General features: G+C 67.9%; 53 protein-coding genes, 1 tRNA gene and 1 pseudogene (1 of these 55 running past the window's edge). 26 read left to right on the top strand and 29 right to left on the bottom strand.

Features of this window, described 5'->3' with window-relative positions; translation table 11 throughout:
- Nucleotides 1-1,119, top strand: partial view of an arginine/lysine/ornithine decarboxylase gene (locus JMF86_RS12060; RefSeq protein ID WP_011545955.1) — the end only. The gene continues 1,161 nt to the left of window position 1, outside the view; 1,119 of the gene's 2,280 nt are visible here — the last part of the coding sequence; the start codon falls outside the window, past its left edge; its stop codon occupies nt 1,117-1,119.
- Complete coding sequence (locus JMF86_RS12055) at nt 1,119-1,934, top strand: lysozyme inhibitor LprI family protein (protein WP_011545954.1); 816 nt, start codon at nt 1,119-1,121, stop codon at nt 1,932-1,934. The genes JMF86_RS12060 and JMF86_RS12055 overlap by 1 nt, the downstream gene beginning before the upstream one ends.
- Before the next feature lie 89 nt (nt 1,935-2,023).
- On the opposite strand, the gene JMF86_RS12050 is transcribed toward JMF86_RS12055, so the two are convergent.
- The 3 genes from JMF86_RS12050 to JMF86_RS12040 all read right to left on the bottom strand — a co-directional run bounded on the left by JMF86_RS12050 (nt 2,024) and on the right by JMF86_RS12040 (nt 5,129).
- Entirely contained in the window at nt 2,024-2,707 is a 684-nt protein-coding gene (locus JMF86_RS12050) for an HAD family phosphatase (RefSeq protein ID WP_041489236.1), read from the bottom strand.
- A 96-nt stretch (nt 2,708-2,803) separates the two neighbouring features.
- Nucleotides 2,804-4,213, bottom strand: a complete 1,410-nt coding sequence (gene argH / locus JMF86_RS12045; RefSeq protein ID WP_011545952.1) for an argininosuccinate lyase — start codon at nt 4,211-4,213, stop codon at nt 2,804-2,806.
- Between the two features lie 106 nt (nt 4,214-4,319).
- A complete protein-coding gene (locus JMF86_RS12040) occupies nt 4,320-5,129 on the bottom strand; it encodes a helix-turn-helix transcriptional regulator (RefSeq protein ID WP_011545950.1) in 810 nt (269 codons plus the stop codon).
- A 226-nt stretch (nt 5,130-5,355) separates the two neighbouring features.
- Here JMF86_RS12040 and JMF86_RS12035 point away from each other — a divergent pair, with 226 nt between their 5' ends.
- On the top strand, nt 5,356-6,108 hold the full coding sequence (locus JMF86_RS12035; protein ID WP_011545949.1) for a class I SAM-dependent methyltransferase: 753 nt from the start codon (nt 5,356-5,358) through the stop codon (nt 6,106-6,108).
- Nucleotides 6,109-6,242: 134 nt separating this feature from the next.
- Here JMF86_RS12035 and ppc read toward each other — a convergent pair whose 3' ends face one another.
- Nucleotides 6,243-9,272, bottom strand: a complete 3,030-nt coding sequence (gene ppc / locus JMF86_RS12030) for a phosphoenolpyruvate carboxylase (protein WP_027805226.1) — start codon at nt 9,270-9,272, stop codon at nt 6,243-6,245.
- A gap of 208 nt (nt 9,273-9,480) precedes the next feature.
- Here ppc and hemC point away from each other — a divergent pair, with 208 nt between their 5' ends.
- Genes hemC through JMF86_RS12015 form a run of 3 tightly spaced genes read left to right on the top strand, consistent with a single transcriptional unit; the run spans nt 9,481 to nt 13,645 of the window.
- Entirely contained in the window at nt 9,481-10,485 is a 1,005-nt protein-coding gene (gene hemC, locus JMF86_RS12025) for a hydroxymethylbilane synthase (protein WP_011545947.1), read from the top strand.
- Complete coding sequence (hemDX, locus tag JMF86_RS12020; protein WP_054928040.1) at nt 10,485-12,455, top strand: fused uroporphyrinogen-III synthase HemD/membrane protein HemX; 1,971 nt, start codon at nt 10,485-10,487, stop codon at nt 12,453-12,455. Before hemC ends, hemDX begins: the two co-directional genes overlap by 1 nt.
- Before the next feature lie 2 nt (nt 12,456-12,457).
- The gene (locus JMF86_RS12015; protein ID WP_011545945.1) at nt 12,458-13,645 is read left to right on the top strand and encodes a heme biosynthesis protein HemY; all 1,188 of its coding nucleotides are present in this window, start codon (nt 12,458-12,460) and stop codon (nt 13,643-13,645) included.
- Between the two features lie 98 nt (nt 13,646-13,743).
- On the opposite strand, the gene JMF86_RS12010 is transcribed toward JMF86_RS12015, so the two are convergent.
- The 5 genes from JMF86_RS12010 to JMF86_RS11990 form a co-directional block, all read right to left on the bottom strand.
- On the bottom strand, nt 13,744-14,970 hold the full coding sequence (locus JMF86_RS12010) for an alpha/beta fold hydrolase (protein ID WP_011545944.1): 1,227 nt from the start codon (nt 14,968-14,970) through the stop codon (nt 13,744-13,746).
- Nucleotides 14,967-15,380 carry a helix-turn-helix domain-containing protein gene (locus JMF86_RS12005; protein WP_011545943.1) on the bottom strand — a complete coding sequence of 138 codons (414 nt, stop codon included), beginning with the start codon at nt 15,378-15,380 and terminating at the stop codon, nt 14,967-14,969. Before JMF86_RS12005 ends, JMF86_RS12010 begins: the two co-directional genes overlap by 4 nt.
- 250 nt (nt 15,381-15,630) lie before the next feature.
- A complete protein-coding gene (locus JMF86_RS12000; RefSeq protein ID WP_006478124.1) occupies nt 15,631-16,935 on the bottom strand; it encodes an MFS transporter in 1,305 nt (434 codons plus the stop codon).
- A gap of 195 nt (nt 16,936-17,130) precedes the next feature.
- Nucleotides 17,131-17,889: an SDR family oxidoreductase gene (locus JMF86_RS11995; protein ID WP_011545942.1), complete on the bottom strand. Its 759-nt coding sequence runs from the start codon at nt 17,887-17,889 to the stop codon at nt 17,131-17,133.
- 85 nt (nt 17,890-17,974) lie between these two features.
- A complete protein-coding gene (locus JMF86_RS11990) occupies nt 17,975-19,414 on the bottom strand; it encodes an aldehyde dehydrogenase family protein (RefSeq protein ID WP_011545941.1) in 1,440 nt (479 codons plus the stop codon).
- Nucleotides 19,415-19,803: 389 nt separating this feature from the next.
- On the opposite strand from JMF86_RS11990, the gene ppa reads away from it, so the two are divergent.
- The gene (ppa, locus tag JMF86_RS11985) at nt 19,804-20,331 is read left to right on the top strand and encodes an inorganic diphosphatase (protein ID WP_006489643.1); all 528 of its coding nucleotides are present in this window, start codon (nt 19,804-19,806) and stop codon (nt 20,329-20,331) included.
- Nucleotides 20,332-20,385: 54 nt separating this feature from the next.
- Here ppa and JMF86_RS11980 read toward each other — a convergent pair whose 3' ends face one another.
- Together JMF86_RS11980 and JMF86_RS11975 are read right to left on the bottom strand one after the other, a co-directional pair.
- Nucleotides 20,386-21,267 carry a GIY-YIG nuclease family protein gene (locus tag JMF86_RS11980; RefSeq protein WP_201317001.1) on the bottom strand — a complete coding sequence of 294 codons (882 nt, stop codon included), beginning with the start codon at nt 21,265-21,267 and terminating at the stop codon, nt 20,386-20,388.
- Nucleotides 21,268-21,316: 49 nt separating this feature from the next.
- A complete protein-coding gene (locus JMF86_RS11975) occupies nt 21,317-22,351 on the bottom strand; it encodes an AraC family transcriptional regulator (RefSeq protein ID WP_011694356.1) in 1,035 nt (344 codons plus the stop codon).
- 151 nt (nt 22,352-22,502) lie between these two features.
- Between JMF86_RS11975 and JMF86_RS11970 the strand changes: the two genes are divergently transcribed.
- Nucleotides 22,503-24,758 carry a glycoside hydrolase family 3 C-terminal domain-containing protein gene (locus JMF86_RS11970; protein WP_011545938.1) on the top strand — a complete coding sequence of 752 codons (2,256 nt, stop codon included), beginning with the start codon at nt 22,503-22,505 and terminating at the stop codon, nt 24,756-24,758.
- 71 nt (nt 24,759-24,829) lie between these two features.
- On the opposite strand, the gene JMF86_RS11965 is transcribed toward JMF86_RS11970, so the two are convergent.
- Nucleotides 24,830-26,008: a GNAT family N-acetyltransferase gene (locus JMF86_RS11965; RefSeq protein ID WP_011545937.1), complete on the bottom strand. Its 1,179-nt coding sequence runs from the start codon at nt 26,006-26,008 to the stop codon at nt 24,830-24,832.
- A gap of 109 nt (nt 26,009-26,117) precedes the next feature.
- Between JMF86_RS11965 and JMF86_RS11960 the strand changes: the two genes are divergently transcribed.
- Together JMF86_RS11960 and JMF86_RS11955 are read left to right on the top strand one after the other, a co-directional pair.
- Entirely contained in the window at nt 26,118-27,836 is a 1,719-nt protein-coding gene (locus JMF86_RS11960; protein WP_011545936.1) for an NAD+ synthase, read from the top strand.
- 83 nt (nt 27,837-27,919) lie between these two features.
- Complete coding sequence (locus JMF86_RS11955) at nt 27,920-28,258, top strand: P-II family nitrogen regulator (RefSeq protein WP_006398637.1); 339 nt, start codon at nt 27,920-27,922, stop codon at nt 28,256-28,258.
- A 178-nt stretch (nt 28,259-28,436) separates the two neighbouring features.
- Here the strand turns inward: JMF86_RS11955 and JMF86_RS11950 are convergent, their stop codons facing one another.
- The gene (locus JMF86_RS11950) at nt 28,437-29,516 is read right to left on the bottom strand and encodes a porin (RefSeq protein WP_011545935.1); all 1,080 of its coding nucleotides are present in this window, start codon (nt 29,514-29,516) and stop codon (nt 28,437-28,439) included.
- Nucleotides 29,517-30,059: 543 nt separating this feature from the next.
- Entirely contained in the window at nt 30,060-30,986 is a 927-nt protein-coding gene (locus JMF86_RS11945) for a LysR family transcriptional regulator (RefSeq protein WP_011545934.1), read from the bottom strand.
- A gap of 144 nt (nt 30,987-31,130) precedes the next feature.
- Here JMF86_RS11945 and JMF86_RS11940 point away from each other — a divergent pair, with 144 nt between their 5' ends.
- On the top strand, nt 31,131-31,628 hold the full coding sequence (locus JMF86_RS11940) for a GNAT family N-acetyltransferase (RefSeq protein WP_012328987.1): 498 nt from the start codon (nt 31,131-31,133) through the stop codon (nt 31,626-31,628).
- Between the two features lie 64 nt (nt 31,629-31,692).
- On the opposite strand, the gene JMF86_RS11935 is transcribed toward JMF86_RS11940, so the two are convergent.
- From JMF86_RS11935 to JMF86_RS11920, 4 genes are all read right to left on the bottom strand, one after another.
- Nucleotides 31,693-32,472: an ABC transporter ATP-binding protein gene (locus tag JMF86_RS11935; protein ID WP_011545932.1), complete on the bottom strand. Its 780-nt coding sequence runs from the start codon at nt 32,470-32,472 to the stop codon at nt 31,693-31,695.
- Between the two features lie 18 nt (nt 32,473-32,490).
- A complete protein-coding gene (locus JMF86_RS11930; protein ID WP_011545931.1) occupies nt 32,491-33,204 on the bottom strand; it encodes an ABC transporter permease in 714 nt (237 codons plus the stop codon).
- A complete protein-coding gene (locus JMF86_RS11925; protein ID WP_006489645.1) occupies nt 33,201-33,890 on the bottom strand; it encodes an ABC transporter permease in 690 nt (229 codons plus the stop codon). The genes JMF86_RS11930 and JMF86_RS11925 overlap by 4 nt, the downstream gene beginning before the upstream one ends.
- 226 nt (nt 33,891-34,116) lie before the next feature.
- On the bottom strand, nt 34,117-34,899 hold the full coding sequence (locus JMF86_RS11920; protein ID WP_011545930.1) for an ABC transporter substrate-binding protein: 783 nt from the start codon (nt 34,897-34,899) through the stop codon (nt 34,117-34,119).
- Between the two features lie 365 nt (nt 34,900-35,264).
- On the opposite strand from JMF86_RS11920, the gene JMF86_RS11915 reads away from it, so the two are divergent.
- Nucleotides 35,265-35,969 (top strand): pirin family protein, encoded by a 705-nt coding sequence (locus JMF86_RS11915; RefSeq protein WP_011694354.1) that lies wholly within the window; start codon nt 35,265-35,267, stop codon nt 35,967-35,969.
- 67 nt (nt 35,970-36,036) lie between these two features.
- Here the strand turns inward: JMF86_RS11915 and JMF86_RS11910 are convergent, their stop codons facing one another.
- Nucleotides 36,037-36,591: a periplasmic heavy metal sensor gene (locus JMF86_RS11910; RefSeq protein ID WP_011545928.1), complete on the bottom strand. Its 555-nt coding sequence runs from the start codon at nt 36,589-36,591 to the stop codon at nt 36,037-36,039.
- A gap of 224 nt (nt 36,592-36,815) precedes the next feature.
- Here JMF86_RS11910 and JMF86_RS11905 point away from each other — a divergent pair, with 224 nt between their 5' ends.
- Together JMF86_RS11905 and JMF86_RS11900 are read left to right on the top strand one after the other, a co-directional pair.
- Complete coding sequence (locus JMF86_RS11905; RefSeq protein ID WP_006493394.1) at nt 36,816-37,541, top strand: response regulator; 726 nt, start codon at nt 36,816-36,818, stop codon at nt 37,539-37,541.
- Nucleotides 37,525-38,841 (top strand): ATP-binding protein, encoded by a 1,317-nt coding sequence (locus JMF86_RS11900; RefSeq protein WP_011694353.1) that lies wholly within the window; start codon nt 37,525-37,527, stop codon nt 38,839-38,841. Before JMF86_RS11905 ends, JMF86_RS11900 begins: the two co-directional genes overlap by 17 nt.
- A 42-nt stretch (nt 38,842-38,883) precedes the next feature.
- Here JMF86_RS11900 and JMF86_RS11895 read toward each other — a convergent pair whose 3' ends face one another.
- The gene (locus JMF86_RS11895; RefSeq protein ID WP_011545926.1) at nt 38,884-39,150 is read right to left on the bottom strand and encodes a hypothetical protein; all 267 of its coding nucleotides are present in this window, start codon (nt 39,148-39,150) and stop codon (nt 38,884-38,886) included.
- A gap of 503 nt (nt 39,151-39,653) precedes the next feature.
- Here JMF86_RS11895 and JMF86_RS11890 point away from each other — a divergent pair.
- Together JMF86_RS11890 and JMF86_RS11885 are read left to right on the top strand one after the other, a co-directional pair.
- Nucleotides 39,654-41,411: an ABC transporter permease subunit gene (locus JMF86_RS11890; protein ID WP_011545925.1), complete on the top strand. Its 1,758-nt coding sequence runs from the start codon at nt 39,654-39,656 to the stop codon at nt 41,409-41,411.
- A 22-nt stretch (nt 41,412-41,433) separates the two neighbouring features.
- Nucleotides 41,434-42,771, top strand: coding sequence for an AAA-associated domain-containing protein (locus JMF86_RS11885; RefSeq protein WP_006755837.1), 1,338 nt, complete (start codon nt 41,434-41,436; stop codon nt 42,769-42,771).
- 78 nt (nt 42,772-42,849) lie between these two features.
- Here the strand turns inward: JMF86_RS11885 and JMF86_RS11880 are convergent, their stop codons facing one another.
- Together JMF86_RS11880 and JMF86_RS11875 are read right to left on the bottom strand one after the other, a co-directional pair.
- A complete protein-coding gene (locus JMF86_RS11880) occupies nt 42,850-43,344 on the bottom strand; it encodes a hypothetical protein (protein ID WP_011545923.1) in 495 nt (164 codons plus the stop codon).
- A complete protein-coding gene (locus JMF86_RS11875; protein ID WP_023476777.1) occupies nt 43,341-43,892 on the bottom strand; it encodes a hypothetical protein in 552 nt (183 codons plus the stop codon). Before JMF86_RS11875 ends, JMF86_RS11880 begins: the two co-directional genes overlap by 4 nt.
- Nucleotides 43,893-44,180: 288 nt before the next feature.
- On the opposite strand from JMF86_RS11875, the gene JMF86_RS11870 reads away from it, so the two are divergent.
- The 3 genes from JMF86_RS11870 to JMF86_RS11860 all read left to right on the top strand — a co-directional run bounded on the left by JMF86_RS11870 (nt 44,181) and on the right by JMF86_RS11860 (nt 46,536).
- Nucleotides 44,181-44,390 carry a hypothetical protein gene (locus tag JMF86_RS11870; protein ID WP_041489234.1) on the top strand — a complete coding sequence of 70 codons (210 nt, stop codon included), beginning with the start codon at nt 44,181-44,183 and terminating at the stop codon, nt 44,388-44,390.
- Nucleotides 44,391-44,528: 138 nt separating this feature from the next.
- Nucleotides 44,529-45,950 (top strand): alpha,alpha-trehalose-phosphate synthase (UDP-forming), encoded by a 1,422-nt coding sequence (gene otsA, locus JMF86_RS11865; protein WP_011545921.1) that lies wholly within the window; start codon nt 44,529-44,531, stop codon nt 45,948-45,950.
- A complete protein-coding gene (locus JMF86_RS11860) occupies nt 45,943-46,536 on the top strand; it encodes an AAA family ATPase (protein ID WP_011545920.1) in 594 nt (197 codons plus the stop codon). The genes otsA and JMF86_RS11860 overlap by 8 nt, the downstream gene beginning before the upstream one ends.
- Nucleotides 46,537-46,570: 34 nt before the next feature.
- On the opposite strand, the gene JMF86_RS11855 is transcribed toward JMF86_RS11860, so the two are convergent.
- Together JMF86_RS11855 and JMF86_RS11850 are read right to left on the bottom strand one after the other, a co-directional pair.
- On the bottom strand, nt 46,571-47,938 hold the full coding sequence (locus JMF86_RS11855) for an MFS transporter (protein WP_011545919.1): 1,368 nt from the start codon (nt 47,936-47,938) through the stop codon (nt 46,571-46,573).
- Nucleotides 47,939-48,120: 182 nt separating this feature from the next.
- Nucleotides 48,121-48,501 carry a DUF5594 family protein gene (locus tag JMF86_RS11850; protein WP_011545918.1) on the bottom strand — a complete coding sequence of 127 codons (381 nt, stop codon included), beginning with the start codon at nt 48,499-48,501 and terminating at the stop codon, nt 48,121-48,123.
- A 156-nt stretch (nt 48,502-48,657) separates the two neighbouring features.
- Here JMF86_RS11850 and JMF86_RS11845 point away from each other — a divergent pair, with 156 nt between their 5' ends.
- The gene (locus JMF86_RS11845) at nt 48,658-49,020 is read left to right on the top strand and encodes a hypothetical protein (protein WP_011694351.1); all 363 of its coding nucleotides are present in this window, start codon (nt 48,658-48,660) and stop codon (nt 49,018-49,020) included.
- Between the two features lie 197 nt (nt 49,021-49,217).
- Here the strand turns inward: JMF86_RS11845 and JMF86_RS11840 are convergent, their stop codons facing one another.
- The gene (locus JMF86_RS11840) at nt 49,218-49,544 is read right to left on the bottom strand and encodes a hypothetical protein (protein ID WP_006478153.1); all 327 of its coding nucleotides are present in this window, start codon (nt 49,542-49,544) and stop codon (nt 49,218-49,220) included.
- A gap of 143 nt (nt 49,545-49,687) precedes the next feature.
- Between JMF86_RS11840 and eco the strand changes: the two are divergent.
- Nucleotides 49,688-50,189, top strand: a pseudogene (eco, locus tag JMF86_RS11835) (serine protease inhibitor ecotin).
- A gap of 26 nt (nt 50,190-50,215) precedes the next feature.
- Here eco and JMF86_RS11830 read toward each other — a convergent pair.
- Entirely contained in the window at nt 50,216-50,839 is a 624-nt protein-coding gene (locus JMF86_RS11830; protein WP_006478155.1) for a TetR/AcrR family transcriptional regulator, read from the bottom strand.
- Nucleotides 50,840-50,954: 115 nt separating this feature from the next.
- Here JMF86_RS11830 and JMF86_RS11825 point away from each other — a divergent pair, with 115 nt between their 5' ends.
- Complete coding sequence (locus JMF86_RS11825; protein ID WP_011545915.1) at nt 50,955-51,695, top strand: SDR family NAD(P)-dependent oxidoreductase; 741 nt, start codon at nt 50,955-50,957, stop codon at nt 51,693-51,695.
- A 60-nt stretch (nt 51,696-51,755) separates the two neighbouring features.
- Here JMF86_RS11825 and JMF86_RS11820 read toward each other — a convergent pair whose 3' ends face one another.
- The 3 genes from JMF86_RS11820 to JMF86_RS11810 form a co-directional block, all read right to left on the bottom strand.
- Nucleotides 51,756-52,088 (bottom strand): hypothetical protein, encoded by a 333-nt coding sequence (locus tag JMF86_RS11820; RefSeq protein WP_197285591.1) that lies wholly within the window; start codon nt 52,086-52,088, stop codon nt 51,756-51,758.
- A 210-nt stretch (nt 52,089-52,298) separates the two neighbouring features.
- Nucleotides 52,299-52,375, bottom strand: a tRNA-Met gene (locus JMF86_RS11815).
- Nucleotides 52,376-52,407: 32 nt separating this feature from the next.
- A complete protein-coding gene (locus JMF86_RS11810; protein WP_155123325.1) occupies nt 52,408-52,551 on the bottom strand; it encodes a hypothetical protein in 144 nt (47 codons plus the stop codon).
- Here JMF86_RS11810 and JMF86_RS11805 point away from each other — a divergent pair.
- The 4 genes from JMF86_RS11805 to JMF86_RS11790 all read left to right on the top strand — a co-directional run bounded on the left by JMF86_RS11805 (nt 52,550) and on the right by JMF86_RS11790 (nt 54,574).
- Nucleotides 52,550-53,131, top strand: a complete 582-nt coding sequence (locus JMF86_RS11805) for an RNA polymerase sigma factor (protein WP_011694350.1) — start codon at nt 52,550-52,552, stop codon at nt 53,129-53,131. The two genes, JMF86_RS11810 and JMF86_RS11805, sit on opposite strands and share 2 nt — an antisense overlap.
- Before the next feature lie 12 nt (nt 53,132-53,143).
- Entirely contained in the window at nt 53,144-53,452 is a 309-nt protein-coding gene (locus tag JMF86_RS11800) for a hypothetical protein (RefSeq protein WP_011545912.1), read from the top strand.
- 2 nt (nt 53,453-53,454) lie between these two features.
- Nucleotides 53,455-53,751 carry a 4Fe-4S binding protein gene (locus JMF86_RS11795; RefSeq protein WP_011545911.1) on the top strand — a complete coding sequence of 99 codons (297 nt, stop codon included), beginning with the start codon at nt 53,455-53,457 and terminating at the stop codon, nt 53,749-53,751.
- Between the two features lie 100 nt (nt 53,752-53,851).
- Entirely contained in the window at nt 53,852-54,574 is a 723-nt protein-coding gene (locus JMF86_RS11790) for an O-methyltransferase (RefSeq protein WP_374039655.1), read from the top strand.
- Nucleotides 54,575-54,866 lie beyond the last annotated feature (292 nt).

Genomic DNA, 54,866 nt, shown 5'->3' with positions numbered 1-54,866 from the left:
GGCGACGGCCGTCCGCGCACGGGCGCGCTCGTGTTCGCGACCCACTCGACGCACAAGCTGCTCGCGGGCATCTCGCAGGCGTCGCAGATCGTCGTGCAGGATTCGGAGAACCGCACGTTCGACAAGCACCGCTTCAACGAGGCGTACCTGATGCACACGTCGACGAGCCCGCAGTACGCGATCATCGCGTCGTGCGACGTCGCGGCCGCGATGATGGAGCCGCCGGGCGGCACCGCGCTCGTCGAGGAATCGATCGCCGAGGCGATCGACTTCCGCCGCGCGATGCGCAAGGTCGACGCCGAGTACGGCGACGACTGGTTCTTCAGCGTGTGGGGCCCGGACAACCTGTCCGAGGAAGGCATCGGTTCGCGCGAGGACTGGATGCTGAAGCCGAACGACCACTGGCACGGCTTCGGCCCGCTCGCGGAAGGCTTCAACATGCTCGACCCGATCAAGGCGACGATCATCACGCCGGGGCTCGACGTCGACGGCGAGTTCGGCGAGACCGGCATTCCGGCCGCGATCGTCACGAAGTACCTGGCCGAGCACGGGATCATCGTCGAGAAGACCGGCCTGTACTCGTTCTTCATCATGTTCACGATCGGCATCACGAAGGGCCGCTGGAACTCGATGGTGACCGAGCTGCAGCAGTTCAAGGACGACTACGACAACAACCAGCCGCTGTGGCGCGTGCTGCCGGAATTCGTCGCGCAGCATCCGCGCTACGAGCGCGTCGGCCTGCGCGACCTGTGCACGCAGATCCACGACGTGTACCGCGCGAACGACATCGCCCGCCTGACGACCGAGATGTACCTGTCGGACATGGAGCCGGCGATGAAGCCGTCGGACGCGTTCGCGAAGCTCGCGCACCGCAAGATCGACCGCGTGCCGCTCGACGAGCTCGAAGGCCGCGTGACGAGCATCCTGCTCACGCCGTATCCGCCGGGCATCCCGCTGCTGATTCCGGGCGAGCGCTTCAACAAGACGATCGTGAACTACCTGCGGTTCGCGCGCGACTTCAACGAGCGTTTCCCGGGCTTCCACACCGACATCCACGGCCTCGTCGCGGAAGAGGTGAACGGCCGCGTCGAGTACTTCGTCGACTGCGTGCGCGACTGATGGCGCCGCGCGGACGATTCCGGACGATGCGCGCGGCGCTGGCCGCGCTCGTCGTCTGGACGGCAGGATTGGCGGGGCTCGCGGGCGCGGGCGTCGCCCACGCGGAAGTCGCGGCGGCCGACCCGATCGATGTCGCGATGCGGCAATGCCTCGCGCGGCGCGACCGGTCGTCGCCGGCCGGGCAGATCCAGTGCATGGGCGAAGCGCAGCAGCAGTGGCAGGCAGTGATGGACGGCGCGTACCAGCGCCTGTCGAAGGATGCGCCGGCCGACGCGAAGCGCGGCTGGCAGGACAGCCAGCGCCGCTGGCTCACGTGGCGCAAGGACGAAGTGCTGCTGCTGAAGGCCGTGTACGACACGACGCGCGGCACCGCATATGCGATGTCGAGCGCCGACCTGCAGCTGCAGCCGGTGCGCGATCGCGCGCTGGCGCTGCGCGGGGCGGCCGATCGCTATGCCCCGCCGCCGGCAGCCGTGCCGGTCGCGGCGACGAGCGGTGCGCAGGGCGGTGGTGCGGGTGCGCCGGCTGGCGCCAAGCCGGCGAATGCGTCGCGCGATCCGGCGATCCGCCGCGTGCGGCCGTGCGTGCAGGACGCCGCGTGCGAACACGCGCTGTTCGACCTGAACCGCTATTACCAGAAGCTGCGCCGCAAGATGCCCGCGCATTCGGCCGCGACGCTCGTGCGCGCGCAGCGCGCGTGGGTGGCGTTCCGCGATGCGACGGCGCCGCTCGTCGGCGAGGACGGACGCGTCGACCTGATCGGTGCGCGCATCGCGACGATGAAGCGGCTGTCGGAGACGGCCGGCAACCGGTAAAGGACGCGCCGCTTTCGAGTGGGCGACACGACGAAACGGGCACCCTCGGGTGCCCGTTTTGCATGGCGCGGCGTATTGCCTACGCGGGCCTACGCGGGCTGCGACGTGCCCTGCAGCCCGAACCACGACGGCACGAGCGCGACCGCATCGTCGAGCGACGCGAGCACGTGCAGGCTCAGCGCGACGATCTCGGGCGTCGGCGCCTTCAGGTCGGGCACGGTGACGACGGCAGCACCCGCGCTGGCGGCCGACTGCGCGCCGAAGTCGCTGTCCTCGAACGCGACGCACGCGTGGGCCGGCACGCCGAGACGCTCGGCCGCGAGCCGGTAGACGGCCGGGTCGGGCTTGCCGCGCGCGACTTCGTCGCCGCCCGCGATCGCACGGAAGAACGGCAGCACGCCGACCGCGCCGAGCCGCGCGCGGATCACGTCGCCCGCGGACGACGACGCGACCGCGCACGGAATGCCCGCCCGCGCGAGCGTTTCGAGCAGCTCGAGCGCGCCCGGCTTCAGCGGAAACTTCGGATGGGGTTCGGGGGCGGCGAGTTGCTCGCGCACGCGGATGCGCACCGCGTCGAACGTATCGGGGTCGCCGATCAACCGCGCCAGGATCACCTGGCCCTCGGCGAACGACCGGCCGACGATCTGCAGGTAATCGATCTCGGTCAGCACGACGCCGTGCGCATTCGACACGTCGATCCACGTGTTCATGATGGTCCGCTCGGAATCGACGAGCAGGCCGTCCATGTCGAAGAGCGCGGCGGAAAAGGTCATCGGGGGCATCCGTGAAGCGGGGAAAGCAGCGGGCGGCGCGAGGGCCGCCCGAATGAAAAACGGACGCCGAAGGCGTCCGTCCGGAACCGCAGGCCGTTACTTGGCCAGCGCGGCGCGGGCCGCCTTGACGGCCGCACGCACCTGATCGGGCGAGGTGCCGCCCGGATGGTTGCGGCTCGCGACCGACCCTTCGAGCGTCAGGTAGCCGAACACGTCGTCGCCGATCAGGTGCGCGACGTTCGGCAGTTCCTGCTTCATCTCGTCGAGCGTCAGGTCGGCGAGGTCGATGCCGCGGTCGTCGCAGATCTTCACCGCGTGCGCGACGGCTTCGTGCGCGTCGCGGAACGGCAGGCCGCGCTTGACCAGGTAGTCGGCGAGGTCGGTGGCGGTCGAGAAGCCCTGCAGCGCGGCCGCGCGCATCGCGTCCGGCTTCACGGTGATGCCGGCGACCATCTCGGCGAAGATCCGCAGCGTGTCGGCGACGGTGTCGACCGTGTCGAACAGCGGTTCCTTGTCTTCCTGGTTGTCCTTGTTGTACGCGAGCGGCTGGCCCTTCATCAGCGTGAGGAGCGCCATCAGGTGGCCGTTCACGCGGCCGGTCTTGCCGCGCGCGAGCTCGGGCACGTCCGGGTTCTTCTTCTGCGGCATGATCGAGCTGCCGGTGCAGAAGCGGTCGGCGATGTCGATGAAGCCGACGCGCGGGCTCATCCACAGCACGAGTTCTTCGGAGAAGCGCGACACGTGCGTCATCACGAGCGCGGACGCCGCCGTGAATTCGATCGCGAAGTCGCGATCGGACACCGCGTCGAGCGAGTTCGCGCAGATGCCGTCGAAGCCGAGCGTCTTCGCGACCGCGTGACGGTCGATCGGGTAGCTCGTGCCCGCGAGCGCGGCCGCGCCGAGCGGCAGGCGGTTCACGCGGGTGCGGCAGTCGCGCATGCGTTCGGCGTCGCGCGTGAACATCTCGACGTACGCGAGCAGGTGGTGGCCGAACGTGACCGGCTGCGCGACCTGCAGGTGCGTGAAGCCGGGCATGATCGTATCGGCGTTCTGTTCCGCGAGGTCGATCAGCGCGCCGCGCAGGTCGTTCAGCAGGCCGCCGATGCGGTCGATCTCGCCGCGCAGCCACAGGCGGATGTCGGTCGCGACCTGGTCGTTGCGCGAGCGGCCCGTGTGCAGGCGCTTGCCGGCATCGCCGATCAGCGCGGTCAGGCGCGCCTCGATGTTCAGGTGGACGTCTTCCAGGTCGAGCTGCCATTCGAATTCGCCGCGCTCGATCTCGCCCTTGATCTGCGCCATCCCGCGTTCGATCGCGGCGAGGTCGTCGGCGTTGATGATCTTCTGCGCGGCGAGCATGTTCGCGTGCGCGAGCGAGCCGGCGATGTCGACGAGCGCGAGGCGCTTGTCGAAAAACACCGACGACGTGTAGCGCTTGACCAGCTCCGACATCGGTTCCGAGAAGCGGGCCGACCAGGCCTCGCCCTTTTTGTGCAGTTGGGACGTCATGGCGATTCTTCGAAGGGGAGTTGGGCGGCCGTGAGCCGCCGAGGGAATCCCGCGATTCTAACATTCGCGGGCCGGCCGACCGCCGCCGGCGCGGGGGCCGGCGCGCTCAGTCGCGCACCAGCACGACGAGCTTCAGGTCCTCGCGGTGCGTGGGCTTCAGCGTGATCTGCTGGTACACCAGACGGCCATCGGCCGGATGGTCGAATTCGCGCAGGCCGCCTTCGCGCTCGAACACGTCCTGCGACGCCCAGTACTGTGCGAACGCGTCGCTGCCGGTGGTCAGCGCGTCGATCAGCGCGCGCGTCGGCGCGTCGGTCAGGTGGCGGATCGCATCGGCGCGGAATTCGGCCGCGAGCCGCCGCGCGCGGGTGTCCCAGTCGACGATCAGCGTGCGTGCGGCCGGCGACATGAACGTGAAGCGCAGCAGGTTGCGGTCGTGCTCGTCGTCGAGCCAGCCGGAAAAGAGCGCGGCGGCCGGCGCGTTCCACGCGAGCGCGTTCCATTGGCGATCGAGCACGTAGGCTGGCGTCGCGATGGCCGCGACGGTGGCGGCGAGCGTCGGCGGCAGGTCGCCGCCCGCGACGTCGGGCTCGGCCGGGTCGCGCTGCGCGGCCAGCTCGAACAGGTACGCGCGCTCGGCCTTCGACAGCTGTAGCGCGACGGCGATCCGGGCGAGCGCGTCGGCGGAGGCCGACACGGGCCGGCCCTGTTCGATCCACGTGTACCAGGTCGGGCTCACGCCGCACAGTTGCGCGACTTCCTCGCGCCGCAGCCCCGGCGTGCGGCGGCGCGGGCCGGGCGGCAGGCCGACCGCCTGCGGCGACAGCCGCTCGCGGTGGGCGCGGATGAATTCGCCGAGCGCGCGGGCGGGCGTGGCGTCGAGCGGCGGGACGGGGGCGGAGGACGGCTGGTTCATGCGGAAACGGCGAAGTGGAAGCGAAAACGCGGCAACGATCGAACGATCAGACAGGTGGATCGAATACCAGAATAACTACTTAACTTGTACTGGTACAAGCGCAGGCCTATTGTAGCGGCTCGCGCGCTGGCAGGGCAGCGGGCGTCCCACACAATGCGATGCACGGGGCCGGATCGCGCGCTGAAGCGCCGGGATCGGCCGACTGCATCAAGGAAAGGAGCGAACGATGAAACACCACGACCAGGTCGCCGACGCATTCGGCACGACGGCCGCCGCCTATCTGACGAGCACGGTTCATGCGACGGGCGCCGACCTGCAGACGCTCGCCGACGCGGTGAGCGCGACGCCCGACGCCGCGGTGCTCGACCTCGGTTGCGGCGCCGGCCACGCGAGCTTCGCGGTCGCTCCGCACGTGCGCGACGTGGTCGCGTACGATCTCGCCGCGCCGATGCTCGCGACCGTCGAAGCGGCCGCGCGCGAACGCGGGCTCGCGAACGTCCGCACGCAGCAGGGGCCGGCCGAGCGGCTGCCGTTCGACACCGCGACGTTCGACTGGGTCGTGAGCCGGATGAGCGCGCACCACTGGCACGACATGCGCGCGGCGCTCGCCGAGGTGCGCCGCGTGCTGAAGCCGGGCGGCCGTGTGCTGATGATCGACATCGCCGGCAACGACCATCCGCTGCTCGATACGTACCTGCAGGCCGCGGAAGTGCTGCGCGACGCGTCGCACGTGCGCGACTACCGCGCGGACGAATGGCTCGCGATGTTCCGCGCAGCCGGTTTCGACGCGCAGGTGCACAGCCGCTGGCGGCTGCCGATCGATTTCGATACGTGGGTCGAGCGGATTCGCACGCCGGCCGACAGCGTCGCCGGCATCCGCGCGCTGTGGGCGCATGCGCCCGACGAGGTGCGCACCTATTACGCGGTGCAGCCCGACGGTTCGTTCGAGCACGATGCGTTGCTGATCGACGCGCACTGAGCGTGCGGCGCGCGCCGCGCCGCTTTGCCGTTGCGCCATTTCGTCGCCGCATGAAAAAAGCCGCGATACGCATGAACGCGTATCGCGACTTTCGTGATTCCGGCTGGCGCCGAACACACCCGGCGCCCGCGGAATCAGCCGGTGTTGCGCAGGCCGGCAGCGATCCCGTTGATCGTCAGGTGAATCCCGCGGCGCAGCCGCGCGTTCGTGTCGCCCGCGCGGTGACGCTTGATCAGCTCGACCTGCAGGTGATTGAGCGGATCGAGATACGGGAAGCGGTTCTTGATCGAGCGCGCGAGCAGCGGGTTGGTCGCGAGGCGGCCTTCCTGCCCGGTGATTTCCGCGAGCGCCCGCGACGTGCGCTCCCATTCCGCGACGATCCGCTCGAACACGTGCTTGCGCAGCTTGCGGTCGGACACGAGCTGCGCATAGCGCGACGCGACCGCGAGATCGGTCTTCGCGAGCACCATGTCCATGTTCGACAGCAGGTTCGCGAAGAACGGCCAGGTCTTGTTCATCTTCTTCAGCAACGTGACGCGCTTCGCGCGCTCGGCGTCGTCCTGCGCGCCGTCGAGATACGCGCTGACCGCGCTGCCGAAGCCGTACCAGCCGGTCAGCAGCAGCCGGCACTGGCCCCACGAGAAGCCCCACGGAATCGCGCGCAGATCCTCGATCTTGCGCTGCTTCGGGTCCTGCAGCTTGCGCGACGCCGGGCGGCTGCCGATGTTCAGCTCGGCGATCTCGGTGATCGGCGTCGACGAGAAGAAGTAGTCGGTGAAGCCCGGGGTTTCATAGACGAGCGCGCGGTACGCGGCCATCGCGGAATCGGACAGCGTCTGCATCGCGGCCTCGAACGCGGGCAACTGCGCCGGTGCGTTCGATTGCGGCAGCAGCGACGCCTCGAGCGTCGCGGCGACGACCGTCTCGAGGTTGCGCCGGCCGATCGACGGGTTCGAGAACTTGCTCGCGATCACCTCGCCCTGTTCGGTCAGGCGGATCTGGCCGTTCACGGTGCCCGGCGGCTGCGACAGGATCGCCTGGTAGGTCGGGCCGCCCCCGCGGCCGACCGTGCCGCCGCGGCCGTGGAACAGCCGCAGCGTGATCTTGCGCTCGCGGAACAGGTCGACGAGCGCGAGTTCCGCGCGATACAGCTCCCAGTTCGACGTGAGGAAGCCGCCGTCCTTGTTGCTGTCCGAGTAGCCGAGCATCACTTCCTGCTCGGCGCCCTGGTGCGCGATCAATGCGTCGATGCCCGGCAGCGCGAAGTAGTCGCGCATGATGCGCGACGCGTCGCGCAGGTCGGGGATCGTCTCGAACAGCGGGATCACCATCAGGCTGTTCTTCGCATGGCTGCCCGGCACGCCGAGCGTGCCTTCGAGCAGGCCCGTCTCCTTCTGCAGCAGCAATACCTCGACGAGGTCGCTGACGGTTTCCGTGTGCGAAATGATGTAGTTGCGCACCGCACGCGCGCCGAATTGCGCGCGGACCTCGCGCGCCTTCTCGAACACGCCGAGCTCGCTCTGCGCGAGCGCCGAGTATTCGAGGTACGGCGAGCGCAGCGGGCGCGGATCGGCGAGCGCGGCGAGCAGCACGCGCAGCTTGTCTTCCTCGGCGAGCGCCGCATAGTCGGCCTCGACGCCCGCGCGCGCGAACAGCTCGGCGACCACCGCTTCATGGATGTCGGAACTCTGGCGCAGGTCGATGCTCGCCAGATGGAAGCCGAACACTTCCGCCGCGCGCACGAGCGGCGCGAGACGCGGCGCGGCGAGCGACGCGCCGTGGTGTTCGTCGAGCGACGCGGTCAGCACCTTCAGATCGGCGACGAACGCTTCGGAATCCTCGTACGGAATCGCCCGCACGGGCGGCGCGCCGCGGCCCGCGCTGCGCACCGGCACCGTGCCTTCGCCGAGACGCACGCGCGCGCTTGCGGCGAGCCGCGTGTAGATGCCGATCAGCGCGCGGCGATACGGTTCGTCGACGCGGTGCGGCGACTGGTCGGGCGACGCGGCCGCGAGCGCCTTCACCGCGTCGTTCGCGCCGACCAGCAGGTTCGACACCGACAACTCGGCGCCTAGCTTGTGCACCTGTTCCAGATAGTGTTCGAGGATCACCGCGGCCTGGCGGTTGATCGCCTCGTCGAGCGTCGCCGCGGTCACGTTCGGGTTGCCGTCGCGGTCGCCGCCGATCCAGCTGCCCATCTGGAAGAACGCGGGCACGCGCGCGGACAGGCCGTGCTCCGCGAGCGCGGCCTCGATGTCCCCGTACAGCGCGGGCAACTCGTCGAGGAACGTCGCGCGGTAGTACGACAGCGCGTTCTCGATCTCGTCGCCCACCGTCAGGCGTGCGTCGCGCAGCATGCGCGTCTGCCACAGCGCGGTCACGCGCGCGCGCAGCATCGTTTCGTTGTACTGGCGCTCGCGCGCGGTCAGTTCCTGGTCGCGCTCGGCGAGCAGGCGCGCGATGTCGTGCTGCGCGTCGAGGATGCTCTTGCGCTGCACTTCGGTCGGGTGCGCGGTCAGCACCGGCACGATCAGCGCATCGTCGAAGAAGCGTTGCAGCAGGCGCTTCGACGCGTTGCCGGTGGTTTTCAGCTGGTCGAGCGCGTACGCGACCGTGCCGGGCTGCGGCGCGGAGCCGGCCAGCGCGTGGATGCGGCGGCGGCGGTTGTGGTGACGGTCTTCCGCGATGTTCGCGAGGTGCGAGAAATAGCTGAACGCGCGCACGACGCTCACCGTCTGCTCCGGCGTCAGCTTGCGCAGCTTCTTCTCGAGCGTCTGCGCGGCTTCGCTGTCGTCCTCGCGACGGAACTTCACCGCGGTCTGGCGGATCGTCTCGACCACGTCGAACACGGTATCGCCTTCCTGTTCGCGCACGACGTCGCCGAGCAGGCGGCCGAGGAAGCGGATGTCCTCGAACAGCGGGCCGTCCTTGTCGTCGCGCGTGCGGGTGCCGGCCTTCGGCGCGACGGCATTGCGGGCGGCGGGGCTCGTGGCTTTCGTCGTGCGTTTTGTCTGACGTATCGGGTCTTTCGGTTTCGTTGCCGTGGGTTTCGTTGCCGTTTTCGCACGGCCGTTCGCGGCGGTGGCGACGGTGTCCGTCGAGGCATCGGGGGAGGGCAAGGCAGCATTGCGGCGCGCCGTACGCGCCGATCCGGAAGACTTCACGATGGGTTTCCTTGGGAAAGCTCGAGTCAAAAGGAACTGCGGAAACTGCGGGAACTGCGGTCAAGCAACCAGCTACGTGCGGCACATCCGCACAACGGCGCCGCGACCCGCGCGGAAGCAGGCCGGGCGCAGGCTCCGGGCCCGGGCGGGCCGGGGCGTGCGTGCTACCATTGTTCGATCTTCAATCCCGTCCTTCGATGTTCCAGCAATGAATTCCGAGACCCCCGCGGCCGGGCCGCAGCAGGCACAGCCGCCCGCGACGTTGACGATTGCTTCGCGCGAGAGCCGCCTGGCGATGTGGCAAGCCGAACATGTGCGTGATGCGCTGCGCAAATTATATCCAGCTTGTGACGTGAAAATCCTCGGGATGACGACGCGCGGCGATCAGATTCTCGATCGCACGCTGTCGAAGGTCGGCGGCAAGGGCCTGTTCGTGAAGGAACTGGAAGCCGCGCTGGCCGACGGCCGCGCCGATCTCGCCGTGCATTCGCTGAAGGACGTGCCGATGGCGCTGCCCGACGGCTTCTCGCTCGCCGCGATCATGGAACGCGAAGACCCGCGCGATGCCTTCGTGTCGAACGACTACGCGTCGCTCGACGCGCTGCCGGCCGGCGCGGTCGTCGGCACATCGAGCCTGCGTCGCGAGGCGATGCTGCGGTCGCGTTATCCGCATCTCGAGGTCCTGCCGCTGCGCGGCAACCTCGACACGCGGCTCGCGAAGCTCGACCGCGGCGACTACGCGGCGATCATCCTCGCGGCCGCCGGCCTGAAACGCCTCGGCCTCGAAGCGCGGATTCGTGCGCTGCTCGACGTCGAGGCCAGCCCGCCCGCGGCGGGCCAGGGCGCGCTCGGCATCGAGATCGCCGCGCACCGCGACGACGTCGCCGCGTGGCTCGCGCCGCTGCACGACCCGCAGACCGCGCTCGCGGTCGAGGCCGAGCGGATGGTGTCGCGCGCGCTCGGCGGCAGTTGCGAGGTGCCGCTCGCCGCGCACGCGGTGTGGCGCGCGGGCGAGCTGTACCTGACGGGACGCGTGTCGACCACCGACGGCAAGCGCGTGCTGACGGCCGAGGAATGCGGCGCGGTCGTGACCGTCGCCGATGCGCTCGCGCTCGGCCGCGCGGTGTCCGACGAACTCGAGGCGCAAGGCGCGCTCGACATCGTCCAGGCGCTGCTCGCGAGCTCGCAGGCCGCGGGCAAGGGCGACGCCTGATGGCGGGCGGCGCGCGCGCGTTCACCGCTGTCCTGACGCGTCCGGACGGGCAGTCCGACGCGCTTGCGGCGCAACTGGCCGATGCCGGCTGCGACGTGCTCGAATTCCCGCTGATCGATATCGCGCCGGTCGACGATCCGGCGCCGCTCGACGCCGCGTTCGCGGCGCTGGCCGACTACGCGCTGGTGATCTTCGTGTCGCCGAACGCGATCGACCGCGCGCTCGCGCGGTACGACGCGATCTGGCCGAATGCGCTGCCGGTCGGCGTGGTCGGGCCCGGCAGCGTCGCGGCGCTCGAGCGCCACGGCATCGCGGCGCCCGCGCATCGCGTGATCGCGCCGCAGGCGCCGGCCGACGGCGGCGTGCCCCATTACGATTCGGAAAGCCTGTTCGCGAGCATCGAAGTCGCGTTCGGCGGCGCGCAGGCGCTCGCGGGCAAGCGCGTGCTGATCGTGCGCGGCGACGGCGGGCGCGAATGGCTCGCCGAGCGCCTGCGCGAGGCCGGCGCGGATGTCACGCTCGTGGCCGCGTACCGGCGCGTCGTGCCGGAGCCGCGCGTCGGCGCATGGGAGCGCGTGCACGCGTTGCTCGACGGCCAGCCGCATGGGTGGCTCGTCACGAGCTCGGAAGGCGTGCGCAACCTGCACGAGCTTGCGCGGGCCCATCTGAACGAGGCCGAGATCGATGCGCTCAAGCATGCGCCGCTCGTCACGCCGCACCCGCGGATCGAGCAGACCGCGCGGGCATTGGGTTTTGATAGGATTACGCTGACCGGCGCGGGCGATGAGCGCATCGTCCGCGCGTTTCGAACGATGGCCGACGAGGCCGTCCAACCGGCGACAGCCGTACCGGTGACTAAACGCATGACAGATACCAACGATTCCAAAAGCGTCGCTTCCCAGCCGGCCCCTGCATCCGCACCGCCGTCCAGCCCCCCTTATCTCGCGCCCGAGCCGCGTGCGCGCCGCGGCGGCAGCGCGGTGCTGTGGTTCGTCGTCGTCGTGCTCGGCTGCGCGGCGGGTGTCGGCGGCTACGCGCTGAACCGCAAGATCGACCGGCTCGACGGCACCTTCGTCGCGCGCCAGAAGGCGCTCGACGCGCAAGCGGCCGAAACGCGGCTGAAGACCGAGCAGGCGCTCGCCAGCACGCACCAGGTCGACACGCAGCTCGCGCAGCTCGACGGCAAGCTTGCCGATGCGCAGAGCGCGCAGCAGGCGCTGCAGCAGCAATACCAGGACCTGTCGCGCAACCGCGACGCGTGGATGCTCGAGGAGGTCGACCAGATGCTGTCGAGCGCGAGCCAGCAGCTTCAACTGACCGGCAACACGCAACTCGCGCTGATCGCGCTGCAGAACGCCGACGCGCGTCTCGCGACGTCGCAGAGCGCGCAGGCCGTCACGGTGCGCAAGGCGCTCGCGCTGGACATCGAGAAGCTGAAGGCTGCGCCCACCGCCGATCTCACCGGCCTCGCGATCAAGCTCGACGACGCGATCGCCAGGATCGACGCGCTGCCGCTGTCCGGCGAGGCGATCGTGCCGCACGCGGCGCCGAAGGCCGCGCCGGCCGACACCGCGTCGTCGGTCGCCGCCGGCGAGCCGCGCTGGAAGGTGTGGTGGCACGACTTCTCGGCCGGCCTCGGCCAGCAACTGAAGGGCCTCGTGCAGGTGCGCCGGATCGACAACGCGGACGCGATGCTCGCGTCGCCCGACCAGGGCTACTTCGTGCGCGAGAACGTGAAGCTGCGCCTGCTGACCGCACGGCTGTCGCTGCTGGCGCGCAACGACAGCGCGATGAAGGCCGACCTGCACGCCGCACAGGCGTCGCTCGGGAAGTATTTCGATCAGGCGTCGAAGGACACGCAGACCGTCGAGGATCTGCTCAAGCAGGTTGACGGCGCATCGCTGACGGTCGCGGTGCCGAACCTGAACACGAGCCTGAACGCCGTTCAGCAGTTCAAGAGCCGGGGGTAACGATGACGCTTCGAGGAATCGTCTGGCTCGCGGTCCTGTTCGCGATCGCCGCGGCGCTCGCCACCGTCGGCCGTTTCGACGCGGGGCAGGTGCTGCTCGTCTATCCGCCGTACCGGATCGACGTGTCGCTGAACCTGTTCGTGATCGCCATCGTCGTGCTGTTCATCGTCGTGTACGCGCTGCTGCGCATCGTGCGCAACATCTGGCGCATGCCGCAGCGGGTCGCCGCGTATCGAGCGCGTTCGCGCAACGAGAAGGCGCAGGCGTCGCTGCGCGATGCGATCGCGAACCTGTACGCGGGCCGCTTCTCGCGTGCGGAGAAGGCCGCGCGCGAAGCGCTGACCGTCGACGCGAACCTGGGCGCCGCGAGTCTCGTCGGGGCCACGGCCGCGCACCGGATGCACGAGTACACGCGCCGCGACGACTGGCTGTCGAAGGTCGACGCGCCCGAATGGCAGGATGCACGGCTGCTCGCCGCGGCCGACATGCGCGCGGACGCCCGCGACGCCGACGGCGCGCTCGCCGCGCTGGCCGACATGCAGGCCGGCGGCAAGCGCATTCATGCGCAGCAGGTCGCGTTGCGTGCCCAGCAGCAACTGAAGAACTGGGCCGAAGTGCTGAAGCTCGCGAAGGCGCTCGAAAAGCGCGAGGCGCTGCATCCGGCCGCGGCCGTGCGGCTGCGCCAGCAGGCAGCGGAAAACCTGCTGCGCGAACGCCGGCACGATCCGGACGCGCTGCTCGAAGTGTGGCAGTCGCTGTCGCCGGTCGAGCGCCAGTCGCCGCGTCTGGCCGATCTCGCGGCCGAGCTGCTGGTGCCGCTCGAGCGCCGCAACGAAGCGCGCCGCATCGTCGAGGACGCGCTCGCGCACAACTGGGATGCACGCCTGCTGCGCCGTTATCCGGACACGGCCGGCGCCGATGCGCTGCCGCTGATCCAGAAGGCCGAAGGCTGGAAGAAGGATCATCCGGAAGATGCCGACCTGCTGTTCGCGCTCGGCCGCCTCTGCCAGCAGCAGCAGCTGTGGGGCAAGGCCCAGTCGTTCCTCGAATCGGCGCTGAAGCTGGCCGACAACGAGGCGCTGAAGGTGCGGGCGCATCGTGCGCTCGCCCGCCTGTTCGAGCACCTCGGCGAAACCGACAAGGCCGCGAAGCACTACCGCGAAAGCGCGCTGGCGATTACCGTCGTGTGACGCTGCGCGGCAGCTGCGCTGCGTACAAAGCCCCGAACGCCGATCGGCCTTCGGGGCTTTTTTTCGCCTGTGGCGAGGCAGGGGCGGCCCGCAGCGCGTTACGCGCCGAGCCTGCGCAGCAGGTCGTCCTCGCTCGCGACGAACCAGACCGATTTTCCGCGATTGCACTCGCGAACGAGCGCGCGCAGCGCTTCGCTGCGCGCGAGCCGGCGGTCGATGTCGCCGACCACGCCGAGCCGGACGCCGTAGTTGGTCAGCTTTTGCAGCACGGCGCCGGCCAGCCCGCTGTCGAGCCGGTAGAAGTCGTCGTGCAGCGTGTCCGCCGCGACCGCGATCCAGTCGGCTTCATGCTCGTGCGCGAGCGCGACGAGATCGAGCGCGTCGCTTTCCCGTTGCACGAGGCCGGCGGAAGGATCGCGGACCAGCACGCGGCTGCCGGCGGCCTGAACGATTCGATGGGGCATGTCGAGCGTGTCCGTCGATGAGAGAAAAGTGCGCACGGTGTCGCGCTGCCCGCGGATGAAGTGAGGCTGCTCGGGAAGAAGCCGCACCTGCGCGTGCGGCACGAGGCGCGTCAGGCGATCCTGCGTGTCGCGGGAATCGAGCATCACGTCGCGGCCTCCGACGATCGCCAGCACGGGCATCGACAACGTGCGGAGCATGGTGTCGTCGAATACCGGAATCGGCTCGATGCGCGGCCGGAAGCCGCGGTCGACGGCGCGCATCAGGGCGAGCGCGTCCCGTTCGGCCGGCGTCGATGCGGGTGGCAGGCGACCCAGCACGCGCCGCCGCACGCATGCGCGCCCGGCATCGCCGAGCAGCAACAGCGGCAGCGCCCACCACAGAAACGGCTTCTGCCTGCCGATGCCGGACGGGCAGAGCAGCGCGAGCCGGGTGACGCGCGGCGGCCGCCGCAACGCAAAGTCGAGCGCCGTTCGCGCGCCGAGCGAGATGCCGACGAACGCGGCGCGCGACACCTGCAGGCCGTCGAGCACGTCGTCGAGCCACTGCGCATGGGCGTCGCCCGCGAGCGGCGGGCGTGACGGCGCGCTCGGTCCCGCTTCGCCGATCACGTCGATCGCGTAGAGCCGGAAGTGCGTCGCCCAGTCGGTCGCGTGATGCTGCCAGCTTGCCGCCGTCGTCTGTGCGCCGTGGATCAGCACGACCGGCGGCGCGTGTTCGGGACCGCAGGCGATGACGTGCGTCGCGCCATGACGCGTTTGCACGGTGACGCGCCGATGCCCGGCCGGCCAGTGCGACAGCGCGGCCGCGTACGCGGCGCGAATCGCGCGGGCATGGCGGGATGACTTGAAGATTGCGCTCATGTCCCGCTTTGCTGCAGCAGCATGTCGAGCGACGACATCAGCGCGGCCGTGTCGGCCGGTGTCGCGGTCACGATGATCTTGACCATGCTCGAGGCGGGATCGAACGTGACGTCGATTCGCACGGGGTCGACGTACGATGTGCGGCCGGACGCCAACGCGTGCAGCGACCGCGACAGGTACTGGTGCAGCGACTGCGACGCATCGGGAATGTCGACGATGCTGGTGACGCGCACCGCACGCGGCGCGGGCGAGGCCGGCTCCGTCCGGGCGAACGCGGCGAGGTCGGCCTCGAGGATGCGGTAGGCACGGCCGACCCGCGTCGCGCGCAGCTTGCCGTCGCGAATGAACCGCAGGACGGTCTTCGGATGGACGCGCAAGCGGGCGGCAGTGTCTTCGACGGTGTGGAACATGAGCTATCGACGATTCCTTAATTATCTTTATTGTTCCATATATAAAGGAGCATAAGGGAATAATTTGGGTGATAAAGGGGCTGCCGTCGGATGGGCGAGACACTCGGCCGATCCGGGTTGTGCCCGTCCGGAATTGAAAACGCCCCGGCGACCGGCCATGCCGGACGTCGGGGCGTATCGGGGAGAAACGGGCCGGGAATCGGCCGGCGTGTTCGATCGATCCGGGCGCGCCTTTACGCGCCGCGCGTCGTCACTTGTCGACGAGCCGCTTCGGCACCGACAGCGCCAGTAGCCCGCCGAGCACGAGGAACCCGGCCAGCATGTACATGCCCGCATCGTTGGTGCCCGTCACCTGCTTGAGCCAGCCCATCAGGTACGGGCTCAGGAAGCCGGCGAGGTTGCCGATCGAGTTGATCATCGCGATGCCGGCGGCGGCGGCCGTGCCGCCGAGGAACGCGGTCGGCAGGCTCCAGAACAGCGGCAGCGTCGTCAGGATGCCGATCGTCGCGAGCGTGAGGCCGAGCATCGCGAGCGCCGTCTGGTGCGCCCAGATCACCGACAGCACGAGGCCGACCGCGCCGATCGCGGCCGGAATCGCGAGGTGCCAGCGGCGTTCGCGGCGCTTGTCCGCGCTGCGCGCGATCAGGATCATCGCGACCACCGCGGCCGCATACGGAATCGCCGACAGCAGGCCGATCATGAACGTGTCGGTCACGCCGGTCGCCTTGATGATCGTCGGCAGCCAGAAGCCGACGCCGTAGAGCCCCATCACGAACGAGAAATAGATCAGCGCCATCAGCCAGACGCGCGGGCTCGACATCACGGCGCCGAGCGGCAGGTCCTCCTTGGTGGCTTCCTCCGCGTCGACGTTGCGGGCGAGCAGCGCCTTTTCTTCGTCGGTCAGCCACGTCGCCTTCGCGATCCGCTCGTCGAGGGTGAAGAACACGAGCACGCCGGCGAGCACCGACGGAATGCCTTCGAGCAGGAACAGCCATTGCCAGCCGTGCCAGCCGCTCACGCCGTCGAACGCCTTCAGGATGAAGCCCGAGATCGGCCCGCCGATCACGCCGGACAGCGCGACGGCCGTCATGAAGAACGTCGTCATCCGGCCGCGCCGGTGCGCGGGATACCAGTAGGTGAGGTAGAGGATCACGCCGGGGAAGAAGCCCGCTTCGGCGACGCCGAGCAGGAAGCGCATCACGTAGAACATCGCGGGCGTCGTGACGAACATCGTCAGGATCGAGATCACGCCCCATGTCGCCATGATGCGGGCGATCCACACGCGGGCGCCCACCCGGTGCAGGATGATGTTGCTCGGCACCTCGAACAGGAAATAGCCGAAGAAGAAGATCCCGGCGCCGAGCCCGTACACGGTATCGCTCAGGTTCAGGTCGCTCGCCATCTGCAGCTTCGCGAACCCGACGTTCACGCGGTCGAGATACGCGACCACGTAGCACAGCAGGAGGAGCGGCACGAGCCGCCACGACACCTTGCGGTAGGTTGCTTCCTCGAATGCGCCGGACGAGCCCGGCAGCGACTGCGTCGATGTTGCCATGTTGTCTCCTGTCGATCCAGGTTAGCGCTTTAGCGGTTACCTGAGTCCCATGCTTTGCGGTCGATCGAGGTCGGCGCTTGGGCGGCTACCTCGATCCGATGCACCGCTGTCGTTGTAGTGGGCCGGAGCAGGCGTGGTGGTGCCCGATCCGGTTTCGTGCGAAGCAAGACGGGCCGATCGTGCGGCCCGGTACGACTAGATGCAGCGCCCGCCGTCGACTTCGAGGCAGACGCCGGTGATGAATTCGGCTTCGTCGGATGCAAGATAAAGCGCGGCGTTCGCGATGTCCTGCGGCGTCGAGAAGCGGCCGAGCGGGATCGTCGCGAGGAAGCGGCGGCGATTGTCCGGGGTGTCCTCGCAGCCCATGAACTCGGTCATCAGCGCGGTTTCGCCGAGCACCGGGTTGATGCAGTTCACGCGGATACGGTCGGCGCCGAGCTCGGCCGCGAGCGACTTGCTGGCGGTGATCATCGCGCCCTTCGTGCTGTTGTACCAGACGAGGCCCGGGCGCGGGCGCACGCCGGCCGTCGATGCGACGTTCACGAACACGCCGCCGCCCTGTGCGCGGAAGTACGGCACGAAAGTCTGCACGCACCAGAACAGGCTCTTCATGTTGACCGCGTACACGCGGTCGAATTCGGCTTCCGTCACGTCGAGCACGGGCTTGTTGCGGTGCGTGGTGCCCGCGTTGTTCACGACGATCTGCACCGCATGGAAATCCTCGAGCGCGGCCTGCAGCAGCGCGCGCCAGTCGTCCTCTTTCGACACGTCGCCGGCCACCGCGATCGCCTTGCCGCCCGCGAGCGCGATCTCGCTCGCGACGCGCTCGGCCGCCGCGCCGTTCAGGTCGTTGACGACGACGTTCGCGCCTTCGCGCGCATAGGTCTTCGCGATGCCTTCGCCGAACCCCGAGCCGCCGCCCGTGACGATGGCCGTCTTGCCGCTCAACCGCATGGTGTGTCTCCTGTGCTGGTGACGAGGATCGTCGCGTGTCGACGGGCTGCCGGCCGCTGCCGGCTGCCTGTCGCGTGCCGTGCGCTCAGCCGTGCCGGATCGCGATCGTCTTCAGCGCGGTGAAACCGTACAGGGCCTCGAAGCCTTTCTCGCGGCCGTGGCCCGAATGGCCGACGCCGCCGAACGGCAGTTCGACGCCGCCGCCCGCGCCATAGTTGTTGATGAATACCTGGCCCGCGCGCAGGCGCCGCGCGAGCCGCATCTGGCGCGCACCGTCGCGGGTCCAGATGCCTGCGACGAGGCCGTACGGCGTGCCGTTCGCGAGCGCGACGGCTTCGTCCTCGTCGACGAAACGCATGGCCGCGAGCACGGGGCCGAATACTTCCTCCTGCGCGAGCCGATGCGACGGCGGCACGTCGCGCAACAGCGCGGGTGCCTGGTAGAAGCCGCTTTCGGGCGCGTCGGCGACCACCTGCCCGTGCGCGGCCATCGGAATGCCGTCGTGCTGCGCATCGGACAGGAAATCCCACACGCGTTGCTGCTGCTTCGCGTTGATCAGCGGGCCGCAGTCGAGATCGGCGCGGCTCGGGCCGACGCGCAGCCCGTTGAACGCGGTGGCGAGGCGCTCGACGAGCGGCTCGTACACCGCGCGCTCGATCAGCACGCGGCTGCCGGCCGAGCAGGTCTGCCCGCCGTTCTGCACGATGGCGGCTACGAGCACGGGCAGCGCGGCGTCGAGATCGGCATCGGCGAACACGATTTGCGGCGACTTGCCGCCGAGTTCGAGCGTGACGGGCACGTGGTTCTCGGCCGCCATCTGCGTGACCAGCTTGCCGGTGGCCGGCGAACCCGTAAACGAGATGTGGTCGATGCCCGGATGGCGCGCGAGCGCGGCACCCGCTTCATGGCCGTAGCCGGTGACGACGTTGAGCGCACCGGCCGGCAGCCCGACCTCGGCGGCCAGCTCGGCGACGCGCAGCACGGACAGGCACGCATCCTCGGCCGGCTTGACCACGCACGCGTTGCCGGCCGCGAGCGCCGCGCCGACGCTGCGCCCGAAGATCTGCATCGGGTAGTTCCACGGCACGATATGGCCGGTGACGCCGTGCGGCTCGCGCACCGTCAGCACCGTGTAGCCGGCCTGGTAGGGGAGGGTTTCGCCGTGCAGCTTGTCGGCGGCGCCCGCGTAGAACTCGAAGTAGCGCGCGAGCGCGGCGGCATCGGCGCGCGCCTGCTTCAGCGGCTTGCCGGTGTCGCGCGCCTCGATCGTGGCGAGCTCCTCGATCGAATCCGCCACGCGCGCCGACAGCCGCATCAGCACGCGGCCTCGTTCGGCGGCGCTGGCGGCGCCCCAAGGGCCCGCGAACGCGTCGCGGGCCGCGGCGACCGCGCGTTCGATGTCGGGCGCGGTGCCGCGCGCGATCGTCGCGAACGGCTGGCCGTCGGACGGATCGACGACCGCGATGGTTTCCAGTTGCGCGGGCAACGTCCATTCGCCCGCGATGAAATGCTTCGCCTCTTCCATGCCTCCTCCTGTCGACCCAAGTTAGCGCTTTAGCGCTTACTTGGGTCCCATGCAACGCGAGTCGACCCAAATTAGCGCTTTAGCGCTTACTTGGGTCCCATGCAAAGCGGTCGACCCAAGTTAGCGCTTTAGTGGTTACTTGGGTCCCATGCATAGCGGTCGACCCAAGTGAGCGCTTCAGCGCTTGCCCGGGCTCCATGCTTTGTGGTCGACGTGCAACAGGCCGCCGCTTCGACGGCCCGACATCCGGAACGATTATCGCGCCGATCGTCATCAGGACGCCACCGGTCGATTGGCTATAATGGCGCATTCCTTTTGGGGAATGCCCGCGGCGGTGCATCGGCCGCGGCGCCCTGTCCCGAATTCCCATCGACCTACAGAGAGTGCTCATGAGCTTCAATCATGTTCCGGCCGGCAAGGACCTGCCGCAAGATTTCAACGTGATCATCGAGATTCCCGCGCAAAGCGATCCGGTGAAGTACGAGGCGGACAAGGAACTGGGCCTTCTCGTCGTCGACCGCTTCATCGGCACGGGCATGCGCTACCCGGTGAACTACGGCTACATCCCGCAGACGCTGTCGGGCGACGGCGATCCGGTCGACGTGCTGGTGATCACGCCGTTCCCGCTGCTGGCCGGCTCGATCGTGCGTTCGCGCGTGCTCGGCATGCTGCAGATGACCGACGAGTCAGGCGTCGACGCGAAGCTGGTCGCGGTGCCGCACGACAAGATCTGCCCGATGACGGCCAACCTGAAGACGATCGACGACGTGCCCGAGTACCTGAAGGATCAGATCAAGCACTTCTTCGAGCAATACAAGGCGCTCGAGAAGGGCAAGTGGGTGAAGGTCGAAGGCTGGGCCGGCATCGAAGCCGCGCACAAGGAAATCACCGACGGCGCCGCGAACTACAAGAAGTAAGCGGCGTGCCGGCCGACGGCCGGTTCGTACGGAACGCAAACCGCGCGTGTCTCCTCAGGAGGCCGCGCGGTTTTGTTTTGCGCGTGCGGTTTTCGGGCGAGCGGACGGGGAGACGGGCGCGGGCGGGACAGCCGGCGCTTTCTTCGCGCGTTTCGTTCTGGGCGGGGCAACGGACGGAGCGATCGCGGCGGCGGCTTTCTTGGCCGCTGGACGGCGCCGGGCCGGTGCGGAAGCGGCCGCTTCGCGTACGCTCGCGCCGGGTTTGCCGGCAGTGGTCGGCGCCTTCCTTTTTGACGGCGTGGAAGAGTGCGAGCCGGTTTTCTTTACCGGTGCGCTACGCGACGTGGTCTTTTTTGCGGCAGCATTGCCGTCGGCTTTTGCACGTTGCGCGTCCGGTGCAGCTTGATTTGATTTCGTCGACTTCGACTTCGACTTCGACTTCGACTTCGACTTCGACTTCGACGCTGGGGTGCCCTCTGTGGGCTTCGCCGTCTTCGCGGCCGTTGCGGCCCCGACAACTTTCCCGGCCTTCACCTTTTTCCCGGCAACCTGTTCCGTTGCAGCCGCCGTCGCCGCATCGTCGACGATTTCCGCCTTCTCCTTCTTCCGCCCGCGCGCCGTGGCCTTCGTCCCGGCCGTGTCGCCGGCCTCGTCGAGCGCGACCACCACCGGCAACACCGATTCCAGCGTGCGCAACCCAGCCGCCAGCTCGCGCTTTTTCGCGGGCGTGAGCCGCTTCACCCAGTATTCGGCGCGCGACGCGCTCGACCGGTCGGGCAGCGCAAACGACGCGAGCACCGCGCGCGGCTTGCGCGAGCGCGTGTAGCGCGCGCCCTTGCCGGACGCGTGTTCGTCGAAGCGCGCGGCGACATCGGTCGTGATGCCCGTGTAGACGCTGTCGTCGGCGCATTCGATCAGATACAGAAACCAGGACATGGCGGGGCGGCGGGATGCGAAGCCGCCAGTGTCTCAGAAAAAACGGGCGTCAACGCCACCGGTCGCCGTGCCCGTCGCGAAAGCGGCTCGGCGCCGCGCCGAGTTCGCGCGTGAAGAAGCGCGTGAACGCGCTCGTCGAACGGAAGCCGACGCGCACGCCGATCTCGCCGATCGGCAACTGCGTGTTGAGCAGCAGGTCGCGCGCCTCGCCGAGCCGCGCCTGCGCGACGAGCGCATGGAACCCGACCGCTTCGCGATGCAGCCGCCGGCGCAGCGTCCAGCGCGACATCGCGAAGCGCGTGCACACGTGCTGCATCAGCGTATCGGTCGGCACGTCGACGTCGTCGGACGTGCGCAGCCAGTCGCGCACGCATTGCTCGACCGACGAGCCGAACGTCGAGCGGGCGCGCACGCGTTCGCGCGCGGCGTCGGCCGCATGACGCTGGATACCGGCGAGCGGCGCGTTGTAGCGCTCGAACGGCGTGTCGACGTGCGCGGAGCGCAGCACGATGCGGTTGTGCGCGGCATCGAACGATACCGGCGCCCCGAGCATGTCGCGCAGCGCGGCAACGGGCGCAAACGCGCGGCCGACGAATTCGGCATCGTCGATGCGCACGTGCGGGTCGTACAGGCGCGCGAGCGCCGCGAGAATCGCGAGGTTCGCGAACGCGCTGCCCGCGTGCCGGCCGTCTCCTTCGTTCACGTACTCGAGCGCGATCGCGTCGTCGTTCTCGTGTGCGAAGACCCAGTCGACGTTGCCGATCAGCTCGCGATAGCGCAGGTAGCCGTGCAGCGCGTCGCGCAGTGTCGCCGCGTTGCAGGTGATGCCGGCGAGTTCGGGAAACGGCACGAGCCACGGCACGACCTCCGGCGGCGGGCGATGCCACGACAGCGGCCAGCCGCTCGTCTGCTGCATGGCGGCCACATGCCGGTCGCCCGCGATGCGGCGCGTGTCGTCGGCGAGCTCGGCCGGCCCGATGCCGAGCGTCTCGTAAAGCGGTGCGGGATCGATGCCGTTCGCACGCGCGTCTTCGCACAGCCAGCGGTAGATCCGGACGGATACCGATTTCTGTTGCAACTCCATGTCTGTCTCCCTGTCGTCATGCCGTTCGGGTTTGTCCCCGCTGCGAGAGGTCAACGCATGCTCCTGCCGGTCAAGCGTGGTGACCGGTTGATTTTTAGACTCGGACGCTGGAGTGAGGCGACAAGTACAACAGAACGATTCTGGAGGATCAATGAAAACTTCGCTGTTCCGGTGTTCGACGATTGCGTCCGCGTGCGCGCTCACGGTGCTGCTCGCATCGTGCGGCGGCGACGACATTCATGCCCCGACCGCGCCGGCCGACCCCGACGCGGCAGCCGACCAGCGCGCGGCCGCGCTCGTCGCGCAACTGACGACCGACGAGAAGCTGCAGCTCGTGCATGGCACCGGCATGCCGGCGCTCAGCCTGGGCGGCCCGTTCCCGGCCGACGCGCTGAACGGCGCGAGCTACATCCCGGGCGTGCCGCGGCTCGGCATTCCGGCCGTCAGCAGCGCCGATTCGGCGGGCGGCGTGAACGTGAAGAATGCGCGCGTGACCGCGCTGCCCGCGCCGGTCGCGCTCGCGGCGACATGGGACCCGGCGCTCGCGGGCGCCTACGGCACGCGCATCGCGCTCGAATTGCGCGCGCTCGGCTTCGCGGAAGGGCTCGGCGGCGGCGTGAACCTCGCGCGCGAGCCGCGCAACGGCCGCACCTTCGAATACATGGGCGAGGACCCGGTGCTCGCGGGCACGCTGAGCGCCGCGCGCACGCAGGCCACGCAGGCGCGGAAGGTGATTGCGACGATCAAGCATTTCGCGTTCAACGACCAGGAAACCAACCGGATGACGGTCGATTCGGTCGTCGACGAGCGGACCATGCGCGAGGCCGAACTGCTCGCGTTCGAGATCGGCGTGAAGGACGGCCAGCCGGGCAACGTGATGTGCGCGTACAACAAGCTGAACGGCGTGTATGCGTGCGAGAACCCGTATTTGCTGACGACGGTGCTGAAGAACGAGTGGGGCTTCAAGGGCGTCGTGCAGTCGGACTGGGGCGCGACGCATTCGACGGTCGCCGCCGTGCAGGCCGGGCTCGACGAGGAACAGCCGGGCGCGGCCGACGACGGCAACGCGCCGCTCGGCTCGTACTTCAATTCGAAGCTGCGCGCGGCGCTGCAGGCCGGCAGCGTGTCGGCCGCGCGGCTGAACGACATGGTGCAGCGCAAGCTGCGCACGCTGATCCGCATCGGCGTGATGGACGCGCCGCCGAAGCCGGGCGGCGCGATCGACGAAGCCGCCGGCAATGCCGATGCGCTCGCGATCGCACGGCAAGCGGCGGTGCTGCTGAAGAACGCGGCCGCACCCGGCGACACGCAGCCGGTGCTGCCGCTGGCTGCCGGCACGCTCAAGTCGGTCGTCGTGATCGGCGGGCATGCGGACGCGGGCGTGCTGTCGGGTGGCGGCTCGGGCGCGGTGCCGGCGATCGACGGCAATGCGGTGACGTCCTGCCAGCAGCCGGCCGACATGCTGTTCGGCGGGTGCGCGACCTGGTACAAGTCCGCGCCGCTCGCGGCGATCCGCGCGAAGGCGCCGAATGCGTCGGTCAGCTATCTCGACGGGACCGACGCGAACGCCGCGGCTACCGCGGCCGCGCAGGCCGATGTCGCGATCGTGTTCGCCACGCAGTGGCAGACGGAAGGGCTCGACCTTGCGAGCCTGTCGCTGCCCGATGCGAAGGCGGACCCGTACAACCAGCAATATGACCAGAACGCGCTGATCGCCGCGGTCGCCGCGAAGGCGAAGCGCGTGATCGTCGTGCTCGAGAACGGCAGCCCGGTGCTGATGCCGTGGCTCGCGAACGTGCATGGCGTGCTGGACGTGTGGTATCCGGGCGCACAGGGTGGCCAGGCGATCGCCGACCTGCTGTTCGGCGACGCGAACCCGTCGGGCCGGCTGCCGCTGACGTTCCCGAAGCAGGAGGCCGACCTGCCGCAGCCGACGATCGATCCGTCGAATCTGCGGAACGTCTATGCGGAAGGGCTCGCGTACGGCTATCGCTGGTTCGACGCGAAGGCGATCGAGCCGCTGTTCCCGTTCGGCTACGGGTTGTCGTACACGACGTATGCGTTGTCGGCGATGTCCGCGCAGGCCGACGCAGCGGGCAACGTGACGGTCGGCGTGACGGTGACGAATACGGGCTCGCGCGCCGGTACGCACACGGTGCAGATCTACGCCGCGTTGCCCGCGTCGCTCGGCGAGCCGCCGAAGCGGCTCGTCGGCTGGACCAAGGTCGCGCTCCAGCCGGGCGAGGCGCGCACGGTCAGCGTCGCGGTGCCGGCACAGCGCTTCGCGGTGTGGGATGCGAGCGCGCACGCATGGCGGATCGGCGCCGGCAGCTACGGGCTGTCGGCGGCCGCGTCGTCGCGCGATCCGCAGGCGCTGTCGCAGACGGTGACGCTCGCCGCGCACTGACCCGGCGACGATCGTGCGACATGCGGCGAGGCCACGCCTGGCTTCGCCGCATGCCGGTGCGCCGGATCGCGCTAGCCGGCGCTGCGCCGGAACGGATCGTGTTCGCGCAGTTCGTCGACATACGCGTGGATATGCTCGGTCTCGCGTTCGAGAAAGCGCGCGACCGCATCGGAAAACGCCGGATGCGCGAGCCAGTGCGCGGAGTGCGTGACGGTCGGCAGGAACCCGCGCGCGAGCTTGTGCTCGCCCTGCGCGCCGCCCTCGAAGGTGTCGAGCCCGGCCTCGATGCAGAACTCGAGCAACTGGTAGTAGGCCGTTTCGAAATGCAGGCAGGGCACGTGCTCGATCGCGCCCCAGTAGCGGCCGTACAGCGTGCCGCCGCCGTGTTCGCCGCGCCGGTACACGGCGAGCGCGCTCGCGACCGGTTTCCCGTCGGCTTCCGCGATCACGAGCAGCAGGTTCTCGGGCATCGTCGCGCCGATCGTGCGGAAGAAGTCGAGGTTCAGGTACGGGCTCGAATAGTGCTCGCGGTACGTTTGCCGATAGCAGCGCGAGAAAAAGCGCCAGTCGGCGTCGGTGATCTGGTCGCCGGTGAGCCGCCGGAACGTCACACCCGCGTCGTGCACCTTGCGCCGCTCCGCGCGGATGTTCTTGCGCTTCTTCTGCTCGAGCGTGCCGAGGAAATCGTCGAAGTGGCGGTAGCCGTCGTTGAGCCAGTGAAACTGCACGCCTTCGCGCAGCATCATCCCCATCGATTCGAGCAGCCGCGCTTCGTCGCCGGTCGGGAACAGCACGTGCAGCGACGACACGTCGCTCTGCTCGGCGAACGCGAGCAGCGTGGCCGCGAGCCGGCGGCGCGCGTCGTCGTCGGCCGCGAGCAGGCGCGTGCCCTGCACCGGCGTGAACGGCACAGCGCACAGCAGCTTCGGGTAATAGGGCAGGTTGTTGCGCTGGTATGCGTCGGCCCACGCCCAGTCGAACACGTATTCGCCGTACGAATGCTGTTTCGCATAGACGGGCGTGGCGGCCGCGAGGCGGCCGGTGTTCGCGTCGGTCAGCGTGACGAAGTGCGGCGACCAGCCGGTGTCGTCCACCGCGCAGCGCGCGACGTGCAGCGCGTCGAGAAATTCGTGGCGCAGGAACGGCGTGGGCTGCGCGTCGCGCGCGAGCAGCGCGTTCCATTCGTCGGCCGGCACTTCGGCGGGGGACGACAGGATGCCCGTGCGATAATCGATGCGTTCGTGTTTCAAGCGTGAATCCGTACCGTTGGATGTTGCCGGATGCGGGCCGCCGTGGCCCGCATCCGGGTCGATTTCGTCAGCCGTTCAAGGCGCGCCGCCGGGTTGCGCCGATCCCGCCATGAAGACCCGACTCGCTCTCGCCCAGATCAACGTCACCGTCGGCGATTTCGCCGGCAACGTCGCGCGGATCGTCGCGGCCGCACGCGCCGCGCACAACGATGGTGCGCAACTGATGGTCGCACCCGAACTCGCGCTGTCCGGCTATCCACCCGAAGACCTGCTGCTGCGGCCCGCGTTCTACGCGGCGGCGGCCGCCGCGCTCGATGCGCTCGCCGACGCGCTGAAAGCGTTCGACGGGCTCGCGGTGCTGGTCGGCCACCCGTTGCGCGGTCCGGGCAGCGGGGCGGGCGACGATGCGCGCGCGTCAGCCGTCGATGGTAATGCAAACCGCCCGATCGAGCGCGGCGTGCCGCCTACCGACACCTTCAACGCGGTATCGCTGATCGTCGGCGGCGAGATCGTCGGCACCTACCGCAAGCAGGATCTGCCGAACGCCGAGGTGTTCGACGAGAAACGCTATTTCGCGACCGACACCGAGCCGCTCGTGTTCGAGCTGAACGGCGTGAAATACGGCGTGATCATCTGCGAGGACGCGTGGCATGCGTCGGCCGCGCAGATCGCGAAGGCGGCCGGCGCGCAGGTGCTGCTGATCCCGAACGGCTCGCCGTATCACCTGAACAAGGAAGCGGTGCGCATCGACATCCTGCGCGCGCGGATTCGCGAGACCGGGCTGCCGATGGTGTACGTGAACCTCGTCGGTGGCCAGGACGAACTCGTGTTCGACGGCGGGTCGTTCGTGCTCGACGGCGAGGGCGGGCTCGTCGCGAAGATGCCGCAGTTCGACGAAGGGCACGCGATCGTCGAATTCGACGGCGCGCGGCCACTGCCCGGCGCGATCGCGCCCGAGCTGTCGACCGACGCGCAGGTGTACCGCGCGCTCGTGACCGGCGTGCGCGACTACATCGGCAAGAACGGTTTTCCCGGCGTGCTGATCGGGCTGTCGGGCGGCGTCGATTCGGCGCTGGTGCTGGCCGTCGCATGTGATGCGCTCGGGCCCGAGCGCGTGCGCGCGGTGATGATGCCGTCGCGCTTCACGGCCGACATCTCGACGACGGACGCGGCGGAGATGGCGCGGCGCGTCGGCGTACGCTACGACGAGATCGCGATCGCGCCGATGTTCGATGCGTTCCGCGTCGCGCTCGCGGGCGAATTCGCGGGCCGCGCGGAAGACGCGACGGAGGAGAACATCCAGGCGCGTATCCGCGGCACACTGCTGATGGCGCTGTCGAACAAGTTCGGCTCGATCGTGCTGACGACTGGCAACAAGAGCGAGATGGCGGTCGGCTATTGCACGTTGTACGGCGACATGGCCGGCGGTTTCGCGGTGATCAAGGACATCGCGAAGACGCTCGTGTACCGGCTGTGCCGCTATCGCAACGCAACGACCGACTACGGGCTGCGCGACGTGATTCCCGAGCGAATCCTGACGCGCGCGCCGTCGGCCGAGCTGCGCGAGAACCAGACCGACCAGGACAGCCTGCCGCCATACGACGTGCTCGACGCGATCATGCGGATGTACATGGAAGAAGACCGGCCGCTCGCCGAGATTGTCGCGGCCGGCTATGCGCAGGCCGACGTCGAGCGCGTGACGCGGCTCATCAAGATCAACGAATACAAGCGCCGCCAGGCGCCGATCGGCATCCGCGTCACGCATCGCGCGTTCGGGCGCGACTGGCGCTACCCGATCACGTCACGCTTCACCGAACGGCTCGATTGAGCCGTGCTGGGCCGGAGGCGGCCCGCCGGCTTACAATCGGGAACGCGATTTTTCATCCAAACGAGCATTGAGGGACAACCATCATGAAACGCATCACCGCCATCATCAAGCCGTTCAAGCTGGACGAAGTCCGCGAAGCGCTCGCCGAAGTGGGGCTCACGGGCCTGACCGTGACGGAAGTGAAGGGCTTCGGCCGCCAGAAGGGTCATACCGAGCTGTATCGCGGCGCGGAATACGTCGTCGATTTCCTGCCGAAGATGAAGATCGAGGTGGTCGTCGCGGAAGCGCAGGTCGATCAGGTGATCGACGCGGTGATCGGTGCGGCGCGCACCGGCAAGATCGGCGACGGCAAGATCTTCGTGTCGGACGTCGAGCGCGTGATCCGCATCCGTACCGGCGAAGAGAACGAAGCGGCCGTCTGAGCGCCGCGTCCGCGCCATTCGATTAACTTCCCGGCCGCTTCGGCCGATCGGGCCACGGGTCGTACGAACCCGATGCCCAAGAAAAAACGGTGCGGATACCCGGTTGGGTACCGCACCGATACGCGCCTCTCGCAGCAGCGTGGAAAGTGTTGTCGAATCGTTCTTTGACGGCGCCTGATCAGAACAGGTGCTGGATGCCGGCGTAGACGCCGGTCTGGCTGCCGCCCTGATGCGGGTTGCCCGTCGATACGGCCGTACCGGCGCCGTTCGCGTTCAGGCCGAAGTTGGCCGACGAGCTGTTGCGCACCGTCGCGACCTGCAGGTCGAACAGCGTGCGCTTCGAGATGTTGTACGAGCCGCCGACCGTGTAGATGTTCGCGTTGCCGCCACCGTGGTTCGCGTTCACGTGATACACGGCCGCGATCAGCGCTGCTGCCGGCGTGGCCTGCCACGTCACGCCGCCCCACACCTGTTGCGTACCCGTCACGCCGGCGTTCACTGCCGGGCCACCGCTGCCGTCGGCGCGCGATGCCTGATAGGCGGCCTGAACCTTGAACTGGCCGAGGAACACGTTCACGCCCGCGAAGTATTCACGCGAGTAGTTGAACACGTCCGAGAAGCGGCCGTTGCTGTCGCGCGTTTCGTCGTAGATGCCGCGCAACTGGAACAGCGAGTTCGTGTAGGTGACCTGACCGCCCATTGCACGGCCCGGTTGGCCGGCCGTCGTGTTGCCGTTGAAGCTGGTCGAGTTCGAGAACGAGAACTGGCCGTAGAAGTCGAGGCCGTAGAGCGACGGCGACTGGTACGACACGTTGTTGCTGGTCTTGTTCCAGTTGCGGCCGCGCACCAGCGAGGCCGTCGACCAGGACGACTGACCGAACGGGTCGAAGTCCCACACGCCGTTGGCGATCGCGAGTTCGCGACCCAACAGCAGCGTACCGTAGCGGTCGTTCGAGATACCGACGGTCGCGAAACGATCCCAGATCGAACCGCTGAAGCCGCCCGTCATCGTGTTGAACGCGCCTTCGAGGTGGAACAGGATCTTGTTGCCGCCGCCGATGTCCTCGCTACCCTTCAAGCCCCACAGGCTCGTGCCCCAGTCGCCGCTTTCCGCGCGCACTTGGTGGCCGTTTTGCAGGCCGTTCATGTACTCGATGCCTGCATCCAGGCGGCCATACAGCGTGACGCTGCTCTGCGCGTGCGCCGTCACCACCCCAGCAGCCATCAGCGCGGCCGCGACCAAAGCTTTCTTCATCATCTCCTCCATACCCTGTCAAAAAGTCAACCCAGACTGCACGAGATGCCCGGAGCGCGAGCGCCGGGCAAAAGCGGGATAACCAGGGAGACCTCGTGCAGGGCCGGTAAGCGCGGCACGCGGGCAAGCAGACGGAAAACCGTTGAGCGGTCCCGCGCAGCCGGGTCGGCCTGCGGGGTCTCCTTGTTGTGTCGTGAAGCTAAACTACATTTCACGAACTTCGTTTTGCTACTTTGGTTACTAATTTAGCAAAAATACAATTTTGTGGCGACGGAAATCGTTGTTTGACTAACCGCTGTCGCCAAATTGCCATGCAACACGGTGTGCAACAGGTGTCCCTAGGGTTCCTGATTACCGGAAAACCCTTGTCCCGCAAGGGAGACATGGATTCCGCGGGTATGGGTCAAGGATTGCCACTATTGACGTCGCCGGGGCGCCGGCGTAAGCGTGAAAGTCGCGAAATTGGTAAGTATTTCGTAATGATTCGGGCGATTGCCGACAGCGCCGATCGACGCCTGAAACCCCCCGCCCCGCAACGCGCCGCGCTTAGTCTGGGGGCGGCCGTGCGTCGAGTAACTGGGCGCGAATCCAGCGGTGCGCATCGGTGCGCGCATGCTTCGCGTGCGAGTAGACCTTCACCGTGTAGCGCGGGATCTCGAACGGCGCGGGGAAGATGCGGATCGGCGCCGCATGCCGCAGCGCCTGCGCGGCGCGGTTCGGCACCGTCATCAGGAGTGCCGACTCCGCGATCACGAACGGCGCGGCCAGCACGGTCGGCAACTGCACGGCCACATGCCGCGCGAGACCGAGCCGGTCGAGCACGTAGTCGACGACACCGCGCGACTCGTTCCATGGCGTGACGACCACGTGGCGGGCCGCCAGGTACTGGTCGAGCGTCAGCCGCCGCCGGATGTCCGGATGCGCGGCGCTCGCGATCACGACGTAGTCGTCGGAGAACCAGTCGAAATCCTCGATGCCCGGCGCGTCGGCCGCCGATTCCTCGTGGTAGCCGAGCGCGAAGTCGATGCGGCCGGCCGCGAGTTCGTCGACGGAAATCTTGCGGTCCGAATGGACGACGCGGACCCGCAGGTGCGGCGCCACGTGCTGGATGCGGGCGAGGAACGCCGGCAGCACCGCGAACGCCGTGTAGTCGGTCGCGGCGAACACGAACGTGCGGTCGCTTTGCGCGGGATCGAAGCGGCGCGCGCGGGCGAGCCCTTTCGACATCGCGTCGAGCGCGTCGCCGGCCCAGGTGGCGATGTCGTCGGCGCGCACGGTCGGCTGCATCTCGTTGCCGAGGCGCACGAACAGCGCATCGCCGATCGCGTCGCGCAGCCGGGCGAGCGCGTGGCTCAACGCCGACGGGCTCAACGCGAGCTCATGCGCGGCCGCCGCGACAGACCGATGGCGGTACAGCGCGTCGAATACGAGCAGCAGATTCAGGTCGAGGCGGCGCAGATCGGGATGCATCATGTTCAGGTCTGGATGAAGAAACTGCACTTCCTGCAGGCGTGGCGTGAACGTAGCATGACGGTTCGAACGGCGCCAGCGCGGGTGCGCGGCACCGTTTTCCCGCTGTTTTCCGCTTCACATCCGGGCCGGAGGAGGGCTCAACCCGTGCAAATCGATATCCGTTCCGCCACCGTCGCCGACGTGCCGCTGATCCTGCGCTTCATCACCGAACTGGCCGTCTACGAGAAGGCGGAGCACGAAGTCGTCGCGACGCCCGAATCGCTCGAACGCAGCCTGTTCGGCGAAGGCTCGCCGGCGCGTGCGCTGATGTGCGAGGTCGACGGCGAGCCGGCCGGCTTCGCCGTGTATTTCTTCTCTTATTCGACGTGGCTCGCGCGGCAGGGGCTGTATCTGGAGGATCTGTACGTGTCGCCGCGTTTTCGCGGCGCCGGCGCAGGGCTGCGGCTGCTGAAGGCGCTCGCGCGGATCGCGGTCGACTCGGGCTGCGGGCGTTTCGAATGGAGCGTGCTCGACTGGAACGAGCCGGCGATCCGCTTCTACGAAAGCGTCGGCGCGGCGCCGCAGAGCGAATGGGTACGTTACCGGCTGGCGGGCGACGAACTGCGCGCGTTCGCCGACGGCGCGCCGGTGAGCGCCGCGTAAACGCAAAACGGGCGCCGCGCGGTGAACCGCGGGGCGCCCGTTCGGGCGTGGCGCGTGGCGGGCGTTACTTGAGGCTGCCCGACAGGAACGCGCGCAGGCGGTCGCTCTTCGGGTTCGCGAGCACCTCGGACGGCACGCCTTGTTCCTCGACGCGCCCCTGGTGCAGGAACATCACGTGGTTCGACACGTTGCGCGCGAAGCCCATCTCGTGCGTGACGACGATCATCGTGCGGCCTTCTTCGGCCAGCTTCTGCATCACCTTCAGCACTTCGCCCACCAGCTCCGGGTCGAGCGCCGAGGTCGGCTCGTCGAACAGCATCACGTCCGGATGCATCGCCAGCGCCCGCGCGATCGCCACGCGCTGCTGCTGGCCGCCCGACAGATGCGACGGATATTGCTTCTCGACGCGCGGCGCGAGGCCGACCTTCTCGAGATACTCGCGCGCACGGTCCTCGGCTTCCTTCTTCGGGATGCCGAGCACGTTCACCGGCGCTTCCATCACGTTCTCGAGCACGTTCATGTGCGACCAGAGGTTGAAGTGCTGGAACACCATCGACAGCTTGGTGCGCACGCGCTGCAGCTGCTTCGAATCGGCCGCGCGCAGCGCGCCCGTCTTGTCGAGCGCGGTGCGCACTTCCTCGCCGTCGACGAAGATGCGGCCCGCGTTCGGCTGTTCGAGGAAGTTGATACAGCGCAGCATCGTGCTCTTGCCGGAGCCGGACGAGCCGATCACGCTGATCACGTCGCCCGAGTTCGCCCTCAGCGACACGCCTTTGAGCACCTCGTTGTCGCCGTACCGCTTGTGGAGATCGTCGACGAAAAGCTTCTGGGTCTGGGAGTTCATCAATAGTCCTGCGAAAACTTACTTGCCTTGCGGGCGCAGATACGCGAGCCAGCGACGCTCGGCCTGGCGGAACAGCCACACGAGCGTGAACGAGATCACGAGGTAGAGCAGGGCGGCGATGCCGAACGCGTGGAACGACATGTAGGTCGCCGAGTTCACGTCGCGCGCGATCTTCAGGATGTCGGGCACGGTCGCGGTGAAGGCCACCGTCGTCGCGTGCAGCATCAGGATCACTTCGTTGCTGTACAGCGGCAGCGCGCGGCGCAGCGCCGACGGCAGGATCACGCGGCGATACATCGTGAACGGCGACATCCCGTACGCGCGCGCGGCTTCGATCTCGCCGTACGACGTCGCCTTGATCGCGCCCGCGAAGATTTCGGTGGTGTACGCGCAGGTGTTCAGCGTGAACGCGAGCAGCGTGCAGTGCATCCCGTCGCGGAAAAACGCATCGAGCATCGGCGTGCCGCGCACGGCCTGCAGGCTGTAGAGGCCCGTGTAGCAGAGCAGCAGCTGCACGTAGAGCGGCGTGCCGCGGAACACGTACGTGTACAGCCATACGGCGCCCGACAGCCACTTCCGCTTCGACACGCGCGCGACGGCGAGCGGCACCGACAGGCAGAAGCCGAGGCCGATCGACACGACCAGCAGCCACAGCGTGATCGCGACACCGGTGATGCGATAGCCGTCGGTGTACAGATAGTTGCGCCAGTATTCTTGGATGAGTTCGATCATAGGTCAGCCTTGCGGACACCGGTCGAGTAGCGCTTTTCGAGCCACATCAGCACGAAGTTCGAGATCGTCGTGATGGCGAGGTAGACCGCTCCCGCGATCAGCGTGAAGAAGAAGAACCGCAGCGTGCCCTTGCCGGCGTCCTGCGACGCCTTCACGACGTCGGCCAGGCCGATGATCGACACGAGCGCGGTCGACTTCACGAGCACCTGCCAGTTGTTGCCGATGCCCGGCAGCGCGAAGCGCATCATCTGCGGGAACATGATCCGCGTGAACACCTGCCAGTTCGTCATCCCGTAGGCGCTGCCGGCCTCGAGCTGGCCGCGCGGCACCGACAGGAACGCGCCGCGGAACGTCTCGGTGAAGTACGCGCCGTAGATGAAGCCGAGCACGAGCACGCCGGCGAGGAACGGGTCGATGTCGATCTGGTCCCAGCCGAGCGCGTCGGTCGCCATGTTCAGCCAGATCTGCAGGCTGTAGAACAGCAGCAGCATCAGCACGAGATCGGGTACGCCGCGGATCAGCGTCGTGTAGACGGTGCCGACGCCGTTCGTCACGCGGTTGCGCGACAGCTTCGCGCCGGCGCCGAGCAGCCCCAGCAGGAACGACAGCGCAAGCGAAAGCACCGCCAGTTTGACGGTTTGCCAGGTGCCGGCGAGGATCAGCGGGCCGTAGCCTTGTAGAAACATATGTGGTCCCTGGTGTGGTCCCTGACGGTGCACGTCGTGCGCCGCGAAAGACGCGCCCGCCAAGCTGCGCGGAACGCCCCGTGCGTATCATGACCGTCCGCCCCGGCAACGGTGCCGGGCGAGCCCGTCGCGCGAACGGCGGGCAAGGGGGCGGGCGGCGCGTGGTTGACTGCCTGTACTGCCCGGACGCGGGGCCGCCCCCGCATCCGCTGCTGCTTGTCGACGTTCAGCGGGCCGGCGCCGAGTAGACGCTGAACGAGAAGTACTTGTGCGACAGCCGGTCGTACGTACCGTCCTTGTGCATGTCGGCCAGCGCCTGGTTGATTCTCAGCTTCAGGTCGGTATCTTCCTTGCGCAGGCCGATCGCGGTGCCGTCGCCGATCGTCTTCGGATCCTTCACTTCCGGCCCGGCGAACGCGAAGCCCTTGCCGCGCGGCGTGCGCAGGAAGCCGTAGTCGGCCTGCAGTTCATCCTGCAGCGTCGCGTCGAGGCGGCCCGTGCCGAGATCGGCATAGACCTGGTCCTGGTTCTGGTAAGGAACGATCGTCACGCCCTGCGGTTCCCAGTACGCCTTCGCGTAGGTTTCCTGCGTGGAGCCCTGCTCGACGCCGACGCGCTTGCCCTTGAGCGACGCGACCGTCGGCAGCAGCGGCGAGCCGGTTTTCGCGATCATCCGCGCGGGTGCGTCGTACACCTTGTCGGAGAAGTCGATCTGCTCGCGACGCTTGTCCGTCACGGTCAGCGACGACACGATGACGTCGTACTTCTTCGCCTTCAGCGCCGGGATGATCCCGTCGAGATCCTGCGCCACCCACACGCACTTCACGTTGATCCGCTTGCAGATTTCCTTGGTGAGATCGACGTCGAAACCGACGATCTCGCCGCTCGGCGCGGTCGACTCGAACGGCGGGTAGCTGGCATCGACGCCGATCCGCACGGTCTTCCACTCCTTCGCGAAGGCGCTGCCCGCCACGAGGGCGAGGGCGGCGCACAGGGCGGCCTTCTTCATTTCCATCCTTCTGTTGCTGACTTTCCGGGGGCGCTCGCGGCCGGTCGAACCGGGCGCCGCGGCGTATTCTAGACGGCCAAAAATCGCCGATCGGCGCTCTGGCGTTGGCGACCGCCGGAAGGGCGAACGCCAAAAGGGCGGTATTTTACCCGAACGCGATACCCGGAAAACGGCAATCCGGCGCGGTCGACCGATTCCTCGATTCGGCTGTTGCGGCAATCGAGGTATTCGCAACGAATATTTCGGCAATTGGTTGTGCGGGTGCAACGATGCGGTGCGCGGGCGGCGGATTGTGGCGCTGCCGGCCTCCCCTTACAGTGGAGGTAAACCCGAACAGAACATCCGCGCCCCGAGCGTCCGCCCCAATGTTCCAGATCCTGCGCGCCGAAGACCGCTGCCGCACGCACCACGGCTGGCTCGAATCGAGTCACAGCTTTTCGTCCGTCTGCCGCGACGGGCATGCGCCGGTGCGTCCGCCCGTCGGCGCGCTGTGCGTGCTGAGCGAGGACCGGATCGCGCCGACGCGCGGTTTCGGGATGCAGCCGCGCCGCGACGTCGAAATCCTCACCTACGTGCTGGATGGCGAGCTCGCGCACCGCGACAGCCTTGGCTGCGGCGCGATCGTCCGGACTGGCGGCATTCAGCGGATGAGCGCCGGCACGGGGCTCGTGCACAGCGAAACCAACGCGTCGCGCGACCGGCCGCTGCATCTGCTGCAGATCTGGCTGCAGCCGGCCGAACGGGGCGGGCGGCCCGGCTACGAGGAACGGCGTTTCGCCGATGACGAGAAGCGCGGCCGGCTGAGGCTCGTCGCGGCGCCCGACGGCGGCGACGGCGCGCTGTCGGTGCGGGCCGACGCCCGCATCTTCGCGGGGCTGATCGACGGCGACGAGACGGCGGCGTTCGACGTGCCGGCCGGACGCAGCATCTACGTGCACGTCGTGCGCGGCGAGGTCGAGGTCAACGGCCGCGCGCTGGCGGCCGGCGACGGCGCGCGGATCGGCGGCGTGGATGCGGTGGCGTTCGCGCGTGGCCGCACGGCCGAGGTGCTGCTGTTCGACGTCGCCTGAAACGAAAAGGGGACGCAGGCTGGTGCCTGCGTCCCCTTCGATGCCGCTGCGGGAGCGGCCCGCCGGCTTACTGCGCCGGCGCCGACGCGCCCTTCGCGGCCGCGCGATGCTGCTCCCAGCGCTCCTTCATCTTCTCGTGGCGCTGCTCCATCTTCGCGAACTGCTGCTTGAGCGCCGTGCTGACCATCGTCTTCTGCTGGTCGTTCAGCCCGTTGTAGAACGTGAGCCACGCGGCGGACGTCTGCTCGCGCAGTTGTGCGTTCTGCGCCTCCGCCTGCTGGCGTGCCGAGTGCATCGCGCTCAGGTCGAGGATCGGCTGGTTCTGCTGCGCCTTGAACTGCTCGCGCATCTGCTCGTGGCTCTTGCGCATCGCGTCACGGTTCTGCTTCATCGTGTTGACGGCTGCCTGCCATTGCTGTTCCTGCGACGCGTTGAGCTTCAGCTGGTCGTGCAGTTTCATGATCGCGCCGAACGGGCCGCCTTCGTGCCCGCCGTGCATCTGGTGCATGCCGGGGCCGCCCGGCGGCGGCACGTCGGTGGGTTGCGCGGCATGCGCGGTGCCGAATGCGAGAGCGAGCACGGTGGCGGCCGCGATGGCCACGCGGGAAGTCTTCTTATACATTTCAGAAACTCCTTGTATCCAAAGGGTCCGGCGATGCGGTGCCGGGAAAGTCGGGTACCGCATCCGGTAAGACGCAGGTTAGCGATGCAGGCCCCGGCGGGTGTTACGCGGGGTGGCGGCCCGGTTACCGCGCATTACAGTTCCCTTGCGCGGTAACCCGCAGTAACCCTTTCGCCCCTTTGTTTCGTTCTTCGACTCCGCCCTCGCGCGGTAAACTTCGAGCCATGACTACCCAGATCCTCATCGTCGACGACGACCAAGAACTCCGAGACCTGCTGCGCGACTATCTCGTGCGCCAGGGGATGGAAGTGTCCGTGCTGCACGACGCAGCGACGCTCGAGAAGCGCCTCGAGCGCGAGCGGCCCGACCTGATCGTGCTGGACCTGATGATGCCGGGCGTGGACGGCCTGACCGCGCTGCGCCAGTTGCGCGCGGCCGGCGACGACATCCCCGTGATCATGCTGACCGCGCGGGCGGACGACGTCGACCGCATCGTCGGGCTCGAGCTCGGCGCGGACGACTACCTCGGCAAGCCGTTCAATCCGCGCGAGCTGCTCGCGCGCGTGCAGGCCGTGCTGCGCCGCCGCCGCGCGACGCCGTCGGCGGCCGCGCCCGAGCAGCGCGAGCCGTTCGCGTTCGGCCGCTTCCTGCTCGACTTCCAGGCGCGCACGCTGTCGGTCGACGGCAAGCCGGCCACGCTGTCGAGCAGCGAATTCGCGCTGCTGAAGATCTTCGTGAACCACGCGCTGCGCACGCTCACGCGCGAGCGGCTGCTCGAGCTGCTGCACGGGCCCGAGTACGACGGCACCGACCGCGGCATCGACGTCCAGGTGTGGCGCCTGCGCCGCATCCTCGAAACGGATCCGTCGACGCCGCGCTTCATCCAGACGGTCCGCGGGCGCGGCTACGTGTTCGTGCCCGACGGCGAGGCCCATGCGCAAACCCATTGATTCACTGTTCGGGCGGCTGGCGCTGCTCGTCGTCGGTGTCCTGCTCCTGTCGCACTTCGCGTGGTTCTTCGCGATGCGGCTCGAGCGCAACCAGATGCAGACGCGTTATGCGGTCGAGGAAGCCGCATTCCTCGTCGACGCGGTGCGCCAGCACATCGAGCGTACGCCCGACCAGCCGTTGCCGTCGCGCGTGCGGCTCGTGTCGCCCGATAGTGCCGATGTGCCGAAGAGCGGCGATTCGGGGCTGCCGCCGCCGCTGAAGCGGTTCCGCGACGACGTGAGCGAGCGCATGCCGCCCGGCACGCAGGTCGAGATCGGCACGCCCGGCCATCCGCCGGTGCTGTGGGTGAAGGAGCCGACCGACCGCAACTGGATCGTGGTGCCCGTGCAGCCGCTGCGGCCGCCGCGCTCGCTCGACCGGATGCTGCTGTGGCTCGGCACGATCTTCTCGGCCGGCGTGATCGCCGCGCTGTTCGCGGCCTGGCAGTTGCAGCAGCCGCTGCGCTCGCTCGCGCGCGCGGTCGCGCGTTTCGGTCGCGGGCAGCCGGTGCCGCCGCTGCGCGAGCGCGGCCCGCGCGAGCTGCGCCAGCTCACGCACGGCTTCAACCAGATGGTGGAGCAGGTGTCGCAGGCCGAGAGCGATCGCGCGGTGATGCTGGCCGGCGTCGCGCACGACCTGCGCACGCCGCTCGCGCGGATGCGCCTGCGGGCCGAAATGATGGACGACGCACGGCTGCGCGACGGCGTCGTGCGCGACGTCGACTCGATGTCGCACATCGTCGACCAGTTCCTGGTGTTTGCGCACGGCGGGGCCGACCGCAGCGAGCCGGTGCCGGTCGACCAGGCGTGCGAGCGGATCGCGCGTAGCTATCGTGCGGTTGCGCCGAATGCGCCGACGGTCCAGACGCGGCTGGAGGCCGATCCCGGCTTCCGGCTGCCGACGGCGACGCTCGACCGGATCTTGTCGAACCTGCTGGACAACGCGCATGCGTACGGTGCACCGCCCGTATTCGTCGAGACGGCGCGCACGCCGGCCGGCTACGTGCTGTCGGTCAGCGACAGCGGCGGCGGCATCGCGCCGCGCGACCTCGCGGCCGCCACGCGGCCGTTCGTGCGGCTCGATCCCGCGCGCGGCGGGAACGGCCACAGCGGGCTCGGGCTCGCGATCGTCGAGCGGCTCGTGCTCAGGCTGGGGGGCGCGTGCGACATCGGCAATCGCCCCGAGGGCGGCCTGCGGGTATCGATGACGTTCCCGTTCGACGCCGTGCCGAAGGACGAACCCCACGCACAGGCCGCATGAGCGGCCGCGGCGCCTGCCCGGGCGGGCAAGCGCCGCGCGGCATCATTCGCCGAACAGCGTGCCGAGCGTCTCCGCCGCGTTGCTGTCGATCGTGTTGTAGGTCACCGTGGTGGCCTCGAAGATATAGACCGTCGTATACCGGCCAAGGCGCTCCAGGATTTCCTCCTGCAACGATTCCGGCACGACGTTCATGTTCAGGTACCACGCCGTGGACGACAGCCGCGTCTGGAACGACCCGTACTCCTGCATGAGTTCATAGAACGCGTCGGCATCCTGATCGCGACAGACGATCACCAAGTTTCCTGCCATTCCCTTCCTCCCGCTCGTCGGTCGATCCCCGGGGCCGGTATACAGACGGCGCGTGCGCATTGCGGCGGCACGGCCGAAACGGACCCGGGGGCTAGCCCCGATCATACCTGCTTCGCCGTATCCGGCTGCTGATGCCGGACACGGTTTGTGCCCGCGTGCGGGGGGCGGGTTCACGGCCGGGCCGGATCACGGCATAATTCGGGCCTGCGCGCCGGCCGCACGACCGCGGCCGGGTCGTTCCGTACCGCGCGCCCGTCATCCGCCCACGCGCCGGGCACGATCCATGCGCTGCCTAGCCGTCCCGGGACGGTTGTACCTGAAATACAGGTTGGTGTAGTGTCGTGCCGTCGCGGCCCGGCTCGCCCGGCCGCGGCAGCGCATGCGCGCACGGCGCGCCGCGCGTGCGCGGCATCGCCAGTCAATCGAATTACCGCGCCCGTGCGCTTTGCCATGAATCAACATCGACTGCCGGCTTCGTTCGGCCTTACCGGGGAGGGCGCCTGATGAACGTCGGATTCTTCAATCCGAACCGGACCGCCAACGCATCCGCGTGGCGCGTGTTGCCGAACCGGTGGGACTTCATCGCATTTCCGCTGATCATCTGCCTGATCGCGATGGCGGTGGTCGGCTTTCACGAAACGATGGCGCCGATCGGCGTGCTGCAGACGCAGAAGATCTCGCTCGATCCGTCGAACCTGCCCGAATACGCGCTGCGCACCACGCTGCGGATGCTCGCCGCGATGGTCGCGTCGCTGGCGTTCACGCTCGTCTACGGCACGCTCGCGGCCAAGAGCCGCCGCGCGGGCATGGTGCTGATCCCGATCCTCGACATCCTGCAGTCGGTGCCGGTGCTCGGCTTCATCTCGTTTACGGTCACGTTCTTCCTCGCGCTGTTCCCGAGCCGCGTGCTCGGCGCCGAGCTGGCCGCGATCTTCGCGATCTTCACGAGCCAGGCGTGGAACATGACGTTCAGCTTCTACCAGTCGCTGCGCACGGTGCCGCGCGACCTGGACGAAGTGTCGCGCGGCTTCCACCTGACGTCCTGGCAGCGCTTCTGGAAGCTCGAAGTGCCGTTCTCGATGCCGGGCCTGATCTGGAACATGATGATGTCGATGTCGGGCGGCTGGTTCTTCGTCGTCGCGTCGGAGGCGATCACCGTCGGCAACCAGACGATCACGCTGCCGGGCATCGGCGCGTATCTCGCGCAGGCGATCTCCGACAAGAACTTCGGCGCGATCGGCTGGGTGATCCTGACGATGACGGTCGTGATCCTCGCGTATGACCAGCTCCTGTTCCGCCCGCTCATCGCGTGGGCCGACAAGTTCCGGATGGAGAACACCGCGTCGGGCGATGCGCCGCAATCGTGGCTGCTCGACCTCGTGCGCCGCACGCGGCTGATCCATCAGTTGCTCGTGCCGGCCGGCTGGTTCTTCGCGAAGGCCGCTCGGATTCCGCTGCGCCTGCCGCTGTCGGGCGCGATGCGTTTCACGCTGCCGAAAGTCGAGAAGAAGGCGTCGCGCACGGTCGACATCGCGTGGGCCGGGCTCGTGCTGATCGGCACGGCCTATATCGTGTGGCGCGTCGTCAGCTTCGTCGCGACCGGCGTGACGATGGCCGAGGTCGGCCACGTACTCGTGCTCGGGCTCATCACGCTGCTGCGCGTGGTCGTGCTGATCTCGATCGCGTCGGTGATCTGGGTGCCGATCGGCGTGTGGGTCGGGCTGCGCCCGAAGCTGGCCGAGAAGCTGCAGCCGCTCGCGCAGTTCCTCGCCGCGTTCCCGGCGAACCTGCTGTTCCCGGTGTTCGTGATCGTGATCGCGCGCTTCCACCTGAACGCGGACATCTGGCTGTCGCCGCTGATCGTGCTCGGCACGCAGTGGTATATCCTGTTCAACGTGATCGCCGGCGCGACGTCCTACCCGAACGACTATCGCGAAGCGGCGACCAACTTCCGTATCCGCGGCTGGCAGTGGTGGCGCCAGGCGATCCTGCCCGGCATCTTCCCGTACTACGTGACGGGCGCGATCACCGCATCGGGCGGCGCGTGGAACGCGAGCATCGTGTCGGAAGCCGTGCAGTGGGGCAGCACCCGAATCGAGGCGCACGGCCTCGGCGCCTACATCGCGCAGACCACCGCCGCCGGCGATTTTCCGAAGATCATCCTGGGCATCGCCGTGATGTCCCTGTTCGTCACCCTGTTCAACCGCCTGCTGTGGCGCCCGCTGTATGCCTTCGCCGAAGCGAAGCTGCGGCTCGACTGAGACCGATTGAGAGCGAAACGCGATGCACAATCCGAATGCTGTAAACGCCCCCGTCCAGACGTCCCAGCCGCCGCGCCTCGGTGAAGAAATCCTGCGCGTCGATCACGTCTGCCGCGGCTTCAACAAGACGCAGGGCGAACTGCTCGTGCTCGACGACGCGAACCTGTCGCTGCGCGAAGGCGAGATCGTTGGCCTGCTCGGCCGCTCGGGCTCGGGCAAATCGACGCTGTTGCGCATCATCGCCGGCCTGATCGAGCCGACCGGCGGCGAAGTGACCTACCTCGGCAAGCCGCTGCGCGGCCCGGCCGAAGGCGTCGCGATGGTATTCCAGACCTTCGCGCTGTTCCCGTGGCTCACCGTGCTGCAGAACGTGGAAGCCGGGCTCGAAGCGCTCGGCGTCGGCGCGCGCGAGCGGCGCGAGCGTGCGCTGGCCGCGATCGACCTGATCGGTCTCGACGGTTTCGAGAACGCGTATCCGCGCGAGCTGTCGGGCGGGATGCGCCAGCGCGTCGGCTTTGCGCGCGCGCTCGTCGTCGACCCGACCATTCTGCTGATGGACGAGCCGTTTTCCGCGCTCGACGTGCTGACGGCTGAAACGCTGCGTACCGATTTGCTGGACCTGTGGACGCAAGGCCGCATGCCGATCAAGTCGGTGCTGATCGTCACGCACAACATCGAGGAAGCGGTGTTCATGTGCGACCGGATTCTCGTGCTGTCGTCGAACCCGGGCCGCGTGATCGCCGAGATCAAGGTGCCGTTCAAGCATCCGCGCAATCGTCTCGACCCGGCGTTCCGCAAGCTCGTCGACGACATCTACGCGAAGATGACTGCGCGTCAGACCGGCGAGGCGACGAAGAAGGGGCTCGAGCTCGGCAGCTGGCTGCCGCAGGTGTCGACCAACCTGATGGCCGGCCTGATCGAGACGCTCGCGATGGCGCCGTACCACGGTCGCGCGGACATGCCGGAAATCGCGCGGACGCTGCACCTCGAGGTCGACGACCTGTTCCCGATCGCGGAAGTGCTGCAGTACCTCGGCTTCGCGGACGTGCGCGAGGGCGACGTGTTCCTGACGCCGCCGGGGCGCGTGTTCGCGGAATTCGGCACGCAGGAGCGCAAGCTGATGTTCGCCGATCACCTGTTGAAGCACGTGCCGCTCGCCGCGCGGATCAAGAAGGTGCTGAACGAGCGTCCGGGTCATCGCGCGCCGCGCGTGCGCTTCGAGCAGGAGCTCGAGGATTTCCTGTCGGACGGGGCGGCCGAGGAAACGCTCGACGCGGTGATCGACTGGGGACGGTACGGCGAGATCTTCTCGTACAACGACCAGACTGAAATCTTCAGCCTCGAGGACGTCGAGTCCTGATGCGGGTGGGGCGCGCGGTATAACCGCGCATCGCGGAACGCCACGGGCGCCACGCATGACGCGCGGCGCCTCGCACCGTTACTGCAAATTCCCCCACCGGTCGACGGCCGGTTCCGCGGACGCCCACTTCCAGTGCGTGCCTTGCTGGCACGCATTCGCGAAGTACCAGTCGGCCTTGTCGCCGTCCTTCACCGAGAACGCGAATTCCTTGCACAGCGCGAGCGCCGACGCGTACGCACGCGTGACGCGCACTTCGCCTTCGCCGTTTTCCAGCGGCAGCGTGTTCTTCACCTTCCACGGCTTCACTTCGCCGACGGCGAGGCTGCCGGCCGTCTTCGCGATCGCGTCCTGCTGATTCTGATGGAGCTGCTTCATCGTGCGGTTGACGGCTTCGTCGGTCGCGGCCTGGACGGCAATCCCGACGCCGACACCGACCGCCGGGTTCGCGGTGACGAGGCCCGTCGCCGCGCCGGCCAGCGCGCCGCTCGCCGCGCCGACCGAGCCGCAGCCCGACAGCGCGGCCGTCGCCGCGCACAGCGCGCCGATCGCCGCGATACGGATCGCCACGCTCATTGCAGCGCGCCCCAGCGTTCGGTCGCCGGTTCGGCCGATGCCCATTTCCACACGGCCCCGTCGCGGCAGAGGGTGGCGACGTAGAACGCCGATTGCGCGGCCTTGTCGGCCTTCGCCGGCGTGTCGACCGCGAACACGATTTCCTTGCAGTCGAGCGGACCGACGCTGATCATCCGGCTGACCGTCACGCGGCCCTGCTCGTCGTCCTCGATCGGGAACGAATGGTGCGTCGACCACGGCGCGACACCGCCGACGTCGAGCGGGCCGGCCGCCTTCGCAATCTGCTCCTGCGTGTAGCGGTGCGCGACGCGTTGCGAATACTGGACGCCAGCCCGCGCGCCGGCGACGGCGCCGAGGCCGATGCCCGTCGCGACGGCGGCGTTGTTGGTGACCTTGGAGGCGATCGCGGCGCCCGCGATACCGGCGCCGGCTGTCGCGCCTTCGCTGTACAGCGAATTGCAGCCGGACAGCAGTGCGGCCGTGGCGATCACGGCCAGCACGATGCGCGCCGGCGTGGCCCGGCGCGGCGATTCGAAACGAATGTTCATCCCTGAGTGCAAGTCCTGTCTGGGTGAGCGGCGACGCATGCACGCCCTGATGCCGCGTCATTGTTTCGCAATTGTCATAGGAAAACTGCAAAGCTTTGACAAATCGCCGCGGGGCAGGCCGCGTGCGCGCGGGCGGCGTCATTGTCGGATAGATGATTGGCGAGGGGTCGAAACGTTACAAATTGAAGGTAATTGTTACCTTCGGATGCGATCGGGCGACCTAGACTGTTTAGCTATGGAATGTTTCTACGACGGCCTCGAGCCGCGCCGCATATGAGACACCCAGCCATGCGCCGTTCGAAACGGTTGTCACACCGGCCGCCTGACGCGGCGGCCGGCCATCCGGAAGACCGCTCGCGTCCGCGGACCGACGCGCCATCGGCGCCGCCCGCGGGCGCGCCGGACGAGACGCCGTCGGACGGCGATCACAACCAGGGCGGTGCTCGCCCGGAAGGGCTCGACTATCAACGCGACCTCGGTCAGGAACAGGACGCTTGATACGGTCGTCGCCGCATTCCATCGCCGTATTTCATTGCAATTCTCGGAACTGAATCGCCGCGCGGCCGCCCTCGGGCCGCCGCGCCCGCTTTGGCGTGCGTCGCGCGCCAGCCAATCGAATCGAGGAGGGGAAGTCGCATGAGCAGATTGATCGTGGTATCGAATCGTGTCGCCGCCGGCGAGGACACGCGCCCGAGCGCGGGCGGCCTGGCCGTCGGCGTGATGGACGCGCTGAAGGAAACGGGCGGCGTCTGGTTCGGCTGGAACGGCGAGATCGTCGGGGCGCCGGATGCCGAGCCCGCGATCCAGCGGGACGGCAACGTGACGTATGCGACGGTCGGGTTGACCCGGCGCGACTACGACCAGTACTACCGCGGCTTCTCGAACGCGACGCTGTGGCCGGTGTTCCACTACCGCGGCGATCTCGCGCGCTTCGATCGGCAGGAGTACGCCGGTTATCTGCGCGTGAACGCGATGCTCGCGAAGCAGCTCGCCGCGCTGCTGCGTCCGGACGACCTGATCTGGGTGCACGACTACCACCTGCTGCCGTTCGCGCACTACCTGCGCGAACTCGGCGTGAAGAACCCGATCGGCTTCTTCCTGCACATCCCGTTTCCGTCGCCCGACATGCTGCGCCTCGTGCCGCCGCACGAAGAACTCGTGAAGTTCATGTGCGCGTACGACGTCGCGGGCTTCCAGACCGAGGCCGACAAACAGGCGTTCACCGACTACATCGAGCGGCGCGGCATCGGCGCGGCGAGCGAGGACGGGATGCTGCACGCGCATGGCCGCGTCGTGAAGGTCGCGGCCTATCCGATCGGCGTGCATCCCGACGCGATCGCGCAGGCGGCCGTCCAGTACGGCACGCGCAAGCCGGTGAAGATGCTGCGCGAGGCGCTGGGCGACCGCAAGCTGGTGATGAGCGTCGACCGCCTCGATTACTCGAAGGGGCTCGTCGAGCGCTTCCAGTCGTTCGAGCGGATGCTCGCGAACGCGCCGGGCTGGCAGGGGCGCGTGTCGCTGCTGCAAATCGCGCCGCCGACGCGTTCCGACGTGCAGACCTATCAGCAGATCCGCGAAACGCTCGAAGGCGAGGCCGGCCGCATCAACGGCCGTTTCTCGCAGCTCGACTGGACGCCGATCCAGTACCTGAACCGCAAGTACGAGCGCAACCTGCTGATGGCGTTCTTCCGGATATCGCAGGTCGGCTACGTGACGCCGCTGCGCGACGGGATGAACCTCGTCGCGAAGGAATACGTCGCATCGCAGGACCCGGCCGATCCGGGCGTGCTGGTGCTGTCGGAGTTCGCGGGCGCGGCGGCCGAGCTGACTGGCGCGCTGCTCGTCAATCCGTACGACCTGTCGCAGATGGCCGAGGCGCTCGAACGCGCGCTGTCGATGCCGCTCGCGGAGCGGCAGGCGCGTCACGAGCAGAATCTCGCGCGGCTGCGCGAGAACGACCTGTCGGTGTGGCGCGATACGTTCGTCGCCGACCTGCGCAGCGTCGCGGCGGCGGCGTCGGTCACGCGGCGTGCGGGCCGGCGCGTCGCGCATGCGTGAGTCCGCGCCGGGCGCCGGTAGCGACGACGAAGCGGCCGACGATACCGCCGGCCGTTTCTTCGTCGTGACGGGCGGCCCGGGTTCGGGCAAGAGCACGTTGCTCGATGCGCTCGAACGTGCCGGGTACGCACGTTCGCAGGAGGCCGGACGCGGCGTGATCCGCGACCAGATGGCCATCGACGGTCCGGCGCTGCCGTGGCGCGACCCGGCTGCGTTCGCCGAACTGATGCTGGGCTGGGAGATGCGGTCCTACCATCTCGCGCGGCAAGCCCGCGGGCCGGTGTTCTTCGACCGCGGCGTGCCGGACGTGATCGGCTATCTGCAGTTGACCGGGTTGGCGGTACCCGCGCACGCGGAAGCCGCGGCGCGGCGTTTCCGCTATCACCGCCGCGTGTTCATCGCGCCGCCGTGGCCCGACATCTATGCGCAGGACGCCGAGCGCCGGCAGGATTTCGCGGAAGCGGTGCGGACCCATGACGCGATGGTCGATTGCTATACGTCGTACGGCTATCGGCTGATCGAGTTGCCGCGCGTGAGCGTGAAGGCGCGCGTGCGCTTCGTGATGGACACGCTCGACGCGGCCTGATGCCCGCCGCGGGTGTGGCGCACGGCGGCGGGTGTCAGGCCGCCGTGTCCGGCCGCGGCGACGCGATGCGCAGCAGGCTGACGACCGCGGCCACCGCCGCGAACACCGTGGCGACATAGAGCGCGATCGTCGGCCCGCGGTCGGGCGCGAGCCCGAAAATCAGCGCGACGAGCGCCGCGCCGAGCGTCTGGCCCGTCAGGCGCGCGGTGCTCAACATGCCGCCGGCGCCGCCGCTGCGCTCGCGCGGCGCCGACGACAGCATCGCGCGGTTGTTCGGCGACTGGAACAGCCCGAAGCCCGCGCCGCACAGCGCCATCCGCCACACGATGTCGACCGTGCCCGGGTGTGCACCGATCGTCGCGAGCGACAGCAGCCCGGCGGCGAACAGTGCAAGCCCGATCCCGCCGAGAATGCCGGCCGAATAGCGGTCCGACAGCACGCCCGCGAGCGGCGCGGCGAACACGATCACGAGCGGCCATGGCGTCATGTAGAGGCCCGTCTCGACCTGCGAGAAACCGAGCGAATTCTGCAGCCAGAACGGCAGCGCGACGAACGCGAGCATCTGCGACGTGAACGACGCCGTCGACGTGTAGACCGACAGCGCGAACATCGGGATGCGCATCAGGTCGACGGGCAGGAGCGGCGCCGGCTGCGACAACTGACGCTTCACGAAGAAGTAGCCGACCACGAACGCGACGGCCAGTTCGGCCGCGACGTACGCATGACCTTCGCCGTGACCGAGCCCGTCGACGGCCGTGATCAGCAGGCCGAACACGCATGCGTTCATCAGCGCGCTCGGGAAGTCGTACGGCGCGTCGTGCAGCGGGTTGGCCGGCAGCGCCCGCACGCTGCCGAGCACGGCCGCGATGCCGATCGGCACGTTGACCGCGAACAGCCACGGCCACGACGCGAACGACAGGATCGCGGATGCGACCGTCGGCCCGATCGCCGACGACAGCGCGACTACCATCGCGTTGATCGACAGCCCGCGCCCGAGCAACGACGACGGGTAGATCATCCGCACGAGCGCCGCGTTGACGCTCATGATGCCGGCCGCGCCGAACCCCTGGATCACGCGCATCACGGCCAGCATCGGCAGTGAGCCGGCCAGCGCGCAGCCGAGCGACGCCGCGGTGAACAGCGCGAGCCCGGCGATGTAGATGCGGCGATAGCCGATGCGTTCGCCGAGCGACGCGAGCGGCAGCAGCGTGATCGTGACTGCGAGCTGGTACGCGTTGACGATCCAGATCGACGCGGCGTCGGACGCGTGCAGGTCGCGTGCGATGGTCGGCAAGGCGACGTTGGCGATGGCGCCGTCGAGCACGGCGAGCGTGATGCCCAGGGCGACGCAGACGATCGCCCAGTAGCGTTGCGGAAGCGGCAGGCCGGTATCGGCGTTCATGACGGGAGCGAGAGCAGGGTTGTCCGCGCGCCCGGTTGCAGGTTGCGTGCGCAACCATGTGCAAGGGTGGCGGCGATGAACGGCCCGGCCGGCGCGGCTGCACCGGCGCGGGGCCGGTCGAGTGTATCACCGGGCCGCATCGCGCGACGCCAAGCCGCGCGCTGGCCGGCTGGCGTGTGCATTCAGCCTTCGAAGTCGAGACCGCCGAGCCGCACGAGCGGCTCGGCCTGCGTACGCGACGCGAGATCGATGTCGCGCGCGCTTTGCCATGCGCCGAGCTTTCTCGGCAGCGCGGCGAGATAGTGCTCGAAGCGCTCCCGGCCGTCCGGTTCCATCAGCCGCTCGATCTCGTCGGTGTCCCACGTCAGCTCGAGATTCAGCGGATGCACGAAGCCGCTCACGTGCTCGTGCGGCGCGCTGCGGATCTGGACGCGCGTCGGGTGTCCGTGCCCGCCATAGGGGACGACGTCGGTCTGCACGTGTTCCGCGAAGAACGCGGCGATCGCCTGCGCGATGCGCGGTGCGAATTCGGTATCGAAACGGCGGGCGGTTTCGGGCTGCATGAAGGCGTCTCCTGTGTGCCGAAAATCGTAGCACGGCGACGACGCGTTTCGGCGCGAGCGATACCGGTAATCGCGCGTTACCACTTGCTGCATCTATTACGGCCGCGCACCGCCACAATGCATCCCATCCAGTACCACTTCGCGTGGGAGTCCATCATGAAAAAGATTGCCGCAGTGTGTGTCCTTGCCGGTTCGCTCGCGGTCGCAGGCCCGGCGTCCGCGCATGGCCGCGACGGGGGCGCCGTGATCGGCGCATTGATCGGCGGCGCGGTGCTGGGCGCGATCGTGACGTCGGCGATGAATCCGCCCGTCGCGTATCAGGCACCCGTGTACCAGGCGTCGGCCTATCAGCCGCCGACGTACTACCAGGCGCCTGCGTACCAGCAGCCGGCCTACCCGACCTATCAGCAGGCGCAGTACCAGGATGACGGCCCGAACTATTGCTACGACCGCTACCAGCGTGCGTATGTGTGCGGAGCGCCGGTGCAGGGCGGGTACGCGCGGCCGGCCGGCTGGTAATTCAAGCACGCGTGGCGCGAGCGGATTCCGGGCTGCTCGGCCAGCAGCGGTCGACGTTTGCTTCGCCGGGCCGAACGACGAAAGGCCCTCGCTCGATGCGAGGGCCTTCGTCTTTTGTGTGGCCGTTCGTTCGCCTGCGGGGCGTGCCGCAGGCCATCAGCTAGCCGTGCGCGGATACAAACGGTTGCAATTGCGCGTCAGTGGCGATGGCCGCCGCCGTCGCCGCGACCGTGTCCGCCGCCGCCGCCTTCGTTCCAGTCGCCGCGGCGTCCGCCGCCGCGCCACCAGCCGTTGCCGCGGTTGCCGCGATCGCCGTCCCAGTGATGGTAGTCGCGCCGGCCGCGATCCCAGTCGCGTCCGCCGCCACCGCCCCAGATGTTCACCGTGCCGTACACGGGAGACGGGGCGTACGCATAGCCGGGATCGGAATAGTAGGGCTGGCCGTAGCCGTATCCGGCGTCCGGGGCGACGACGCAGCCGGCCAGCAGGGTGGCGACGCCGGCGGCAGCAATGAGCTTCAGCATGATGTTCTCCGTTGGTTGCGCTATAAGTACCGCGCCCGGGGATTGCCGGCTGTTTGCAATTGTGTCGCCAAATTACAGCTTCGTAAGGTCTTGCGACGAAAGTGTTAGCATCCGGGGCTCATTTGTTTTTCAGGAGCACATCGATGACATTCGCGATCCGGGCCGCGCTGGCCGCCCTCTGCGTGACGACCGCCGCCGCATGCGTGGCCGCGCCGGCCTCCGCGCCCGCCGTGCCGGCCGAGTCGATCAAGATGTTCCCGCAGGCCGCGACCGGCCAGCAGCGCGTCGTGATCGCGCTGCCCGCGCTCGAGAACGAGGGCGATGCGCGCGTCGAGCTGATGATTGGCAAGACGCTGCAGACCGACTGCAACCAGCAGTGGTTCGGCGGCGAGCTGACCGCCGAGGACGTGAAGGGCTGGGGCTATACGTATTACCGGCTCACCGACGTAAAGGGGCCGGCATCGACGCTGATGGCGTGCCCGGGCCAGGCGCCGCAGCAACGGTTCGTGCAGGTGCGCGGCGACGGTCAACTGCTGCGCTACAACAGCCGCCTGCCGCTCGTCGTCTATGTACCGGACGGCTTCGACGTGCGTTATCGCGTGTGGCAACGCGTCGAAGGACGTGCAGCAGGCTGCGAAGCAGTAACCTTTCCTTTCGGCGGCGTCCTGCCGCTACACACTGGCCGCGCTGCTCGTACCGACGAGCGCCGGCCAAGCGGCCAGCGCGGCCTGCGCAATGGCCTCCAGATCGCGGCGGCTCGCGCCGTCGCGCGCCTGGATCGACATGCCCTGCTGAACCGTCACGTAGTAGCGGGCGATCGCATCGAGATTCGCGTGCGCGGATATTTCGCCGGTCGCGACGCCTTGCGCGAGGCGTTCCCGCAACGCGTCGACCGTGCCCTCGCGCATCCCGATCAGCGTTTGCCGGACCATGTCCGAACGTTCGGCCGGATGCAGCGCCGACAGCACGATCAGGCAGCCGGCCGGCTTCGAGCGCCGCGTGAACACGCGTGCGGTATCCATCAGGTAGCTCTGCACGGCGTCGTACGCGCTCGCCGCCCGTTCGACACCCCCCCAGATTTCCTGTCCCTCGGTTGCGCGGTAATGCTCGAGCGCTTGCCGGAACAACGCTTCCTTGCTGCCGAAGGCCGCATACAGGCTCGGCGACGCGATGCCCATCGCGGCCGTCAGGTCCGTCATCGACGCCCCTTCGTAGCCGAGACGCCAGAACACCTCCATCGCGCGATCCAGCGCCGCTTCCTTGTCGAAGCTTCTCGGTCGGCCTCGTTCAGCCATTGCGTCCGTCCCTTCGTCGATATCTGTATCGATCGATAAAATAAATCAATTGACTGTGCGGCGCAACTTGCCACATTCTGTGTTGGTCGTTACATAAATGAGGAAAGGAACCGACATGAATCGACTTCAGGGCAAGCGTGCACTCATCACGGGCGGCAGCCGCGGCATCGGCGCGGCGATCGCGAAACGGCTGGCGGCCGATGGCGCGGACGTCGCGATCACGTATGAAAAATCGGCTGAGCGGGCACAGGCCGTGGTTGCCGGCATCGAGGCGCTGGGCCGCAGGGCCGTTGCGATCCAGGCCGACAGCGCCGATCCGGTCGCCGTGCGCAACGCGGTCGATCGTGCCGCGGAAGTGCTCGGCGGTCTCGACATCCTCGTCAACAACGCGGGGATTTTCCGGGCCGGTGCGGTGGACGACCTCACGCTCGACGATATCGACGCGACGCTGAACGTGAACGTGCGTGCGGTGATCGTCGCGTCGCAGGCAGCGGCGCGGCACCTCGGGGAGGGCGGGCGCATCGTGTCGACCGGCAGTTGCCTCGCGACGCGCGTGCCCGATGCGGGGATGAGCCTCTATGCGGCGAGCAAGGCTGCGTTGATCGGCTGGACGCAAGGGCTCGCGCGCGACCTCGGCGCGCGCGGCATCACGGTCAACATCGTGCATCCGGGGTCGACCGATACCGACATGAACCCTGCCGATGGCGAGCATGCCGATGCGCAACGTTCGCGGATGGCGATTCAGCAGTACGGCAAGGCCGACGACGTGGCCGCGCTCGTGGCGTTCGTCGTCGGGCCGGAAGGGCGATCGATCAACGGGACCGGGTTGACGATCGACGGCGGGGCGAATGCGTAAACGCCGATGCCCGGCGCGGGTTTGCCGGGTGGAGGTTCGTTCTTTGTTCGTCGTTGTTCGTTATTGGCAGCCGAGGCGCTGGTGCTCGGCTTCCAGGTCGGCCCGTTTGTCGTAGGCGCGTAGTTCGTTGCGCGGCTTGCCGTCCGGGCTCATCCCGCGCACGACCTTCTGGCTGCGGTCGGGCGAGTGAGTGACCGCGTCGATGCCGGCGGCCAGTTCCCGGCAGCGGGCGTCGGAGGAGGTGCTTTCCGGGCGGGGTGCGGCCGACGCAGTGACGTTGGCGATGCCCGGGCTGACGTAGCGCTGTTTCGCAGCGGTCGTGCCGGCGTCGGCGGCATTTGCCGTGGCGGTCATCGTTGAAAGCGCGGCGAGTGCCGCGATCGTTCGAATCATTCGAGAAGTCCGTGTGCTGAACCGAAGAAGGTTCGGAATTCTACGCAATGTTCGCTGCATGTCTGCGGCGAATGGACGAGGTGTGGTCGCGTGTCGCACGTCGTGGTGAACGGTTGATTGCCCCATCTTCGTGTGCTGCGCTGCATGCGCCAGCAACATCTCCCAGACAGCAAAAAGCCCGCTTGCTTTCGCAAAGCGGGCTTCGGCATTTGGTTGCGGGGGTAGGATTTGAACCTACGACCTTCGGGTTATGAGCCCGACGAGCTGCCAGACTGCTCCACCCCGCGGCGCGAAGTGTACTTCGGGTTGATGCGGGGAGTCAATCGATTCCTGCGACGACGGGTTGATCCCATATCGGGCCTGTTCCTTGAAACGACTGCCGCGCAGTGAAGCCGATGCGTACCGCCGCAAATTTTTCACACTCGCCACAATATTCGCGCGCCTGAAACGTCTTCAGACGCATGGAACCGCCACCCACTTCGCAACCGATGACCGACTCAGACCGCGACATCACTGCGACAGTGATGCGTGAACGAACGAGGCTAGGGAATTTCATTCGGCGCCGGATTCGCGACCCGGACGATGCCGAGGACGTTCTGCAGGATGTGCTTCACGAATTCGTACAGGCTTATCGACTGCCTGCGCCGATCGAACAGGCGAGCGCGTGGCTGTTCCGTACCGCGCGCAATCGCATCATCGATCGTTTTCGCAAGAAGAAGGAGCAGCCGCTGACCGATCTGCTCGGTGTCGAGGACGAAGCGGACAGCGAGTATCGCCTGGATCTTGCGCTACCGTCGCACGATGCCGGCCCTGAAGCGCTCTACGCTCGCACGCTGTTACTCAAGGCGTTGCAGGGTGCGCTCGACGAATTGCCGGCGAATCAGCGCGAGGTTTTCATCGCGCACGAACTGGAAGGGCTGTCGTTCAAGGAGATGGCCGCGCAAAGCGGCGTCACCCTCAATACGCTGCTCGCGCGCAAACGCTATGCGGTCCTGCATCTGCGTGCTCGACTGCAACCCATTTATGACGAACTGGATAACTAGAGGAGTCGACGGATGAATTTTCGAATCAGATGTGCGGGCAAAGCGCTGCTCGTGGTGGTCGCCATCGGCGTGCTCGGATGGGTCGTCATGATGCTGTGGAACTGGGTGATTCCGGGGTTATTCGTCGGTGCCCGGACGATCGACTTCGCCCATGCGCTGGGCCTGCTCGTGTTGAGCCGCATCCTGTTCGGCGGATTCCGCGGACACCGCGGCTGGCACGGCCGACGTCACTGGCGCAAGTGGGAAGCCATGACGCCTGAAGAACGCGAGCAGTTTCGGGCCGCATGGCGATCGCGCGGCAAGCGGGCCACGGAGGAGTGAACATGCGTGAGAAATCAGTGGCCGACTGCAAGCAGAAGGCGGGCGTGATTGCGCCCGTCGTCGATCTGAAACGTTGTGAAGGGAAGGGGGATTGCGTCACTGTTTGCCCGGAGAACGTGTTCGAGGTCCGGCGCATCGATCAGGGCGATTATCTCGAGCTCGGTTTGATGCATCGCTTGAAGCTGCGCGTGCATGGAATGAAAGTCGCGTACACGCCGAATGCGCAAGCCTGCCGGTCATGCGGGCTTTGCGTGACGGCGTGCCCTGAACGCGCGATTACGCTTGCTCGACTGGCATAGCGTCACCCGTGTTTGCTGATGATGGAGTGATAGCGCCGCAGGCCTGATGGCGGATAGCGGTCGCTGGAAACGCCGTCTACGTGATCAATCTCGTCAAGGAATGCACTTGGTTTCTACCACCCACGCTCTTTTGCAACGGCTTCATGAAGAGAGCCAGCGCGAAATCATCGCCCGCGCACGCGCGCAGTTTCAGGGGCCGAACGAGGCGTTTCCGACGCTCGTCGACGAATACGAAGCACTCGCTCCGAGGTTGCGAGGGCGGTTTCTCGAAACGTTCGGCTTGTTCACCGAAGATTTCGAGTCATCGGCAGGCAGTGCTTTATCGTTGGCCGTATCGGCGGAAACGGGAAGGTTCTTGCGCAACATGGTGCTCGCGCAACGGCCGACCAGAATCCTCGAACTCGGCAGTTCGTGCGGCGTGTCGACTTTGTATTTCGCCGACGCGTTGCGCACGCTGGGCCGTGGCGTGGTCATCGCGACCGAATGCGATGCGCTCAAGTGCGCGCGTTTGCGGGCTCATGTCGAAGCTGCGGGTCTGGATGCCTATGTCGACTTGAGGGAAGGCGATGTGTTCGAGACGGTTGCCGCGCTGGATGGGACCGTCGACATGGTGTTTATCGATGTCTGGGCCGACGCCTATCTGAAGCTGTTCAAGCAGATCGAGCGCTTGCTGCGGCCGGGATCGGTCGTGCTGGCTGACAACATGTACACGGCCGAGGACGCCGTTCGACCTTACAAGCGCTACCTCAACGAGGATCCGCGGTTTTCGACCACGACGCTGGATTTTGAGTCGGGGGTTGAGTTTACGGTTGTCGTGGCTTGAGGGGAGTTTCTTGTGAATCCGGAGGCATGGAGACTTGGCTGGTCCCGACAGAATTCATGCGTCAATGGCAGCGGGGAATTGCGGACGGGTTTTGGAAATTTATATCCCCCAAAACACCCCCAAAAAAATCGTAGTTGTTGATGTCCGCACAGAACTGACCCACTAGAGCTGCAAATTTTCATCGAATTTTGACCCACGTGATTGAATGCCCTGCTCAATCTTTGAGCAGGGGATACAAAGGTGATCACGGTGGGCATATTGGCCAAGATCAGGCGGATGTATTTCCGCGAGA

Source organism: Burkholderia sp. E168m15, assembly GCF_016586105.1.
GTDB lineage: Bacteria > Pseudomonadota > Gammaproteobacteria > Burkholderiales > Burkholderiaceae > Burkholderia > Burkholderia orbicola.
Note: the sequence above shows the minus strand (reverse complement) of the source record. Positions and strands in the feature narration are given on the sequence as shown.

What these genes read in the sequence shown, in the direction of transcription:
- JMF86_RS11970 (WP_011545938.1), top strand. Translation starts at nt 22,503, where the DNA reads ATGAAAACTTCGCTGTTCCGGTGTTCGACGATTGCGTCCGCGTGCGCG.
- JMF86_RS11860 (WP_011545920.1), top strand. Translation starts at nt 45,943, where the DNA reads ATGCGTGAGTCCGCGCCGGGCGCCGGTAGCGACGACGAAGCGGCCGAC.
- JMF86_RS11810 (WP_155123325.1), bottom strand. Translation starts at nt 52,551, where the DNA reads ATGCGTCTGAAGACGTTTCAGGCGCGCGAATATTGTGGCGAGTGTGAA.
- JMF86_RS11870 (WP_041489234.1), top strand. Translation starts at nt 44,181, where the DNA reads ATGCGCCGTTCGAAACGGTTGTCACACCGGCCGCCTGACGCGGCGGCC.
- JMF86_RS11840 (WP_006478153.1), bottom strand. Translation starts at nt 49,544, where the DNA reads ATGCTGAAGCTCATTGCTGCCGCCGGCGTCGCCACCCTGCTGGCCGGC.
- JMF86_RS11895 (WP_011545926.1), bottom strand. Translation starts at nt 39,150, where the DNA reads ATGGCAGGAAACTTGGTGATCGTCTGTCGCGATCAGGATGCCGACGCG.
- JMF86_RS11795 (WP_011545911.1), top strand. Translation starts at nt 53,455, where the DNA reads ATGCGTGAGAAATCAGTGGCCGACTGCAAGCAGAAGGCGGGCGTGATT.
- JMF86_RS11925 (WP_006489645.1), bottom strand. Translation starts at nt 33,890, where the DNA reads ATGTTTCTACAAGGCTACGGCCCGCTGATCCTCGCCGGCACCTGGCAA.
- JMF86_RS11805 (WP_011694350.1), top strand. Translation starts at nt 52,550, where the DNA reads ATGGAACCGCCACCCACTTCGCAACCGATGACCGACTCAGACCGCGAC.
- JMF86_RS12005 (WP_011545943.1), bottom strand. Translation starts at nt 15,380, where the DNA reads ATGTTCCACACCGTCGAAGACACTGCCGCCCGCTTGCGCGTCCATCCG.
- JMF86_RS11845 (WP_011694351.1), top strand. Translation starts at nt 48,658, where the DNA reads ATGAAAAAGATTGCCGCAGTGTGTGTCCTTGCCGGTTCGCTCGCGGTC.
- JMF86_RS12055 (WP_011545954.1), top strand. Translation starts at nt 1,119, where the DNA reads ATGGCGCCGCGCGGACGATTCCGGACGATGCGCGCGGCGCTGGCCGCG.
- JMF86_RS12040 (WP_011545950.1), bottom strand. Translation starts at nt 5,129, where the DNA reads ATGAACCAGCCGTCCTCCGCCCCCGTCCCGCCGCTCGACGCCACGCCC.
- hemC (WP_011545947.1), top strand. Translation starts at nt 9,481, where the DNA reads ATGAATTCCGAGACCCCCGCGGCCGGGCCGCAGCAGGCACAGCCGCCC.
- JMF86_RS11820 (WP_197285591.1), bottom strand. Translation starts at nt 52,088, where the DNA reads ATGATTCGAACGATCGCGGCACTCGCCGCGCTTTCAACGATGACCGCC.
- JMF86_RS11960 (WP_011545936.1), top strand. Translation starts at nt 26,118, where the DNA reads ATGAAGACCCGACTCGCTCTCGCCCAGATCAACGTCACCGTCGGCGAT.
- hemDX (WP_054928040.1), top strand. Translation starts at nt 10,485, where the DNA reads ATGGCGGGCGGCGCGCGCGCGTTCACCGCTGTCCTGACGCGTCCGGAC.
- JMF86_RS11880 (WP_011545923.1), bottom strand. Translation starts at nt 43,344, where the DNA reads ATGAGCGTGGCGATCCGTATCGCGGCGATCGGCGCGCTGTGCGCGGCG.
- JMF86_RS11930 (WP_011545931.1), bottom strand. Translation starts at nt 33,204, where the DNA reads ATGATCGAACTCATCCAAGAATACTGGCGCAACTATCTGTACACCGAC.
- JMF86_RS11910 (WP_011545928.1), bottom strand. Translation starts at nt 36,591, where the DNA reads ATGTATAAGAAGACTTCCCGCGTGGCCATCGCGGCCGCCACCGTGCTC.
- JMF86_RS11905 (WP_006493394.1), top strand. Translation starts at nt 36,816, where the DNA reads ATGACTACCCAGATCCTCATCGTCGACGACGACCAAGAACTCCGAGAC.
- JMF86_RS12010 (WP_011545944.1), bottom strand. Translation starts at nt 14,970, where the DNA reads ATGAGCGCAATCTTCAAGTCATCCCGCCATGCCCGCGCGATTCGCGCC.
- otsA (WP_011545921.1), top strand. Translation starts at nt 44,529, where the DNA reads ATGAGCAGATTGATCGTGGTATCGAATCGTGTCGCCGCCGGCGAGGAC.
- ppa (WP_006489643.1), top strand. Translation starts at nt 19,804, where the DNA reads ATGAGCTTCAATCATGTTCCGGCCGGCAAGGACCTGCCGCAAGATTTC.
- JMF86_RS11875 (WP_023476777.1), bottom strand. Translation starts at nt 43,892, where the DNA reads ATGAACATTCGTTTCGAATCGCCGCGCCGGGCCACGCCGGCGCGCATC.
- JMF86_RS11800 (WP_011545912.1), top strand. Translation starts at nt 53,144, where the DNA reads ATGAATTTTCGAATCAGATGTGCGGGCAAAGCGCTGCTCGTGGTGGTC.
- JMF86_RS11855 (WP_011545919.1), bottom strand. Translation starts at nt 47,938, where the DNA reads ATGAACGCCGATACCGGCCTGCCGCTTCCGCAACGCTACTGGGCGATC.
- JMF86_RS11920 (WP_011545930.1), bottom strand. Translation starts at nt 34,899, where the DNA reads ATGAAGAAGGCCGCCCTGTGCGCCGCCCTCGCCCTCGTGGCGGGCAGC.
- JMF86_RS11950 (WP_011545935.1), bottom strand. Translation starts at nt 29,516, where the DNA reads ATGATGAAGAAAGCTTTGGTCGCGGCCGCGCTGATGGCTGCTGGGGTG.
- JMF86_RS11990 (WP_011545941.1), bottom strand. Translation starts at nt 19,414, where the DNA reads ATGGAAGAGGCGAAGCATTTCATCGCGGGCGAATGGACGTTGCCCGCG.
- JMF86_RS11830 (WP_006478155.1), bottom strand. Translation starts at nt 50,839, where the DNA reads ATGGCTGAACGAGGCCGACCGAGAAGCTTCGACAAGGAAGCGGCGCTG.
- JMF86_RS11790 (WP_374039655.1), top strand. Translation starts at nt 53,852, where the DNA reads ATGCACTTGGTTTCTACCACCCACGCTCTTTTGCAACGGCTTCATGAA.
- JMF86_RS11975 (WP_011694356.1), bottom strand. Translation starts at nt 22,351, where the DNA reads ATGGAGTTGCAACAGAAATCGGTATCCGTCCGGATCTACCGCTGGCTG.
- JMF86_RS12015 (WP_011545945.1), top strand. Translation starts at nt 12,458, where the DNA reads ATGACGCTTCGAGGAATCGTCTGGCTCGCGGTCCTGTTCGCGATCGCC.
- JMF86_RS12035 (WP_011545949.1), top strand. Translation starts at nt 5,356, where the DNA reads ATGAAACACCACGACCAGGTCGCCGACGCATTCGGCACGACGGCCGCC.
- argH (WP_011545952.1), bottom strand. Translation starts at nt 4,213, where the DNA reads ATGACGTCCCAACTGCACAAAAAGGGCGAGGCCTGGTCGGCCCGCTTC.
- JMF86_RS11915 (WP_011694354.1), top strand. Translation starts at nt 35,265, where the DNA reads ATGTTCCAGATCCTGCGCGCCGAAGACCGCTGCCGCACGCACCACGGC.
- JMF86_RS11885 (WP_006755837.1), top strand. Translation starts at nt 41,434, where the DNA reads ATGCACAATCCGAATGCTGTAAACGCCCCCGTCCAGACGTCCCAGCCG.
- JMF86_RS11980 (WP_201317001.1), bottom strand. Translation starts at nt 21,267, where the DNA reads ATGTCCTGGTTTCTGTATCTGATCGAATGCGCCGACGACAGCGTCTAC.
- JMF86_RS11995 (WP_011545942.1), bottom strand. Translation starts at nt 17,889, where the DNA reads ATGCGGTTGAGCGGCAAGACGGCCATCGTCACGGGCGGCGGCTCGGGG.
- JMF86_RS11935 (WP_011545932.1), bottom strand. Translation starts at nt 32,472, where the DNA reads ATGAACTCCCAGACCCAGAAGCTTTTCGTCGACGATCTCCACAAGCGG.
- JMF86_RS11850 (WP_011545918.1), bottom strand. Translation starts at nt 48,501, where the DNA reads ATGCAGCCCGAAACCGCCCGCCGTTTCGATACCGAATTCGCACCGCGC.
- JMF86_RS11825 (WP_011545915.1), top strand. Translation starts at nt 50,955, where the DNA reads ATGAATCGACTTCAGGGCAAGCGTGCACTCATCACGGGCGGCAGCCGC.
- JMF86_RS11890 (WP_011545925.1), top strand. Translation starts at nt 39,654, where the DNA reads ATGAACGTCGGATTCTTCAATCCGAACCGGACCGCCAACGCATCCGCG.
- JMF86_RS11900 (WP_011694353.1), top strand. Translation starts at nt 37,525, where the DNA reads ATGCGCAAACCCATTGATTCACTGTTCGGGCGGCTGGCGCTGCTCGTC.
- JMF86_RS11945 (WP_011545934.1), bottom strand. Translation starts at nt 30,986, where the DNA reads ATGATGCATCCCGATCTGCGCCGCCTCGACCTGAATCTGCTGCTCGTA.
- JMF86_RS12000 (WP_006478124.1), bottom strand. Translation starts at nt 16,935, where the DNA reads ATGGCAACATCGACGCAGTCGCTGCCGGGCTCGTCCGGCGCATTCGAG.
- JMF86_RS12050 (WP_041489236.1), bottom strand. Translation starts at nt 2,707, where the DNA reads ATGACCTTTTCCGCCGCGCTCTTCGACATGGACGGCCTGCTCGTCGAT.
- JMF86_RS11955 (WP_006398637.1), top strand. Translation starts at nt 27,920, where the DNA reads ATGAAACGCATCACCGCCATCATCAAGCCGTTCAAGCTGGACGAAGTC.